The organism is Paucibacter sp. TC2R-5, assembly GCF_025717605.1.
Lineage (GTDB): Bacteria > Pseudomonadota > Gammaproteobacteria > Burkholderiales > Burkholderiaceae_C > Paucibacter_A > Paucibacter_A albus.
Window position 1 is genome coordinate 1 of record NZ_JAJIRQ010000005.1, and the last position, 57,671, is coordinate 57,671.

A 57,671-nucleotide genomic window follows, 5' to 3' on the forward strand; every position below is an offset into this window, starting at 1 on the left:
TTGTACGGCATTCGAGCTAATCGAGGTGAGGACTTTTTCAAAAGAATAGCTGCGAAGCAGTATTTCAGTCAAGGGCAAGACCAGCGGTTTAGTTCACCCCAGCGGGCGCGGTGGTGAACACGTATCAGTGCCCTCACTCCAAACCAGTTCCAGATTGAATGCGACAAATATCCGAAAATGCCAAGTTAAATGAGACAGCAATTCAGGACTCATTGACATGGGCGCTTCCAACTGTCGGATTCACAATGTTTGCCGGTTCCACGTTCAGTGCGAACCGACACTAGCCGCCCTGCGCCTTCAGCAGTGCGATGCGTTCTTGATCGGCCTTGCGGTCGGCCGCCACCTTCAATGCCGCCGGGCGTTCGCCGACCAGCTTGGCATAGGGCTTCCAGTCGATGCCGCCAGCGGCCAAGAGGTCTTCGCCCAGGACGGCTTTGCTGGCCATGGCCACTAAGGGCAGGCTTACCCAGGCGGCGCAGTCGGCCATTCCGAACTGCGCGCCGCCAACATAGGGGCCAAAGCGGGCCAGGCGCTTGAAGCCGGCAATATGCTGGATCAGCAATTTGTGCACCCGGGCCTTGGTCCCCTCGCTGACCGTGCCGCCGAAGAAGGCCTGGCCGTAAAGCTCGCGGGCGACCAGCTCCAGGTGCAGCTCGATGAAGGTGATCAGCTCGCGCTGCTTGGCCGCCTCGAAGGGGTCGGCCGGCAACAAGGCCGGGCTGGGGTAAGCGGCTTCCAGGTAATCCAGAATGACCTGACTCTCGCACAGCGAACCTTGCGGCGTGCGGATGAAGGGCACCTTGCCGAGCGGGCTGCAGTTCAAGACCGCCTCCTCATGCGAGTGCGTCATTACCAATTCTTCTTCGAAGGGGATGCCCTTCTCCAGCAGGACGAACTTGACCTTGTTGTAGTAATTGGAGAGTGAAAAACCGCAGAGCTGAATCATGGATCGGCCTCCTGTGCAGGGATTGAAAAGAGGCCCGAGTCTACGGTGAGGGCGGCGGCGTATTTGTCGCCATGGCGCCAAGTTCGGCAGGCTCTTAGAGCCTGAGCCAATCGCTGACGCGCGGGTTGAAGAAGCCCGATTGCATATAGGCCTTGCGGATCACACCTTGCTGGCGCAACTGCTGCAGGCCTGTGTTGAGCGCTGCCTGCAGGTTCGCGCCATCCGGATGTATCTTGGAGATCAGGTAGTGGCGCGTGCCCTGCATACCGAGTTTGAGCCCGGGTATGGGCTGCAGGCGCACGGTGCCGACTTGCAAGCTCAGGTCGGGCGTGGCTTGGAATGGTGCCAACAAGAAGTCGGCTCGCCCGGCCGCGACCATTTTTGGCATCAATTCCCAGTTGGTGACATGTTGGGCGCGGATGCCAAGCCGTTTCAAATTGCGCCAGTCCACCAACCAGCTCTGATTGGACAAGGCGCTCAAGCCCTGCAGATCCTTCAGGCTCTTGGCACTCATGGCGCGGCTATTGCTTTCCACCGTGTAAAAGCCGGCCTCAAACTCGCCATCCCCAATCACCGCCTGACTGAGTTGCACGGAAGCCTCCGCGCCGCTGATGTCTTCGCTCCAATAGCTGGTGCTGCTGGAAACGACCTTGCCGCTGCCCAGTTCGCGCAACAGGCGCTCGACCGATGGCATGTCTTGAAACTTCAGGGGCGCGCGCCAGCCGCCGCGGTGCAGGGCCTGGAAAAAGAGCGCGACTTCCACCACATCGCGACGCGAGTAAGGGCCGCTGAAATCGCTCAGCTGCAATACATCGCGCTGATTCAAAAAGCGTTGGTAGTCCGCCATCACATCGGCCGGCCCGGCCGCCAGCACCGCTCCCGGTTCGGCTTGAGCGTCCGAGGCCGCCAGACCGCTCATCAGCCCAGCCGGCAGGGCCGCAGCGGCCAAGCCAAGCCGCAGGCAATCGCGGCGTTTCAGTTCAGCAGTGGATGAAATCAAGGTAGACGAATACACCCGACTATTTTGCCTGCCGCTGCGGCCCTTGATTGACCAGAACAACCCCTATTGCCAGGGCTAGCAGCGCCAAAATCAGGCGTAGCGTGATTTGTTCCTGCAGGAGCAGGGCGCCCGCGAGCAGGCCGAACAGTGGCGTGGCCAAGGTAAAGGTGGCCAGCCGGGTGGCCGGGTAATGCCGCACCATCCAAAACCAAAGCAGATAACTGGCGAAGCTGACGACGACGGTCTGAAACAGCAGCAAGCCGCTCAGGCGCAGCGACCAAGCCGCAGGCCAGGCCTCGCCGCTCAGGGCCGCCGCCACGCACAGGCCCAGGCCCGAGACGGCCAGCTGATACAGCAGTGTCTTCTCGGCGCTGACCCGACTGAGTCTGCTGGCGCGAATCGTCAGCGTAGTGCCGCCCCAGAACAGTGCCGCCAACACGCCCAAGGCGTCACCCAGCCATTGCTGCGGATTGGCGGCGGCTTGGCCGAAGCCCTCCGAAAAGGCCCAGGCGACCGCAGCAAAGGCCAGCACCAGGCCACTGATCTGGCGCAGATTGAGGCGCTCGGACGCAGCAATAAACGGCATGCCCAGCGCCACCACAAAGGGGCTGAGATAGATGAATACCACCATGCGCGAGGCGCTGGTGTACTGCAGGCCGACAAAGACGCAGGCGAACTCCAGGCCGAACAGCAGGCCCGCGATCAAGCCGCCGCGCAGACTGCCGTCGCGCTCGAACAGCTTGATGCCGCGCGCCACAGCCCAAGCCCAGACCAAGAGCGCCGCGCCACTGGAGCGCAAGCCAGCCTGCCAGAGTGGGCCAATCTCGCTCAAGCCGGCCTTGGCAGCGACCTGGTTCAGGCCCCATAAGGCGCAGCACAGCAAGAGGCTGCAAATGGCGACGCGGTCGAGATGAGTCTTGCGTAGTTCGGTCATGGCGGCATGATGCCCGCACTATTTAAGGCGGCGGGCCAGCCCCAGCAAGGCCAGGGCGCTCAGCGTACCGGCCAGCGCACCGGTCAGATGCGAAAAAGGCACGACGGCGATATCCCATTCGGCCAAGTGACGCATTGGCTCGCCCAAGGGCTGCTCTTGCCAGAGCTTGATGAGAAGTCCCAGGCTGACGCCAACACCTATCAGGCGCTCGCGGCCCCGGCGGCTCAGCAGCTCCACCAGCACTACCGCCACGCCCGCATGCAGCACGCCCGAAAGGCCGCCGAAATGCAGCAAGCTCGGCTGCTGCAGCAATGCCATTTGCGTCAGCGGCCAGGCAATGAACCAAGCCAGGGCGCAGCGGCTGGGCACGCGCGCGCCCCAGCCAAACAGCGTGACCACGGCGCAGGCGAGCAAATTGGCCCAAAGATGCTGCTGGCTCCAATGCACGAAGGCGCTGCTCCAGGCGCGCCAGGGCTGGCTGGCGGCGAGCTGAGGTTGCCAGTCCAGCGCCGCACTCGGGGCCAGCCATGCCAGTAGCGCGGCCAGGCCCAAGAAGACGCCAAAGCCGCTCCAGGCGTGACGCGCCACTTTCAGGCGAACACCGCCTGCCACAGCGCCAGCATGGCATCGCGGTGCAGGTCCAGACCGAGGGCGGCCAGATCCGCCGCTTCGACTGCCGTGGGCTGCTCATCCAGCCTGGCCTTGTGCTGGGCGCGGCGCAGCTCGCGGTAGGCATTGGCGGCCTTGCTACCGACACCGGCAGGCAACAAGCCCGCTGCTTCAGCCCGCTGCAGCAGCGCGATGGCGCCCGCATTGGCGATCAAGGCCGGATGCTCGGCTGCATGGGCCAGCACCAGATATTGCAGGGCAAACTCGGCGTCCATCATGCCGCCGGGGCTGTGCTTGACGTCGAACTTGCCGGCCCTGATGGGGTGGGCGGCGCGCACCTTGTCGCGCATGGCCTGAATCTCCTGGCGCAGCGCCGCATGGTCGCGCGGAGCGGTCAAGACATGGCGGCGCACCGCCTCGAAGCGCTCGGCCAGGGCGGGGTCGCCGGCGCAAAAGCGCGCCCGCGTGATGGCCTGATGCTCCCAGGTCCAGGCGGTATTGCTGCCGCGCCCGGTTTGGTACTTTTCGAAGGAAGCGAGCGAGGTCACCAACATGCCGGAGTTGCCATTCGGGCGCAGCGCGGTGTCGATGTCGAACAGCTCGCCGGCCGAGGTGCGCACGGTCAGCCAGGTGATCAGCTTGCGCACGAAGGCACCGTAGATTTCGGGCACCAGGTCTTTGTCCGCCTCGTCGCTGTCGTCGAACAAAAACACCACGTCGAGGTCGCCGCCATAGCCCAGCTCTTTGCCGCCGAGCTTGCCGTAGGCAATCACGGCAAAGCGCGGTGCAGGGCGATGCGCTTGCTTGAGCCGGGCCCAGGTCCAGTCAATCGTGCATTGCAAAATCGCGTCGGCCAGCGCCGACAACTCATCGCCCGCCTCCTCGACGGTGATCTGTCCCTCGATATCACGCACCAGGGTGCGGAACACTTCCGCCTGATGGGCGCGCCTGAGGGTGTCGAGCAAGGCTTCTTCATGCGCCTCGCCGCCGCGCTCCCAGGCCGCGTGTCGCTCTTGCAGGTCTTGCAGGAACACGGCACCGTCAAAGCGGTCATGCTGCAGGCGGCTGTCGGCCAACTCGTCGATGACGCCGGGGTGCAGCATCAAATAGCGCATCGGCCAGCGCGCCAAACCGAGCAAGCGCAGCAAGCGGCTTTGCACGGCCGGGCGCTCGACCAAAAGTGCCAGATAGCTCTCGCGCCGCAGCAAGGGCTCGATCCAATCGACAAAGCGCAGCGCCGCCGCCATGCTGCAGGCTTCGTCCCTTACCGCGACGGCAGCGCGGCCAACCAGCTTGGCCAGGCGCAGGCGTGATTCTTCGCGCAGGCTTTGCACGCGAGGCTGATCGGCCCAGCGCCGCACGGCGACGGCCAACTCGGTCGGCAGTTTGGCCAGAAACTCTTCCGAATCGACCGGCAATGCCGGCCCATTGCAACTGCGGCAGCCATTGCCGCCGGCCTTGGGCGCTTGGCCGTCGTGCAAGAGCGAGTCGAACTCGTTGGCGACGATCTCGCGCACCTCGCCGAGGCGGTCAAGCAGCTCGCAGGAAATCCTTGTCCCTGCATCTTGGGTCTGGCCTGCTGCGCCATGCTTGCAAGCCAGGCCCATGCTGCGCGCGATCCACTTCAAGTCTTCATCATTGCTCGGCAGGCAGTGGGTTTGCTGATCGTCGAGGAACTGGATGCGGTGTTCGACCTGGCGCAAAAAGACATAGGCGGCGCTCAGCTTTTCGGCCGCCTCGGCCGTCATCAGGCCGCGCTCGGCCAACCTGGCCAGCGCCTTGACGGTCGAGCGGGTACGGATCTCCGGGAATTGGCCGCCGCGTACGACTTGCAGCAGTTGCACGGTGAACTCGATCTCGCGAATGCCGCCGCGCGAGAGCTTGACGTCATTGGCGCGCTCGGGTCGGCCGACGGCGCGCGAGCGCGCCTCGTCGCGGATCTTGCGGTGCAATTGCCGTAGGCCTTCGAACACACCGTAGTCCAGATAGCGGCGGTAAACAAAAGGCGTCACGAGCGAGCGCAGGCCCAGGGCACGGCCCAGTTGCACGCTCTCCAGCGGCGCCACCACGCGGCTCTTCAGCCAGGCAAAACGTTCCCACTCGCGGCCCTGGACGAGGAAATATTCCTCCAGCATCGCCATGCTGACGGCGGCCGGGCCCGAGTTGCCGTTCGGCCGCAGCGCCAGATCGACCCGGAAGACCTGGCCGTCATCGGTGACCTCGCCGATCAGCGCATAGAGCTTCTTGGCGACCAGGGCGAAGTACTCATGCGCCGAAATCGAGCCTTTGCCGCTCGAGTTTCCATCCGTGTGGCCGTCATCGTCATAGACGTAAATCAGGTCGATGTCGGAGGAGACATTGAGCTCGCGCGCGCCCAGCTTGCCCATGCCCAGCACCCAGAATTCGATCACCTCGCCGGCCTCGTTACGGGCCGCGCCGCTGAGCGCATCTTGCTCGGCGCGGGCACTTTTGAGCGCCAGGCACAGCGTCACCTCGGCCAAGCTGGTCATCACCTCGGTGATCTCATGCATGGCCGCACCGGCTTCAATATCCAGCACCGCCAGACGCTCCAGCACCAGGTGGCGGGCCACACGCAGCGCCGGGCCTAGCGCGCGGCCGGCGGCCTGCAAGTCATGGATCAAGCGCTCGATCGCGGCCCGGTCCGGCCGGCCGGCCGGCAGCAAAGGCAGCTCGGCGGCGTAGCGGCGCCGAATTCTTTGCACAAATCGACTGTGTTCGGCCAATGCTGCAGGTGCAGTCTCGGGGACAATGAAAGAATCAATGGCTGTCATGGCTCGCTATGCTTGGTGTCTGCCCGGGGCCTTAGCGGCCAGCTTCCCACTACTCGAACTCTGTCTCACGGCTTGCTCCCCTTTTAATGTCAGTAAAGCCTTCTTCACTGCCCACGCGCCTGTTTTGGCTCAGACGACCCGGCCGTTGGCTGCGCAGCTTGATCAGCTGGGCCTTGGCCTTGCTTTTGCTGGCATGGGGCTTGGTGGTGGTGGCGTGGGGCGGCTTGCACTGGGTGATTCTGCCGCACATCGATGAGTGGCGTCCGGCAATGGAGCGCCATGCCTCACAGGCTTTGGGGGCAAGGGTGCGCATCGGCAGCATCATGGTCACCTCGGGGGGCTGGATGCCGGCGATCGAGATGCGCGAGGTGCGCCTGCTCGACCCCAGCGGCCGCGAGGCGCTGCGCTTGCCCAAGGTGGCGGCGGCGCTGTCGGCGCGCTCGTTGCTGAGTCTGAATCTGCGCTTCGAGCAACTGTTGATCGACGCGCCGCAAGTCGAGGTGCGCCGCGACGCCAAGGGTCGCTTCTTTGTGGCGGGTTTGAGTGTTGAAGAGGCGGTGCAGGCCGAGTCCACCGGTCTGGCCGAGGAATGGGCGGACTGGCTGCTGTCGCAACATGAATTTGTGATCCTGAATGGCCGCGTGCGCTGGATAGACGAGCGCCGCGCCACGCAGGCGTTAGAGTTGTCGGACCTCAATCTGGTCTTGCGCAGCGGCGTGCGCCGTCACGAGCTGCGTCTGGACGCGACGCCGCCGCCGGAATGGGGGCAGCGTTTTGGCCTGCGCGGGCGCTTCACGCAAGCGCTGCTGGGCCGGCCGAGTGATTTTCAGGGCTGGAGCGGCCAGCTCTATGCCGATTTGCCACGCGCCGATTTGCGCGAGCTGCGTCGCCATATAGACCTGCCCTTCGAGCTGAGCGAGGGTGACGGCGCCTTGCGGGCCTGGATAGACTTCAAGCAGGGCCAGCCGCAAGGCGTGACGAGCGATCTGGCCTTGCGTGCGGTCAAGCTGCGCCTGACACCGAAGGCCGATCAGCTCGATCTGGAACAAATTGAAGGTCGCCTGCAGTTTATGCACGCCGCGCAGTCACTCAGCCTGCAGGCTAGCCAGCTCGGCTTTGTCAGCGGCGACGGCGTGATTTGGCCGCGTACGGATTGGAAGTTGGCCTTGCGCCTGCCCAAACCGGGCGCGGGCAATGCGGCGCAGGGCTTGCCTTTGGGCGGCGAGCTGTCGGCCGAGCGGCTTGACCTGGCCTTGATGAGCCAGTTGGCACAGCGCCTGCCTTTTGACGAGCAAACCCATGCCTGGTTGGCCGAGATGGCGCCGCAAGGGGTCTTGAGCCGGCTCAGCGCGAGTTGGGATGGTCCCTTGATGGATCCGCGCCGCTACCAAATCAAGGGCCGTCTTGAGGGCTTGCGCTTGGGTGGGCGCCGCCAGGGCTTGGAGCACATGGGGCTGAGTGGCCTGACCCTGCAGCTCGATGCCGGTGAAAAAGGCGGTCAGGCGCAGCTGAGCATGGCCGATGGCTCGCTTGAGCTTCCGGGCTTGTTCCGCCAAGACCTGCCGCCCATTCAGCGCCTGAGCGCTAAACTGGACTGGCGGATTGAAGCCGCACCCAAGCAGCCGCCGCACTATGAGCTTCGAGTCAGCCGGCTGGAGCTGCTCAATCAAGATCTGCGCGGCGAGTTCGATGCGGTCTGGCGTAGCGGCAAGGCGGCCGGCCAAGGCCGCTTGCCGGGTTGGCTGGAGCTGAGCGGGCAGATCGAAAGAATCGATGCGGTCAAGATCCATCGCTATTTGCCGCTGGCCATCGGGGACCATGCGCTGGACTATGTGCGCGACGCTATTCGCGCCGGCGAGGCGCGAGCGATCCATGTCCGTTTGCGCGGCGAGTTGGCCAAGTTTCCTTTCGACGGCGAGCGTGAGCGCGACGGCCAGTTCCGCATCACGACCCAGGCACGTGACATCGATTTGCTTTATGTGCCCGGCGTCGAGGGGCGGCCTTCCAATTGGCCGGCGCTGGAGCATGTCAATGCCGACCTGATATTCGAGCGCGGCGGCATGCAGATCAAGGGCGGCCGCGCCAAGGTGTTTGCCTATGAGCTCAGCGGCATTAAGGGCGGCATCAAGGACTTGCTGGTCAAGCACCGGTTGGAGATCGAGGGTCAGGGCAATGGGCCGGGCGCCGAGTTGCTGAAGTTTGTGCGCCAGTCCCCGGTCAACGAGGCCAGCGGTGGTTTGCTGGCGGCTGCCACGGCCGGCGGCGCGGCCAACCTGAAGCTGAGTTTGAATCTGCCCCTGCAAGACATGGACAAGTCGGTCGTCAAGGGCGCCGTGCAACTGCTGGGCGGGGAGCTGCGGCTGCGGCCCGATCTGCCCTTGTTGACCAACACCCGCGGCAGCGTGGAGTTTGATCGTCAGGGCGTCAAACTGCAGGCGGTGCAGGCGCGTGCTTTTGGCGGAGAGCTGAGCGTCGAGGGCGGCAACCAGGCGGACGGTAGCTTGCGGTTCACGGCGACTGGCCTGGCAACCGCCGAAGCCTTGCAGCGTTCGCCCGAGCTGGGCGGCGTCGCCAAATTGGCGCAGGCAGCCAGCGGCCAGGCCAGCTACCGGCTGCAAGTCGGGCTGAACCAGGGGCAGGCGGATTTTTCCCTGACCAGCAATCTGCTCGGACTGGGCCTGGATCTTCCGGCGCCGCTGCGCAAGGAGGCCGCTAGCGCGCTGCCGCTGCGCCTGCTGCTCAAGCCCGACATCAATCGCGACAGCAATCGGGATGAGCTGAGGCTTGAGTTGGGCAATCTCTTGCAAGCTCATTACCAGCGCGACCTGTCGGTCGAGCCGGCGCGGGTGCTGCGCGGCGCGCTGAGCGTGCAGGACAGCTTGCCCGGCCTGCCCAGCAGCGGCGTGCAGCTGCAGGCCAATCTGGACAAGGTTAATCTGGATGCCTGGAACAAGACCGTGCAGCGGCTGTGGGGGGCACCTGCAGCTTCAAACAGTGAGAACGGCTCGGGTGTTGTCGCAGCGCCAAGCTTGGGCGGCGCCTATATGCCTAGCCAAATTGTCTTGCGCGCCAATGAGTTGCATTTTTCAGGCCGCTCACTGACCAAGGTTGTGGCCGGCCTGACGCAGGCGCCAGCACCGGCCACAAACACCTGGCGCTGCACCATCGATGCCGTTCAAATGGCGGGCTATGTCGAGCTGCGCGGCGCCCAGACCGGGCAGGCTGGGCGGGTGTTCGCAAGGCTGAGTCGTTTGTCTCTGCCGCATCAGGAGGCCGATGGCGTGGCGGAGGTGCTGGACAAGCAGCCAGGCAGCGTGCCCGATCTGGACATTGTCATCGAGGACTTTGAGCTGCGCGGCAAGCGTATGGGCCGGCTGGAGGTGGAGGCTCAGGCCAGCGGCCCGGCGCATGACTGGCGCTTGAGCAAGCTGCAGCTGAAGGCGCCGGATGCGATCCTCAATGCCACCGGCCAATGGCTCAAGGAACCCGGTCGGGCACAGCGCCGCACCCAGCTGGATTGGAAGTTAGAGCTGCTCGATGCCGGCGACATGCTGGAGCGCATGGGGCAGGGTCGGGTCTTGCGTGGCGGCAAGGGCCAGTTGACGGGGCAGCTGGGCTGGGCGGGCGAGCCACTGGCGCCTGATTTCGCCAGCATGAACGGGCAACTCCATGTGCAGCTGGAGTCGGGGCAATTCCTCAATGTCGAGCCCGGCGTGGGGCGCTTGATGGGGGTGCTGAGCCTGCAATCGCTGCCGCGGCGGTTTTTGTTTGACTTTCGCGACGTGTTCTCCGAAGGCTTTACCTTTGACGGCGTGAGCGGCGACGTCAAGATCACGCGCGGCGTGGCCAGCAGCAGCAATCTGCGCACGCGCGGCGTGCAGGCCACCGTCTTGGTGGATGGGCAAGCCGACCTGGCGGCCGAAACACAAAACCTGCGCGTGCTGGTGGTGCCCGAGTTCAACACCGGTGGCGCTTCGCTGGCCTATATAGCGATCAATCCGGCGATAGGATTGGGGACATTCTTGGCGCAGCTGGTCTTGAGCAAGCCCATCGCCGCCGCCAATACGCGTGAATTCCGCATTACCGGCAGCTGGGTGGACCCCAAGGTCGAGCGGGTCGAGCACCACAGCAATCTGTTTGAAACCGCGCCGGCGGGCGATGGCGCATCAGCGGCCAATGCCGCATCAGCTGCATCAGCTGCAACATCCGCCAGTGCCCCTTGAGGAGAGTGATCGATGAAAGTTGCCGCCGTTCAAATGGTCTCCGGCCCCGATCTGGCCGTCAATCTGGCGCGGGCGCGTCATTGGCTGGAGCAGGCTGCAGCCCAGGGCGCCGAGTTGGTGGCGCTGCCCGAGTATTTTTGTTTGATGGGCCTTGCCGACAGCGACAAGCTGGCGGTGGCCGAGCAGGGCGGCGACACCCACGCGCCCATCCAGCACATGTTGAGCCAGGCTGCCGCTGAGCTGGGGCTGTGGCTGATTGGTGGCACGATTCCGCTGCACACGGTGCAGGCCGGGCGGGTCCGCAATGCCTGTTGCGTCTACGCGCCCGATGGCGCTGAAGCCGCGCGTTACGACAAGATGCATCTGTTCCGCTTTGACAATGGCAGCGAGAGCTATGACGAAGGCCGCGTGCTGGAGGCCGGTGACGCGCCGGTCGCGCTGCAGGCGGGGCCGCTGCGGGTGGCTTTGAGCGTTTGCTATGACCTGCGCTTCCCCGAGCTGTACCGCAGCCTGGGGCCTGTAGACCTGATCAGCGTGCCGGCTGCCTTCACCTATGTGACCGGTCAGGCCCACTGGGAATTGCTGTTGCGCGCACGAGCGGTCGAAAATCAGGCCTATGTCATCGCACCGGCGCAAGGCGGCCTGCATCAAAATGGCCGCAGGACCTGGGGCCATACGATGATCATCGATCCCTGGGGCGAGGTGCTGGCCTGTCTGCCCGAGGGCGAAGGTGTGGTGCTGGCCGAGCTGGATATGGCGCGTTTGGCTGCGGTGCGGCGCCAGTTGCCGGCGCTGCAGCATCGGCGGCTGTAGATCTCGGGCCGCAATTCTGGAAGGCTGATGCAATGACGAGGCGATTTCTATTCGGTTTAGGTTTGCTGATTGCCTTGGCCGGCTGCGGCACGGCCACCGATCCGCCCAGCATGGCGCTGAGCTCGCAAGACAGCTTGCAGATGCGCGGCTGGGTGCCCGATCGCTTGCGGGGCCAGATCCTGCTTTCACCGGTCACCGGCGGCCAGCCGACCGGCAGCATGTGGGGCAGCAAGATCAGCAATCGTGCGCTGCAAGAGTCAATCGAGGAATCGCTGCGCGCCACCGGCATGCTGGCGCTGCGCCCTGGCACGGGCAGCTATCAAATGGAAGTGCAATTGATCGAGTTGGAGCAGCCCATCGTCGGGCTGAACACCCGGGTGGCCGTGACCTTGGCCTATACGGTGGTTGAAAAACGCAGCGGAGCTGTGGTCTATCAGCGCCACTTGCGCAGCGCCTATGTGGCGGAATTCACCGCCGCCATGGTGGACCCGAACGAGCGCCTGCGTCTGGCCACCGAGGGCGCGGTGCGCAGCAATGTCAATTTGATGCTGCGTGACTTGATCGCCTTGGCGCTCAACTGACGAGTTAGCGGCGCCCGAACATCATCTGCCGCGCCAGCGCCTTTTTCAGCGGCGAGGCCGCCTGCAAGGCCGCCAAGGCCAAGCCTCGCGCAATCGGTAGCCCAGGCCAGCGCCAAGCAAAGCTGCGGGCCAGAAAATCGGTGGTGGAGATCATGCTCCAGCGGTCCGGCGCGCGCTGCCATTCGACCCGGCGCAAAGCCGCCTCGATATTGCCCCCGGCGCGCAAGGCGTCCACCAGCGCATAGCCATCGCGTAAGCCCAGATTGAGCCCCTGGCCGGCAACCGGGTGCAGGGTCTGCGCGGCATTGCCGATGCGCACGATGCGGCCGTTGACCAAGCTGCGCTCGGCGTTCAACCCCAAGGCAAAGCATTTCAAGGGGCTGATCGCCTGCAAGGTGCCAACGCTGTCGGGCAACAAACTCTGCAGCACGGCCAGGCGCTGGCTGTCGCTCAGTTCGGCGATCTCGTCTTCGGCCTGCGGCATGCACCAGACTAGGGCCGCACGGCGCTCGCCTCCTTTGGGTGGCAGCGGCAACAGTGCCAGCGGGCCATTGCGCGTGAAGCGCTCATAGGCTGCGCCGGCTGGGCTGTCGGCCGCCAAGGTGAGCGTGCCGACCCAGGCGTTTTGCTGGTAATCATGCGAGATGGCTTTGCGCGCCTGCTCGGCAAACACGCCGCCCTCGGCCACCACGGCCAGATCAAATTGCTCGGCGATCTCGGCATCGATTTCCACCCCATCCGCCAAGGGCTTGAGCCCCCGAACGGGTGTGCCGAAGCGGCTGCTCAAGCGGGTCGGCTCTAGCGCGGCGCGGGCCAGCCAGCGTGCTTGCAAGGGCGCGACCAACTGGCCGTAGCTGATCACCGCACCGAGCTCGCTAACGCCTTGCTCCGCCGCACTCAAGGCCACGGCCGGCGCTGCGGACGGGCCGAACAGCGGGTGCGTCAAGGTCGGCGGCGCTTGGCTGACCTCGACGGTCAAAATCGCCTGCGCCTGGCTCGCGTCCCAGGCCTGCAAACGCTGCAAGAGCTGCACGCTGCCCAGCGCCAAGGCCAGGGTGCGCGGGTCAGCGGACACATCGCGGTCCAGCGGCCTGGCGTCAAACAAGGTGATCTGTGCCTGCGGCAACAACTGCGCGGCCAGCAAGGCCAAGGTCAAACCGGCCGGTCCGGCGCCGACCACGGCCAAGCGCAGCTGATTGGCGGTGGCGGCCGAGGCGGCGTCGGGTGGAGGGATTGTGCGCATAGCGTGTTGATCTCGTGGGGGCTGCTGCGGGCATTTGGCCCGCCACGAACTATAGCGGCCGGCCTGCTGTACGCTACGGCGATCAGCTTTGTCCACATCCGAAAGTACCCCATGCAATACCGTCGTTTGGGCCGCAGCGGCCTGCAAGTCTCCGAACTCTCTTTGGGCTCCTGGGTCACCTATCACAAGCAAGTCGACACCAAGGCGGCTGCCGAGATGTTGGCCGCCGCCTTTGACGCTGGCGTCAACTTCTTCGACAACGCCGAGGTCTATGCCCTGGGTCAGAGCGAAATTGTCATGGGCGAGGCTTTCAAGGCGCTGAAATGGCCGCGCCTGAATTACATCGTCTCGACCAAGTTTTACTGGGGTTTGGGTGGCGAGGGCAATCCCGTCAACCGCAAGGACACGCTGAACCGCAAATACCTGATGCAGGCGATTGACGGGTCCTTGAAGCGCCTGCAGCTCGATTTCATCGACCTGGTCTATTGCCACCGCCCCGACCCGCACACGCCGATCGAAGAAACCGTGCGCGCGATGAGCGACATGATCACGCAAGGCAAGGCGCTTTATTGGGGCACTAGCGAATGGTCGGCCAGCGATATCCGTGCCGCCTGGGAGATTGCCGAGCGCCACCACCTGCACAAGCCGGTGATGGAACAGCCGCAGTACAACCTCTTCCACCGCAGCAAGGTCGAGCAGGAATATGCCCGGCTGTATGAGGACCTTGGCCTGGGCCTGACCACCTGGAGCCCATTGGCCTCGGGGCTGTTGACCGGCAAGTACAAGGACGGTGTGCCGGCCGGCAGCCGCGGCGCGCTCGACAATATGAGTTGGATGGTCGAAGGCCTGACCGACAAGGCCAAGAATGCCGCAGTGACGCAGCTGGCCGCCGTGGCCGCCGATTTGGGTGGCAATGTCGCGCAGCTTGCGATCGCCTGGGCCAATCACAATCCGCGCGTCTCGACCGTTATTCTGGGCGCCAGCAAATTTGCGCAGCTGCAAGACAATCTCGGCGCACTGGCCTTGACGCCGAAGCTGACGCCCGAGGTGCTGGCACGCATCGACGCGATCACCTTGCCTTTGGCCAAATAATCTATTGACCCAAGTCAAGCGGCGGGTTTCTTGGGGGCGAAGCCGTCACCCACTCATGTCATAGTGAGAAATGATTTGGCTTCGTCGATTTAGTACCTTACTTCTGCTGACAATTGCGGCGCTGCCTTCCTTCGCGTTGATCGAGCCCTTGGCCGAGCCGCGCTTTGAGTCGGTGGGGGTCGACGCCATCCCGCGCGGCGTGGTGGCGTCGCTGGCACAAGACCGGGCGGGCTTTATCTGGGTCGGCACCGGCGACGGCTTGGTGCGTTATGACGGCTATCGCTTTCGTCCTCAGGAGCGCGCCAGCAAGATCGCCACAGTTCGCAATCTGGGTTGGCTGCGCGCACTGCTGCCGGCCCGGGACGGGCGCTTGTGGATAGGCACCGAGACCGATGGTTTGGCGGTTTATGACCCCTTGACCGAGCAGGTCAGCAGCTTTCGCTTTGAGCATGAAGTGCATGAGGCGAGCGCGAACTCGGTGGAAAAGTTGGCGCCCTTGCCGACCATCCGGGCCTTGGCCGAGGATGTTGATGGCTCGATCTGGCTTGGCACGCTCGGCGGCGGCCTGTATCGCTTTGACCCCCGCACGCAAACTTTCAGCCACTTCCGGCACAGCGCCGCTGCCGGCAGCTTGGACGATGCACGGGTGCAATCGCTGCTGGTCGACGGGCAAGGCACGCTGTGGGTCGGGACTTGGTCGGGGTTGAGCCGTTTTGACAGGGCGAGCCAGCGCTTTGAGCCAGTGCTGCGAGGCTTGGTCGGGCAACGCGTGCAAGCGCTGCTGCAAGCGTCCAATGGGCAAATCTGGGCCGGTACACAGCGTGGCAGCTTGGCTGTGATGGACCCGCAAACCGGTCAGGGCAAGCTGCTTGACAATGATGAGCAAAGTGCGGGCGGGTCGACAGCCGGGCGTGGAGAAATCAATAGCTTGATCGAAGCGACGAGCGGCCAGATCTGGGTTGGCCATGCGGGTGGCATTGATGTGCACGACCTGCGCTCGCAGCGCTTGCAGCAAACCTTGCGGCATGACCCGCGCAAGCCGGCCGGTTTAGCCGGCGACGAAGTGGTGAATTTGCTGGTCGACCGCGCCGGCTGGGTGTGGGCGGGAGGCTTTGGCATGGGCTTGCAGCGCCACAACCCAAACAATCACAGCATTTGGGTGCGCGGCGCCGGCACTGCTGTCGGCCTCGTGGGCGGGCCTGCAGCAGATCTTAAGAAAGCCGATGTGCGCAGCCTCTTGCCATTGAAGGATGGCGAATTTCTGGCCGCCGGCCATGATGGGCAAGTGGCGCGGTTTGACACTGGGCTGCGTGTGATTGGCGGGCTGCGGCCACAGCTGATGGCGTGCTCGAGCCAACTCAAAGAGTCCGCCGCACTCTCGCCCGCCGCGTTGCTGGAGGCTGCGCGCATCACCGCGATGGCCCAGATGCCCGATGGAAAAACATGGTTGGGTGCGGAAGGCTTGCTTTATCAATTTGATGCGCAATATCGGCAGCTGCTCTGCTTGCATCTGGATGCCGGCAAGACTCGGCGATTGATGGCCGGCAGCGACGGCGCCTTATGGATCGGGGCAGACGATGGCCTGCATGTCTTGCGGCCTGGGGCCGCCAAAGTGCAGCGTTTGGCGCGGCCTGGCGGCCAAGCCCTAACGGGTGAAATACATGTGATGACCGAGGCGCCGGATCAGGCCATTTGGGTCGGCAGCATGCGTGGCTTGTTCCGGCTGGCGGCGGGCAGCGTGGAGTTGCAGCGAGTCACTTCGCCGGCCGGCGCTGAGTTGGCCAACCCGGTCGTACTCGGCCTTTTGTTCGACAGCAAGCAGACCTTGTGGGTGGACACCGCCGTGGCCGGCCTGCACCGTATGAAGGCCTGGGACGGCAAACAAGCCAGCTTTGAGCGCATCAGCGAGCGCCATGGCATTGTCAATCGGCCCTTCGGCGCGAACTTGCTGGAAGACGGGCGTGGTCGCATCTGGACCCAGATGAATGTCTATGACCCGGCCACCGATAGCTTGGACGAGCTGACTCCTACCGATGGTCTCGACATCGGCACCCCCTGGTTCTACTCTTATGCCAAGGCCTTGGACGGGCGCTTCCTGTTCGGCGGTAGCAAAGGCATCGCGGTGGTTTCGCCGGATCAATTTGATCGCTCGAACCATGCTCCGCCGCTCGTGGTCTCTGAGCTGCGCATCAATGGCGAGCGCCAGCAAGCGGGGCAGTTGCAGGACGGTTTGCGCCTGAGCCCGCAGCAACGCAGCTTCAGTCTGGAGTTTGCGGCGCTGGACTACAGCAACCCGGGCCGCAGCCGCTATGCCTATAAGTTAGAGGGCTTTGATCCGGACTGGATAGAGACCGGCGCCGACCTGCGCGTGGCCAGTTACAGCAATCTGAGTCCCGGCGACTATGTCTTGCGGGTGCGTGCGCACAACCGCAGCGGCGTCGCCAGCGAGCAGGAATTGGCTATTCCAGTGACGGTCTTGCCCACCTGGTGGCAGCAATGGTGGTTTCGCGTCGCGCTGCTGGCGCTGTTGGCCGCTGCGATTGGGGCCTTGGTGCGTTCGCGCACGCGACTCTTGCGCCGGCGTCAAGTCTGGTTGGAAAACAAGGTGCGCGAGCGCACGGCAGAGCTGGAGGCATCCAGCCTGACCGACCCCTTGACGGGTCTGCGCAATCGGCGTTTTCTGGCGCAGCAGATCGAATCCGATGTCGCCTTGACTTTGCGCCGCCATGAAACGCCCAGGCAGGGCGCAGCCTTGGAGGATGGCGACCTGATCTTCTTCCTGGTCGACATTGACCATTTCAAGCAAATCAACGATGAGCTTGGCCATGCCGCCGGCGACGCAGTCTTGCGGCAAATTCGCGGTCGCCTGCAGCAAGTGTTCCGTGACAGCGACTACCTGGTGCGTTGGGGCGGCGAAGAGTTTTTGATCGTTGCGCGCGAGACTTCGCGCCTGCATGCCGCTGAACTGGCCGAGCGAGCCTGCCGGGCAATCGCCGATCAGCCCTTCAAGTTGGATGACGGCAGCTATTTGAGCAAGACCTGCTCGCTCGGTTTTGCCTGTTTCCCTCTGGCGCCTCGGGCGGCGCGGGCGTTGGACTGGAACACCACCGTCAATCTTGCCGATGCGGCGCTGTTGGCCGTCAAGCGCGCCGGCCGCAAGGGCTGGTGCGGCGTGCTCAGCGCCCCCGGCGCCTCGGAGCAGTGCTTGACCGAGAGGTCACGCCAGCCCATGGCCGACTGGCTGGCCAGTGGCGAGTTGGAACTGGTCGGCTCAGCTTTGCAAGTTGTTCAAGCGCTCGACGGTACCCACATCGACCCAGCGGCCGCTCAGTAACTCGGCCCCCAGCTTGTGGTGCCGAATCGCATCCTCTAGATACGGGCGCAAGGCTGCCTTGGCTCCGGGCTGAATGGTCTTAAACATGCGGCTGCGGAACAGTCCGACGCTGGCCCAGGTGTAGCGCTGTGAGGCAGTGTCGCTCAAGCCCAGGCCCTCGGCGCTGATGCCGAAGTCACCGTTGGGGTGGTGAGGGCTGTTGTGCGTCAGCCAGAGCAGTGCATCCAGATCGCGTTGCAAGAATTGCTCGGCGGCTTTGGGAGGGAAATGAAAGTCCGGCAAGAACACATCACCGGCGACAACCCAGAAGGCCTCATCGCCCTCGGCACATAACAGCGGCAACGCCCGGGCAATGCCGCCGGCCGTCTCCAGCGCGCCGACCGGCTCGGCTGATTCGTCGCTGAAATGCAGACGAACGCCAAAGCGTGTGCCGTCACCCAAGGTGGCCGGAAACTGCTCGCTCAGCCAGGCGGTGTTGACGATGATGTCTTGCACGCCGGCGGCGGCCAGCGCCTCGATGTGGAATTCGATCAAGGGTTTACCGCCGCGCACGCACAGCAGCGGCTTGGGGGTGATGTCGGTGAGCGGCCGCATGCGCTCACCGCGCCCGGCCGCGAGGATGATGGCTCGCATGGGGCGCGAGTCTAGAGCATCCACTGCGCGGCCCGACATATGCGGGGCCGCGCATATTGCTCGGCCTTAGCGCTTGGTCACCACCTTGACCGTGGCATTGGCCTTGCCGGCATCGACATAGCCGATCGCACCCGGCGTGCTGGCGACGAACTTGATGACCTCTTCGTCGCTGGCCAGTTCACGCGGTGGTTTGGCGCCACCGGTGAAGATCTGCCTTGCCCACAGCGCCTTCAGCTGCGAGGGGTTCTTCTTCAAAACCTTGTTGCCGAACTCTTCGCGCACCGGGCTGTCCTTGATGTCCACCGGCGTGGCTTCGGCACCACCGGAGAAGGTCTTGGTTTGGCCGAGGAAAATCTTGGTGATTTGCTCTTCGTCGATGGTGGCGGCATTGCTGGGGTGGACGATCACGGCCACATCGGCCGCCGCGAGCGGCGCCGCGCCGGCCAACAAGACCAGGCTGAATACTTGATGTTTGAATAACATGATCTTTGCTCCAGCTTCAGAAGATCATGTCGTAGGAGACGGTCACCAACTTGCGGTAGCTGTCGGTGCCGTCCAAAAAGTCCCAGCGGCTGCGGTCGACTTGAAGCTTTAGGCTGCTGCTGTCGTTCAATTGATAGCGCAGCGTGACGCCGATATTGCTGTCGGTCTCGACATGTTTAGACGCATCACCTGAGCTGAAGGCCTTCAATTGACTGATGGTGAGCATGGGCAAGAAATTGCCGATGCGGTAGCCGCCACCGATCATGTAGCCGCGGTAGCTGCCGCGCGCTGGGGTGCGGGTGACGCGCGAAAACTCGCTGCGGCCGACCCAGTTGTCGAGGTCAATATTGAAGGCCGCCGAGCTAAAGGTCTGCGGCGAAGACTCACCGTAAACAGCCGGGTCCGGCGAGGTCTGTACCTTGCCTTCGGGCAGCCAGGCGACCGAGCGCTGTTTGGACTTGTTGTAGGAGAAGCGCGCGGTGAACCAGTCGCGATTGAGCTCCAAGTCAATGCCCATCATATTGTCCCAGCTGATGTCTTGGCGCTCGGGGCGCTCCAGCTTGCCGATCGGGTTGTCTTTGGAGTGTTCCTGGCCCGCGTAGGCATTGGACTTGACCGCCCAGCCGGCAATGTCATCGCGGTAGGTGATGTTGGCGCCGTTGTAGTTGACGACCGCCCAGCCGTACACATCGGGCGGTACACGCACCCAGTTGTAGGCAAAGCTGACGTCCTGGAAGTCCGAGTAATAGAACAGCGGCAAGCGCTTGCGACCGGCCTGCAGCGTGAATTTAGGGCTCAGGTTGTAGCTCAGAAAAGCCCATTCAATATCCAGCTTGGCCTTCTCGGCGGCGTGGCGCGCCATCAACTGGCCGGTGAAGGAGAAGTCGGAAGTGAAGTTCACCGTGCCTTGCAGGCCGGCTCGCGACTCTGGTTTCAAGGTCCAGCTGGTTTCATAGACCGAGCCATGCGAGAAGTCGGCCACATAGCAGGACGGGCATTTGGACCAGGTGTCTGGGTTGGGGTAGCCGATGTTCAGTCCGCCGCCGCTGAAGACGCGTCCGGCGGTCACATTGGCGAAGCCGGAATAGCTGTAGTCAATCGCTGACGCCGAGCCGGCCGCGAACAGCAGGGCAATGGCGGAACCGATTTTTGGCAGTTTGACAGCGTGAAGTTTTCTCATCTTCCGTCCTTTCGTGGTGGGCAGGCGCCATCCCAACAATGGCGCTCGTAGGACGGTATCGGCCCGGAGCGTGATTTCTTGAACGGTTTGTCTGGCCGTTTTTGCCTCAAGCATTCGGCCCGCGCACCGGCAGCCAGACCTTGAAGCAGCTGCCCGCGCCGGGGCTGGAAATCAGCTCGATGCGGCCACCATGCTTTTTGACGATGGAAAAGCTCAAGGACAGGCCCAGGCCCGTGCCTTGGCCGACCGGCTTGGTGGTGAAGAAGGGGTCGAAGATACGCCGCTGGACCTCGGCGCTCATGCCGCAGCCATTGTCTTGCACGCTGACGCAGACGTGATCATCGACCTGTTCGGTGCTGAGCTTGATCTCGCCGCGCTGTGCGATCGCGTGCGCCGCGTTGATGATCAGGTTCATGAAGACTTGGTTGAGCTGGCCGGCCAGGCAGCGCACCAAGGGCAGGCGGCCGAAGTTGCATGTGACCTCGGCCTGGTATTTGATTTCGTGGCGCACGACATTGAGCGTGGAGGCCAGGCCTTGGTTCAGGTCGGCCTCTTGCCAGTCGGCCTGGTCGACGCGCGAGAAGTCCTTCAAGTCCTGCACGATCTTCTTGACCCGGCTCAGGCCTTCGTCGCTTTCCTTGAGCAACTGCGGCAAGTCCTCGTGGATGAACTCCAGATCTGCCTGCTCGGCCAGGGCCTTGATTTGGGCCAGCCGCGCGGCCGGCTGCGCAGAAAAGTCCATGCCGCTGTAGAGCGTCACCAACTGCAGCAAGGGTTCGACATAGCGGCGCAGCGTGCCGAGATTGGAGCTGACGAAACCCACGGGGTTGTTGATCTCATGCGCGACACCGGCGGCCAACTGCCCGATCGAGGCCATCTTCTCGGACTGCAGCAACTGGTTCTGCGCTTCTTCCAGCCGGGCATGGGCTTGCTTGATGTCGCGGTAGTTGTTGACCAACTCGCGTTGCGCGCGCGTCACCTCGCTGCGGTCCTGCAGCAGCCACCAGACGCCCGAATGCAGATCGGCCGGGTTGGCCGGATAGGCAATCAGCTGCACCCAGATGCGGTTGCCGCTGGCGGTCAGCATTTCCATCTCATGGATCAGCGACTGCCCCTTGCTCAACACCGGCGCGGCAATCGTCAGCAGCTCCTGGTAGGCCTGCGGGCTGCTGAAGAATTGCGTGGCCAGCAACTCGGCGGGGTCACTGGCGTCGAGCTCGAAAATCTCGGCGAACTTTTTGTTGCTGCGGATGATTTTGTGGCGGCTGCTGTAGAGGATGCCGACGGAGGCGTTCTCCATGAAAGCGGCCAGTTCGCGGTGGCTGCGTGAGAGCTCGGCTGTACGCTCCACCACCGTGCGCTCCAACTCGGCCTGATGCTGGCGCAATTGTTCTTCGGCCAGATGGCGCTCGGTCACGTCGAGCAGCGTGGCAATCGCGCCGACCACCTTGCCCTGCATATCGTAGAGCGGCGCTGCGGTACAGAAGATCCAGCGCCCGGCCTCGCCGAATTGGGGGAAGAAGTCCTCGGTTTCATAGGCGCGCAGCACCAGGCTGGAGGCGCGCAAATTATCGCCGTAGAGGCGTTCGCGGGCTTCGGCCACCGAACCTTCAACGATCAGGTCCACCAAGAGCGGGCGCGCTTCAGCGTAGAAGGGCTTCCAGGCTTCGGTGCTGCCCACCACGTCGGAGGCCGCCACGCCGGTCAACTGGGCGCATGCCCCATTCCAATGCGTGATGCGGTGGTTTTTGTCGATCACAAAGGTCGGCACCGGGTTGTTTTCCAGGATCTGATGCATCACCTGCCCGACCTCCAGCAAGCTCATCTGCACATGGCGCATATCGCTCAAATCCTGGCAGCTCAGCAGCACCAGCTTGCCCTGCGCCGTGACCAGGCCGCGCGCGGTGATTTCCAAAAAACGCACCGCGCCGGTGGCGGTCATGGCCTCGCATTCCAGCGTCGGCAAGGCATCTTCTTGCTGCAAGCAGCGCTCACCATAAGCCTTCAGGTTTTCGACGTCCGCGTCATTGGCCCAGGCGTAATGCGGCAGGCTTTGCAGCTGCTCTAGGTCATAACCCAAGAGGCGCAACATGGCCGGGTTGGCGTAGATGATCAGGCCGCCGCCATGCACCAGCAAAGGCGCGCTGACCGCATCCAGCGCCTGTCGCTGAAGGTCATCGAGCTCTCTGGTCCGTGGCGCGCCAAACGCGGCAAGCTTGGATGTGGCGCTGCTGACGTCTGGCGTGTGATGCGCTTGCATGCTGTGTCCCTGGCGATATGTGCTTAGGCTGCTGCGCTAGCGACCGGGGCGGTTTGAGCAGGCTTTTTGCTCGCGCTGGCCGACTTCGCGTCCTGCGGCTTCTTGACGAAGAAGCTGAAGGGCTGCCCCAGCCGCTGCTCAAAATCCAGCACCTGTTTGATCACCGGTGGCGTGAAGCGGAAGGCTGCGGGCAGCAAGACATTGCCATGCGGGCTCAGCACAGGCCGGCTCAGCACCATGCCCGCTTTCAGCTGATCGGACGGCACTTCCATGTCCGCGCCGGCCTCGGCCGCCATTTCTTGCAAGACGGTGTCGAAGGCTTCTTGCACCGCCGCCTCTTGGCGGGTACCCAGGCCTTCGCGAATGGCTGTGGCTGCATCCTCGGTCGAGTAGACCTTCTCCGCCAAGCGCCCGCTGATCAGCGACTCAAAAGTGGCCGCCACCTGGATGATTTGGGCGCCCAGCGGCAGCTCCAGGCCTTGCAGCCCGTCGGGGAAGCCCTTGCCGTCGACCCGTTCATGCTGGGCACGGATGATCACGGCCGTCTGGCGCAGCCGGCCCAGAGGCATCAGTGCTGCTTGTGCATGTTGCGGGTGCAGCTTGTATTGCTCGAACTCGTCGCCTGTCATCAGCGACACGGTCTTTTGCAAAAGATGGTCGGGCAGGCCGATCTTGCCGACCTCATGCAGCAGACCGGCGTTGTAGATGTCGGTCACTTCGACGGCGCTCAGATCCATTTGCTCGGCCATGCGCCGGGCCAGCGTGGCCACCCGGTGGCCATGGCCGGCGACGCTGCCATCGCGCAGCTCCAGCAGGCCGGCAAACACGCTGATCGAGAGCGCGAAGTTTTCTTCCAATTGCAGATTGGCCGCGTTCAGCTGCTGGTTGGCTTTTTCCATCTGCGCATTGGCGGCGCCGAGCTGCACATTGGCGTCGGCCAGTTGGCCGTTGGATGCTTCGAGCTCCTGCGTGCGTGCCTTGACGCGCAGCTCCAACTCTTCATTGACGCCGTGCAGCTGTTGATTGGCGGTTTGCAACTGGCCATTGACCTCTTGCAGCTGGGTATTGGCCTCGTTCAGCTGGCCGTTGACCGATTGCAGCTGCAGGTTTTGTTCCTGGGTCAGCTGGACCAATTGGCGGTTTTCACGCTCCAGCCGGCTGCGGGTCAGGCCGTCGCTGACCGACAGCAAGATGTCCTGATCGTCCCAGGGCTTGGCGATATAGCGGTGGATCTCTCCGCGGTTGATGGCACCTATGGTGGAGCTGATGTCGGCATAGCCGGTCAGCATCACCCGCACGACTGCCGGCCAGCGTTGGCGCACCTGTTCCAGAAACTGCACGCCGTCCATCTCGGGCATGCGCATATCCGACACGACCAGATCGACCGACTCCAGCTCCAGCAGCGCCAAGCCGGCCGCCCCGCCTTCGGCCATCAAGACCTTGTAGCCTTGCGGGCGAAACAGGCGCCGCAAGGCGCTCAGGATGGAGGGTTCATCGTCGACGAACAAGATCGTGGCAATGGCGGCAGCTGGCGCAACTGCTGCTGTGGCGTCTGCTGCGGGCTCCGAGACGGTGGCAAGTTCTTCGCTCATGGCCTGTGGCTCCTTGACCGGCAGCGGCGTCAACGAACGCCGCCGGGCCGACCGCAATGCTGGACTCTAGCTTGATCGCATTTGCTTGCAAGTGCGCAAGTGCAGCACATGGGCTGCGTGAGCAAACGCACGACATCGGCAAGAAAAACATCGCGCCAACCGTCGCCAACCCTCGCAAAGCGGCCTTGCCTGCGAATCAGGGGCGGCTAGCTTGCTTGAGAGCCGGTCGCTGCGCCACCTCACCGTTTGCGCCCATGCCCAGCAAAAGCTCGCCCGCTTCCTGGCGCGCCGGTTGCACGCGCTGCAGCTTCCTCAAGAGCTGCTGCGCCTTGACAGGGTCGCTGCCGGCCATTGCCTGGGCCATGCGCAACAGCGGGTCATAGGCTGGGCGGAAGTCCGGGCTGAGCTGCAAGACTTTGAACAAGGGCTGCTCAACCTGAGCCAGCATCGCGCGCAGATCGCTGCTGGGCTGAATATGGCGCCCGGCCTCGATGAACTGACGGCGCGCCTGCCAATAGGCGCTCAGGCGGGCGGTGCTGTCGCTGTCGGTGTCGGTGTCGGAGCCCTTGTGGGCGCTCAGCAAGTCTGCGGGTTCAATGCTCAGAGCCGACAGCAGGTCCAGCAGCCGCTCCCGCGGCGCCGAGTCGGGCGCGTAGGTGATGCGCGGCGCCAAGTGCGCGACGACCGGATGGTCGTCGGTATTGGCCGCCACATCGCCCGCAAAGGCTTTCAGGGCCGCCGGCCCGGCGACAAAGCTGCCCAAGAGTGCAAATTCGTCCTCGATGCCGAATTGCGCCGGTGGCCGCTTGAAGGCGGCCGCGTCCAGCCGCGCACGCGCCGCCGCCAGGCTGGTGAAGCCGCCGGTGCCATCAGTTTGGCGGCCAATCAAGCCGAGCACCGGTGTCTCCAGGCTGTTGTTGGCCAGGATGGCGCTCGCTGCGGGGTTGGCGATCAAAAAGGCCTGCACGATGCTGCGCAGGCTCGCCAGGTCCAGCTGATGCAGCGGCAGCCATTGGCAGAACAGGCCGCCAGGGGCCAGCCTTGCACGCACCGCCTGAAAATGCTCGACCGTGTAGAGCGAGCCCGAGCCGCTGCGCGCCGGGTGGAAGTTGTCCGAGATGATGACGTCATAGTGCGTCGCTGCGGCTCTGACATAACGCCGTGCATCGGCGGCAATGAGTTGCAGATTGGCCTGTGGCTGGCCCTCGTTGAGGGTTTGGGTGAAATGTCCCGATGCGCTGATCACCTCGGGCAGCAGTTCCACCGCATCGACACGCAGCGTCGGGTCTTGCGCGGCCGATGCGGCCGTCATGCCTGTCCCTAAGCCCAGGAACAAGGACTGCTTGGGGGCAGGGTGCAGCAAGAGTGGCAGCAAGGCTTGGCGGGCATCGAACCAGAGGCTGGAGCTGCTGCCTTCTTGCTGGCGGTTGTTGATGCGCAGGCGTGATACGCCCTGCGCGTCTTCGACCACGCTGACGGCGGCCATCGCGCCCTCTTGGTAGCTGACGATGCGCCCGCCTTCGGGCACCTCGATAAAGGCCAGCGGCGGCGTCAGCAGCGCCAGCGCCAAGCAGGCGGCTGCGGGCATCAGCGTGATCGGGCGCAGCCAAGCCTTGCTTTGAATCAGCGCCAGATAGCCCAGCGGAATCAATAGCAAGGCCCACTTGATGCCCAGCAGCGGCGTCAGCAGCACGCCGAACAAGAGCGGAGCAAGCGCGGCGCCCAAGGTGTTGAAACCAATCGCGCGGCCGAAGCTCAAGCCCGCCTGGGCGGCTTGCGCGCAGAGTTGGCTGAACAGCGCACCCATCACCAGCGTCGGCAAGGCAAACGCGGCCACGGCCAAGGCGGCTTCGACGGCCATCGCCGCCGCCATGCCGGGCCCAAAGGCGCTCAGCAGCATGGCGCGCAGCCCTTCGGCCGCCCACAGGCTGGCGGCGCCCAAGAGGCAGGCCAGCGCCAGGGCCGCGAGCAAGCGATCGGTGAGCCCTGCGCCGCTTCCTTCGGGGCGCAGTCGGCGCTGCCACATCTGCCAGAGCACTGCCCCTGCTGCGGTGCCGATCAGGTAAACCGCCAGCAGCATGGCAAAGGTATAGACCGTGTCCTCGGTAACCTGGCTGAGCAAGCGCACCACCATCACTTCATAGCCTATGCCCAGCAGGCCGGTCAGGGCTAGGCGCATCAGCAGGGAGCCTTGACCGGCCGGTGAGTCGTTTGATGCAAGGTCGGCGCGGGCCAATGCGGGGCCGCGCAGCAGCAGCATGGCGCCGGCCGCGCACAGCAGATTGAGCAAGACGCACAAAACGGCCGTGCTGCTTAAGCCCAGCGTGGGAATGAGCCAGAAGGCGCTGGCCAGCACGCCCAAGACAGCGCCGGCCGTGTTGCTGGCATAGAGCGTGGCGATCGACCTGCCGGCGCTGCGCCACTGCGCCATCACGCGCTCCAGCGCCGGCAAGGTGGCCCCCATGGCGACGGTGGCCGGCAGCAGCAAGATGAAGCTGCCAGCGAAGGCGATCGTCCATTGCCAGGCCGGGCTGGGCCGCGCGCCGGTCAGCGTCAGCAGCGCGGCGCTGGCCGGCGCCATCAGTAGGATCAGCGCGACGCCCCAAGCGGCGATGATCAGCTCCATCGCCGCATACCAGCGCAGTGGATGGAGCGAGCGTTCGATGCGGGCACCCAGCCCTAAGGCGCCCAGCGATAAGCCCCCAAAAAACGCCGCGATCACCGCCAGCACGGCAGCCGATTCATGGCCCAGCCAGAGCCCGGCCTGCTGCGTCCAGACGATTTGGTAGCCCAGGCCCGCAAAGCCCGAGGCCAGCATCAGGGCCAGGGCGGCGCCTTCACCTCGTTTGATCGCCCTCATTTCAGCCGCTGAAGCTGACTTGATAGCCCCAGGAATCGAGCCTGGCGGGAATCGCATTGAAGGCCAGAGTGATGCGTCGCTCGCCTTCGTTAGGCGGCACCGCATGCATCAGATAGCTGGGGAACAGCACCAGATCACCGGCCGCCGGATTGGGGCTGATCCACTTCTCGGCATTGAAAGGCCCGGTGGTGACGCCGGCATGGTCGTTCTTGAAGGAAAAATCGGTGCCGCCCGGCGACTTCATGAAGACGGTGCGTGAGGACTCGTGCGTCGGCGTCAGATAGACCACGCCGGAGATAAAGCTGTTGGCATGGTTGTGCATGGCCTGGCGACCGCCCTGGTCCAGCACATTGACCCACATTTCCTTCAGCGACCAGCCCATTTGCTCGCCGAACATCAGTGCGCCGAATTCGCTCAATTTGGGCGTTATCAAGGCAGCCGCGTCGACCAGCAAGGGGCTTTCGCTGGGCTTGAGCATGCGGGTGTGGGAGAGATTCGTGGAGGCATTGTTTTCTTGCTGCGCTTGCTGGCTGAAATGCTGGACCAAGGCGTTCACCAAGGCGGGCGGCAAGGCGCCCGGCGCGCGCAAAAAAGGCGTGGGGAAAAGGGGGATGATTTCGGAGCTGGACATGGTCGGAGGTCAAAGGGATCAGGCAGCAAGGGTCAGACGGCAAAGGATCATGCAAAGATCGTGGTGATGCGCAGCAAAGACCAATAAGCAGCCATGGCGCCTATCATGTACAGCAGCACGGTTCGCGCTTTGGCGGCCCAAGCCCAGCGAGCCGTCAGGCGCCACAAAACATAGGCCGCAGCGACCGTCATCAACTGCCCGATCTCAACGCCGAGATTGAACGTTAGCAGCGCGATGAGCAAATGCTGGTCGGGCAGGCCGATTTCTTTCAGTGCGCCGGCAAAACCCAGGCCGTGCACCAGGCCGAACAAAAAGGCCACCAGCGCCGGCCAGCGCCGCGCAATCGTCTGGCGCGAGTGCAAGGCCTCGGCCGCGACCAGCACGATGGACAGCGCAATCGCCGCTTCCACCGGCGGCGGGCGCAATACCAGCCAACCTACGGCGCTGCTGGCCAAGGTCAGGCTGTGGGCGAGCGTGAAGGCGCTGATGGTCCAGATCAGGCGGCGATTGAAGCCCACCAACATCAGCATGGCGATCACGAACAGCAGGTGATCGATGCCGGCCAGGATGTGTTCAACACCCAGCAAGGTGTAGGCACGGGCGATCTCGCCCATGCCGCGTTGGTCATCGGCCGAGCCGAAGAGCTGCACGCTGGGTTGGCCGGCGGTCAGGGTGTAGACGCGGGTCTGGCCATCGAGCCAGAAGACCTTGACCATTACCGCCGAATAGGCCTGACCCACACCGTCCATCGCCATGCGCCCGCTCAAGCCGGCGGCGCCGCAGTGCAGCACATTGCTCTCGACCTGGCAGGCCTCGGGCCAGACCGGCTGCAAGACATCGGCCGGGGCGCGCTTCTCGCTGGCCGTCCATTGCCAGAAGAACTCGCCGCGCGCCATCTCGCGCAGCTGCATCTCGGCCATGCTCATTTCATGCGCTTGAGCCGCGCCCGGCAACAAGGCCAGAAGTGCCGAGAGGGCCAAAAGTGCTGGGAGCGCCAGGCCGCCCAGCAGCAGCTTGCACAGGCGCTGCATCATGGCTTGCTGGCCTCGAATTTGACTTTGTACTTCTGCGTCAGCGCGCGCACCGCAGCGCTGCGCTGTTCGGACAGGGTGGCGTCGGTCCAGTCTTGCTGTATGACCGTGCGCAGCGCCTCGAATGCGGCGGGCTGGGGCTTGCTGAGCGCGTCGAGTCGCATCGCGCGCCAGCCATCGCGGGTTTGCAGCGCATGCCATTCACCCGGCGCGATGGCCGCAAAGGTCTTGGCGAAGTCCGCGCCGTAGCTCTGCTCCAGATTGCTTTGTGGCCGGCCTTTGAAGACGCGCAGGCCGGCTTTTGCATCGCCCGCTGCGCCGGCATTCAATTCAGCGACGAAAGCCCGCACGGTGGCCTCTGAGTTGTCGCCCGCGAGCGCGGCTTCCTGGAAGTCAAAGCGGGCCGGCTCGTCGTATTTGACGCGGTTCTTTTCGAACCAGTCGCGCAAGACCTGCTCGGACACCGGTGGCAGCTTGGTGTTGGCGTCCACCACGCTGAGTGCTTTGAAGATCACCCGCTCGCGGATGGCCGTATCGCCGCGGTCGACCTGCAGCGCCAGGCCTTCACGGTAGAGCACTTCGTTGTCCAGCCAGACCTGGCGCAGCGCCTTGAGCTCCTCGGCATTGGGTTCGCGTCCGCGCGCTGCGCTGAAAATTTGTTTGGCCTCGGCATCGACCTCGGCTCCGACAACGATGTTGCGCGGGTCATCGGCGCGGCCGACCAAATAGTGGTCGGCTGCAAACAACAGGGCGCCCAACAGCAGGAAATGCAGCAGGGGCTCGCGCAGCCATGCCGAGCGAGCTTGGCCGGCTGAGCTGTTCGCAAGGCTGGCGAGCGATGGGGTGGTTTGTGATGTGGACATGGGGGTCAAAGTTTGGCTCAGCGTGCGGGAGGATGAGCCGTTTGGCAGCAAATCCAAAGATCTTATGACGTCAGCATGTCAGGATGAAGACGATGCCTTGTGGCTTCGCTGCGCCCTGAGCCAAGTAAAAAGGGCGCCATGCCTTGCCGCATGGCGCCCTTCAAGCGAGGCTTGTCAGTAATGGATTACTTGACGCCGGCCACCACGGTGGAGCCGTTCACTTGCACATAGATCGGGTTGCTGTAGAACCACAGATCGGACCAAGCGGCGACGTCATAGGACACGGCCTTCTGGCCGGCGATGGGCGAGGCGCCAGTGGCCGTGGCCAGGTGATCCGGGCAACCGTCGAACTGGTTGCCTGCGCTGTGCGCTGTCTTGCAAGCGATGGTCAGGCGGCTAGTGTCGCCGGCGTTGGTGTAAACGTCAGCCAGCGGGTTGCCATTGGCGTCGGTTTCAAAAGGCACGCCGGCCGGCAGATTGCTGCCGCGCAGACGCACATACTGGGATGCCGAGACTGCGGGGATGCGGTAAGTCATCTTCAGGAACTTGCTGTTGTCGACGCCCGAGGCGAAGGCCACCCAAGGCGTAGCGCCAGCGCCATTGAAGGTCTTGATCACTGCGGCGCTGGTGTTCTTGGCGGCAGCAGGCACCACGGACAGGTCGGCAGTCGTGCCGTCGGCCTTCAACCAATTGGTGTTGCGCGGCCATTCGCCAGCGTAATCGGCAGCACCAGGCGTCTTGTAGCCAGTCACCAGGCCACGTACTAGGTCGATGTGATCCAGCACCGGCTTGTTCAAGGGCTGGCTGACGCCGATCTGCGCCAATGAGGGGTTAGGGAAGCTGTAAGGCGAGTAGTTTTCGCCTTCTGGATCACGCACCACCACCGACACAATGATTTCGGCGCCAGGGCGAACCACCAGCTTTTCGCCCATGGTGGCGCAGCCGCTGGCATCAACGTCCTTGTTATTGGTTGCTGCGGCCACGGCCAGTGCTTCCACCGCTGCATTGCTGCGTGCGGCAGGGCCGGCGTAGGAGGCGCAGGCCACGAAGGCCAGGCGGTCGATCAGCTGGCCGCTGGATGCAAAGTTGTTGCCGCTGCGCAAGCCGTCAACAATCGTTTGTGGACGCAGCTTGTCGGCGCCGTTGCGCACCAGGGTGTAGTTGCGCTGATATTCGCCGGGGTAGAAGTCTTGCGTCGAGCGGCGGTCATCCGGGCCGAAGACGCCGCGGTTATGCCAGTCGGACGAAGCGAAGAACCAGAAGTTGCGGCCTTCGCCCAGCAAGGCGTCCCACACGCCGCCGACTTGAGCGCCGTAGACGCCGGTGCCGCCGTAGGTGGTACCGCCAACCGAGTCAACCAGCTGGCCGCCGAAGTTGTTGCGCTTGACTTGGTACTCACCGCGGTTGGACGAAGCGCCGTGGCCTGGCTGGGTCTCAAAGCCGAAGGCGATAGCCGGGCCGGCATTGTTGAAGTTGCGCAGATGCTCGACGTTGAAGCCTTGGTTGCCGTCGGCGTAGAAGGGGCCGGCGCGCTCCAAGTGGGCAGGTACATAGTAGCTGCCGTTGGCGTGGTTCTGGGCCATCCACTTGATGGCTTCCACGGTCTTCAGGTGACCCTTGGTGCCGTTGCCGGTGCCGCCGGCGGGCATCAGCTTTTGGGCTGTGGCGTTCCAGCTGAGGTCGCCGGAGCTGTTGCTGCCTCCAACCGAGCAATTCCAGTTGTTGCCGATGGCCGAGCTGGTCACATTGCCGCGGCTCTTGTCGGTGTCATTGCGGTCAAAGCAATACGACCATTGCGACAGCGCGTTGGCATTGCCCAAGGCGGTGTAGCCTGGTGTTGTTGGCATGGTGGCGCTATCCAGCGAGGCTGGCATCTGGCCGGTGATGATGCTCATCGAGGCGTGCTCATGGCCGGCCACAACCGACTCCATGCCGATGAACAAGGGCAGGCCTTTGGAAGTTGCCAGGTACTCGATCAGCGGGTACTGGAACTCCTGAATCGACTGCCAGCGCCACATATTGCCGTTGCCGGTTGGGCCGCCGTTATCGCCCTTAATCGCGGCCTTGCCGATGCTATTGGCCCAGGTCGTTGACGGACCCGTGTCGGCAACGTATGGGTAGGCCGGTGTGCTCAATGTTGCATCTTCGACCAATGTGCAGTTGCGGTTGCCGTTGCCGCCATGGCCGGCTTGCACAAACCAGTCCAGGCCCCAAGGCGTGTTGCCGCCATTGCCGGCTTTGTCGGTGACCTTCTTGACCAGCTTCTGCATCGAGATCGAGCCGTCCGAGCAGGTGGTGTGGTTGTGGAAGTCACCTGCGACATATTGACCGGCCGCTTTGCCGGCGGGGGCGGCAGTGACAGCGCTGGCAGTGCTAGGAACGATGGCGATGGCCGCGAGCGCCGCGAGGGCGAGCTGGCTCTTGCTGAAACCGAATTTCATGGATGCAACTCCTGATTGTTCTGAGGGAGGGGTGGAGGGAAGGGCGGGGTAAAAGCCTGTCAAGGATCTGCCGGTGTTTTTTGGCAGGGCGACAGCATGCGGCGCGATCGTAGGCAGCGCAGGTGACCTGGGCGTGACGGTTTGCCCGTGCCTGATGGCCTACGGTGAATGTTTAGCTTTCGTAGTCGACGCTGAGGTCGGCTTCGATGCGACCACCTTTTTCGAACACCAGGGTCAAGGGGTAGCTGCGTCCTAGCTCGAGCGGATGCTTCAGGCCGGTCAAGCGGATGAAGGTGCCGGTTTCGCTGAGCAGGGTTTCCTGGCCGGCCGGGATCAAGAAATTCAATTCCCGCTTGCTGGCACCGACACCGACACCGCCCAGCTCAGCCCCGGCCGCGACCGGCGTTTCGAGGTGGATCAGGCGATCGTCGTCGGTGACCTCATCGAACTTCATGCTGACGATAGCGGTCGTCGCGTTCGCGGCGGAGACGCGGGTCCAAGGGTGGGTGACGCGCAAGGTGGTGCAGAAAAACTCGCAGGCACGCGCCGATGGCAAGCAGGCGACGAGGCCGCTGACCATCAGGCCTCGCAACAAAAAGCGGCGATCAAAATGCTGAGTCATCGGGGGAGGCCTGTGGGTATGGGACGAGAAGCGCAGAGCGTAAGGTTGTCATATGAAGCGGCGATGACAGTGTTGCTCTGGGCCTTGCTAGCCGCACGCATTGCCTGATCCGAATGGCGGCCGCAAGAGGGGCGGCGTGGTCACACTGTTGTCGTGTTGCGTGCATAGACTGGCGGCGCAATGTGGCTATGTTGGCCACTCACTGTCTGTCTCTCCCTCCCTTCCTCCCCAACTTGGATCATCCCCATGAAGCTTTCTCGCCTGGCCGTTCTGGCCCTGTTTGCAGCCGCCCCAGCCTTCGCAGGCGCCACGAGCTTCGTGGTCGACTTTGAAAAGAGCTGGGACTACGGTGTCTCTGTCGATGGTTTCTACAGCGGTGGCAAGGCCTCCGATGCCACCACCGGCGACAATTTGGGTGTCGAGTTTTTCGGCATGATGGGCTTGTCCAATGACGGCAACTTCACTTACTACAGTGGTGCACCGTCGTCCGATGGTATCGCCCAGGCCATCGACACTGATGCCAACGGTGCCCACACCAACTCCTATATGAACGTCGCCGCCGGCGTTCAGAACGGTCTGTCTTTGTTCTACGCCAGCTATGTTGACGTGAGCGGCGCCGTCAAGGCCTATTCCGGCTTGAATGGCACCGGCGACTTGCTCGGTACCTTCAAGTTGGACAAGACGGCAAACGCCGGCTTCGACAGCTGGAAGCAAGTGACCTTGAAGTTCAGCGGCACCGCCAAGTCTTTCGATCTGACCGGCAGCGCCGGCCAGGGCATCGGCTTTGACAATTTCGCCAGCGTCTCGGCCGTGCCAGAAGCCAGCACCTCGCTGATGATGTTGGCCGGCGGCTTCGCGCTGTTGGGCCTGACACGCCGCCGCCGCGGCTGATCAATACAGCGGCAGCCCATAGTGGCTGTCAGATGGCAAGGCGGTCGCCCGGTTCCTCGGTGCGGCCGCCTTTTTGCGTTGCTTGTACCGATTGCGGCAAGCTGAACTGGACCTTTTGAAACAAAGCCCGGTATTGCTCCTCGGGCTCGTGGCCGGTCAGCGGGTCGCGGTTGGCGGCAAAGGCTTCATCCAGGTCGGCCCAGTCCTCGGCACTCAGCATCTTGAGCGCCAGCGGCAGGATCTCGCGCTCTTCGATCTGCATATGGTTCAAATAGGCGCGGATATAGCGCTCGGTCATTTGCTCGAAGGGCGCCCGGCGCGGCTCCCCCATCATTTCGAAGGCGAGCAGCGCATGTTCCAAATCACGAATCGCGCGTTCGCCGCGCAAATGCTCCTCGTCCAACCTGTCCAGTACCCCGCGAATCTCCGGCGCGCGGGCGCGCAGTTTGGGGAACAAGAGCTCGGTCTCTTTCGGGTGATGCAGCTTCGCCGGGAATTCGTCGATGTAAAAAAGCATCGCCCGCAGGGTCGCGAAGTCGCTGGCCGTGGGCAGGGTTTGCCGGTGGCGCCAGTCGGCCAGCAGCAGCGGTACCGAACGCAGCATCTCGCCCAAGGCCAGATGTTCATCCTGAATAACCTTGATCGTCAGCGGCTTCGTCGTCATGCTTGTCTCCAGCGCTATCCGCGCCATTTGGCGCTTTGTCTGCTGCGAATATTTCGCGGCAGCTTGTCACGAATTGCGCCTCCGGGCTTGCTCTGGATCAATGGTTTTAGACGGGCTGTGATTTAGTCTTGCGGCCTTCAAGCGAGCGGCGCGCGCCGGCCTAGTAAAATCCCGGGTTACCCCTCCTCGAAACTCCAGCTCCTCAAGCTCCTCAAGCCATGGCAACTACCGCTGCAAGCAACCCCACTTTGATGGCCAACGCCATTCGCGCACTGGCCATGGACGCCGTGCAGCAAGCCAATTCCGGCCACCCCGGCGCGCCCATGGGCATGGCCGATATCGCCGTCGCGCTGTGGAACCGCCATCTGCGCCACAACCCAACGAACCCTCAATGGGCCGACCGTGACCGCTTCGTGCTGTCCAACGGCCACGGCTCGATGCTGATCTATGCGCTGCTGCACTTGACCGGCTACGACCTGTCCATTGAAGAGCTGAAGAACTTCCGCCAGCTGCACAGCAAGACCCCCGGCCACCCCGAAGTCGGCATCACGCCCGGCGTCGAGACGACCACCGGCCCGCTGGGTCAGGGCATCACCAATGCGGTCGGCCTGGCGCTGGCCGAGAAGATGCTGGCCAAGGAATTCAACCGTGACAAGCATGCGGTGGTCGACCACCACACCTATGTTTTCATGGGCGACGGCTGCCTGATGGAAGGCATCAGCCACGAAGCTTGCTCGCTGGCCGGCGCCTGGAAGCTCAACAAGCTGATCGCCATCTATGACGACAACGGCATCTCGATCGACGGCCAGGTCGCACCCTGGTTTGCCGACAACACCGCCCAGCGTTTCGAGGCCTATGGCTGGAACGTGATCGGTCCGGTTGACGGCCATGACATCGACGCCGTCGACGCCGCGATTGCCCAGGCCAAGCTCAGCACCGACAAGCCGTCCCTGGTGATCGCCAAGACCCATATCGGCAAGGGCAGCCCTAACCGCGCCAACACGGCCAAGGCGCATGGCGAGCCGCTCGGTGGCGACGAGATCAAGCTGACCCGCGAGGCAATCGGCTGGGCGCATGCGCCTTTCGTGATCCCCAAGGAGGTCTACAGCGGCTGGGACGCCAAGGCCCAAGGCGCCAAGCTGCAAGCCGGCTGGGACAAGCGCTTTGCCGCTTACGCCAAGGCGCACCCTGCGCTGGCGGCCGAGTTCAAGCGTCGCATGGCCGGCGACTTGCCTGCCAACTTCGCGCAGACCGCCGTTGACGCGGTGATCGCCGCTCACACGCAAGCCGAAACCGTCGCCAGCCGCAAGGCCAGCCAGATCGCGCTCGAAGCCTTTACTGCCGCCGTGCCCGAAATGCTCGGCGGCTCGGCCGACCTGACCGGCTCGAATCTGACCAATACCAAGGCCGCGACCGCCTTCCGCCTGGAAGGCGACGGCAGCAGCAATGGCGGCCGCCACATCAATTACGGCGTGCGCGAATTCGGTATGGCCGCGATCATGAACGGCATCGCCCTGCATGGTGGCTACATCCCTTATGGCGGCACCTTCCTGACCTTCAGCGACTACAGCCGCAACGCCATTCGCATGGCCGCGCTGATGAAGCTGCGCGTTATTCACGTGTTCACGCATGACTCGATCGGCCTGGGCGAAGACGGCCCGACGCATCAGTCGATCGAACATGTGGCCAGCTTGCGATTGATCCCCGGTCTGGACGTCTGGCGCCCGGCCGACACGGCCGAAACAGCGGTCGCCTGGACCATGGCGCTGGGCAACGCCAGCCGCCCAAGCGTGCTGGCGCTGAGCCGCCAGAACCTGCCTTATGCGCCTAAGAAGGCGCTGGACGAAATCAGCAAGGGCGCTTATGTCTTGGCCGAGCCTGCTTCGGTCGGCATCAAGAGCAAAGCTCAAGCGGTGATCATCGCGACCGGCTCGGAAGTGCAGTTGGCCATGCGTGCGCAAGAGTTGTTGGCGCTGGACGGCATTGGCGTGCGCGTCGTGTCCATGCCTTCGACCAGCGTGTTCGACCGCCAAGACGTCAAGTACAAGAAGTCTGTGCTGCCCGAAGGTCTGCCGCGCGTGGCGGTGGAGATGGGCGTTAGCGATGGTTGGTGGAAATACGGCTGCGCGGCCGTCATCGGTATCGACACCTACGGCGAATCGGCCCCGGCACCGGTGCTGTTCAAGCATTTCGGCTTCACGCCGGAGAATGTCGCCGCCACCGTCAAGGTTGCGCTGGGCAAGAAGAAGTAATTGGGTGAATGACGAAGGGGTGCCCTCAGCACCCCTTTTTTCTGCGGTTTTGCAATTGTTTTTTTGGAGACTCTCAAATGACGATCAAGATTGGTATCAACGGCTTCGGCCGCATCGGCCGTATGGTGTTCCGCGCGGCCATCGCGAACTTCAAGGAAATTGAAGTTGTCGGCATCAACGACCTGCTGGAGCCCGACTATCTGGCTTACATGCTGAAGTACGACAGCGTGCACGGCAAGTTCGACGGCGAAGTCTCGGTCGACGGCCAGAACCTGATCGTCAACGGCAAGACCATCCGCCTGACGCAAGAGCGTGACCCGTCCGCGCTGAAGTGGAACGAAGTCGGCGCCGACATCGTGATCGAGGCGACCGGCCTCTTCCTCGACAAGGCTTCGGGCGAAAAGCATCTGGCAGCGGGCGCCAAGAAGGTGGTGTTCTCGGCACCGTCGAAAGACGACACGCCGATGTTCGTGTTCGGCGTCAATCACCAGACCTATGCCGGCCAAGCCATCATCTCCAACGCTTCGTGCACGACCAACTGCCTGGCACCTTTGGCCAAGGTCTTGAACGACAAATGGGGCATCAAGCGCGGCCTGATGACGACCGTGCACGCGGCCACCGCGACGCAAAAGACCGTCGACGGCCCGAGCAATAAAGACTGGCGCGGCGGCCGCGGCATTCTGGAAAACATCATTCCTTCGAGCACTGGCGCCGCCAAGGCCGTCGGCGTGGTGATCCCTGAGCTGAACAAGAAGTTGACCGGCATGAGCTTCCGCGTGCCAACCTCCGACGTGTCGGTGGTGGACTTGACGGTTGAGCTCAATAGCGAAGCCAGCTACAAGGAAATCTGCGCCGAGTTCAAGGCGCAATCTGAAGGCGCTCTGAAGGGCGTGCTGGGCTACACCGAAGAAAAAGTCGTGGCGACCGACTTCCGCGGCGACGCCCGCACCTCGATCTTCGACGCCGATGCCGGCATCGCGCTGGACAGCACCTTTGTCAAGCTGGTGGCCTGGTATGACAACGAGTGGGGCTACTCGAACAAGGTGCTCGAGATGGTGCGTGTGATCGCGAAGTAAAGCTAAAGCGTCGAGTCAATCTCGCGTCTTTCTTGTAAAGCCTTGCTTGGTCAACAAGCAAGGCTTTTTTATGTCCGGTTTGACACAAACTGAGGGGCGGCAATTGCCCTTCTTTACGCATGGGCCGCCAAGCCACCGTCTAAACTGCTTGGTCTTGCGCCGCGCGGACGGCGCCTCTCGTTTGGAGTTGTCCGGTCATGAAGTCCCCCATTCTTGCTCTTGCCATCTTGTCGTCGCTGCTGGTGGGTGGAGCGCAAAGCCTGCCCTCCGCGCTCGCGGCGAGCAGCGAGGCTGCGCCGGTCAAACTGGACAATGCCCGTGTCATCGTGCGCTTCAAGGCCGCTGCGCCCAGCGTGCGCGCCAAGATCATGTCGGCCAAGGAAGGCCGAATTTCGGCCCAAGACATTGCGCAAACCCGCGCCACCGCTTTAGGCATGCGCACCGGCGTCAACAAGGGCGTGGTGCGCCTGGGAGCCCATCGCAGCCTGGATGAGCGCACCCATGTGTTCACGGCCAAGGGCATAGACTCGGCCACCTTGGCCAAGCGCTTGGCGCAAGACAGCGAGGTCGAGATGGTGGTCGTTGATCAGCGCCGGCGGCACAGCGCGGTGGCGCCCAATGATCCGCTCTACGCCGGCTTTGGCGGCGTCGCGCCGACGGCAGGCAATGGCTCGGCCAATGGTCAGTGGTACTTGAAGGCGCCCAGCAGCGTGCCCGGTGAGGCGGTCTCCAGCATCAACGCTCCGGCCGCCTGGAACATCACGACCGGCAACAACTCCGTCGTGGTGGCTGTCCTGGATACCGGCGTGCGCAAGGATCACCCCGACTTGGCCGGCCAGTTCGTGGGCGGCTACGACATGATCAACAACGCGGCGACCGCAGGCGACGGCGACGCGGTGCGCGACAGCGACGCCTCCGACCCCGGCGACTATGTGACCCAGGCCGACATCAACAGCGGTGCGCTCGGTGCGGGCTGTGATGCCACCGACATCGGTAACAGCAGCTGGCATGGCACAAGAGTGGCCGGCTTGATCGCAGCGACCAGCAATAACGGCCTGGGCATCGCCGGCGTGGCCTGGGGTGTCAAGCTCTTGCCCGTGCGCGTGCTGGGTAAATGCGGCGGCTATGACTCCGACATCATGGCCGGGATGAAATGGGCGGCCGGCATCGCGGTGTCAGGCTTGCCGACCAATCCGAACCCGGCCAAGGTCTTGAACCTGAGTCTGGGTGGCACGGGCAGCTGTGACACGAGCGGCACCGGAGGTCTGTACCGCGACACCATCAACCAAGTCATCGCCGCCGGCGCCACCATCGTCGTAGCGGCCGGCAACAGCGCGGGCTTGGCGGTTGGCTTGCCCGGCAATTGCCCGGGCGTGATTGCCGTCACCGGCCTGCGCCATGTCGGCAGCAAGGTCGGTTTTTCCAGCCTTGGGCCCGAGGTGTCCATTGCTGCGCCGGGCGGCAACTGCGTCAACCTGACCGGTGCTTGCTTGTTCCCCATGCTCAGCACCACCAATAGCGGCGCTACGAGCCCCGTTGCGGCCGACGCGGCCTATACGAACAACTCGGCCTCGGTAGGCACCAGTTTCTCGGCGCCGATTGTGTCCGGCACGGTGGCTTTGATGCTGTCGGCCAAGCCCGCGTTGAAGGCAAACGAGGTTCTGTCGATTTTGCAAAAGACAGCCCGCCCCTTTGTCGCCACCGGCGCCACGGCAGGAACCGCGCAATGTGCCGCGCCGACCTCATCCGAGCAGTTAGAGTGTTACTGCACCACCAGCACCTGTGGCGCCGGCATGCTGGATGCAGCGTCCGCGCTGGCCGCAGCTTCGGCCTTCAAGTCGGCCCAAACCATCAGCTTCAGCGCGCCGGCCGACCAGGTGCTGGGCGGTGGCGCTGTTGCCTTGGTGGGCAGTGCCAGCTCGGGCCTGGCGCTGGCCTTCGCCTCGGGCACGCCGGCGACCTGCACGGTCAGCGGCAGCACGGTGAGCTTGGTGGCGGTAGGCACCTGCACGGTGACGGCCACTCAGGCGGGTGACAGCAGTTATGAAGCGGCTGCACCGGTCTCACGCAGCTTTGCGATCGCGGCGGCCCCGGTGCCGGTGGCCGAAAGTGGTGGCGGCGGCGGTGGCGGGGCTTTCAGCGGCCTGTGGGTCGCGCTGCTGGGCTTCTCGACCTGGCTTTTGCGCCGTCCGAGCGCTGCGAATTCAAGGCGAACTGGCGGCGCCTGAGGCGGGCGCCGAAGCCGCAGCCGCAGCTGATGCAGCGCTTGCCGCGGTAGGCGCCGAACAAGCCCTGAAGCCCCCATGCAAGGCGGGCTCCTTAGCCAGGCCCAGCAGCTTGGCGGCCTGGCTGCTGTCAGCCTTGGGGACGATCAGCTTGTGGCGCTGCTGCGGTGCTTGCAGCTGCATCACCCGCAGGCCCTTCAACTGCCGCTGCGTCAAAGCATCGAGCGCGGCAAGAGCTGCCTTGTCGCTGGCGTGGCGGCTCAGCACCATGGTGGGCAGCTCTTCGGGCGGGCCACTCAGGTATTCAAAGCCGATTTTCATCTTCTTATAGGTTTCTTCCTTGCGAGCCTGGAAGTCCTTGGAGGGCAGGCGAATCGTCGCCAGCGCCCACACACCAGGCAGCTCGCTGGTCTGCGCCTGCCAGTCGCTGGCCGTCAAGCCGGCGCGCTGCAACACGGCCTGCGCCTCGGCCAGCGCGGCGTCGCCATTCAAGGGCCCTAACTCCAGGCAGCTGCGGGTCTGTAGCGCGGCTGCGGCCTGCGGGCTGAGCAGCGTGATGAGCTCGGGGTGCACCTGGGCGGAGATACGCTGAGGCTCACGGTCGCCGCTTGCCTTGATGCCTGTTGCGCCGTCCAGCCAGCCCCGGGTCCAGGCGAAAAACAGTCCGTTCAACACGATCAAGAGCAGGACCAGGGCGCGCAGCATCAGGGTCAGCCTTGTTGCTGCGGCGTTGCACAGTCGTGCGTGCCTGCGCTCAGGCGCACGCTGACTTCGCCGCCATTGATCGCTACGACGCCTTGGTGGGTCTGCAGCAGCAATTCGCCCTGCGCGCCGACGCCACGTGAGATGCCCTCGACCGCGCCTGCTGTCACGCATTGGCCCAGGGTCAGGTCGCGCTTGGCATAGCGCTCGGCCCAGCCCGCAAAGCCGTTTTGCTCAAAATCTTGCAGGCATTGCACCAGCGCCGGGGCGATCAAGGCCAGTGCAGCGGGGGCGGTGCAGCCCGGCTGCAGCTCATCCAACGCGGCAAAACCGGTGTTGAACTGCAGGCTGGGGGAGTCCTCGCTGTCCTTACCGGCGTTCAATTCCTTGATATTCAATCCCACGCCTATCACCGCCATGCGGCCTTCGCCGGCCGTCACGGTCTCGATCAAGATGCCGCCGAGCTTGCGGCCGTCGAGCCAGATATCGTTGGGCCATTTCAGGGTCAGGCGCGGGGCTGTGCTGCTGGCTTGGCTGGGCTCCAGCGCCTCGGCAATCGCGCAGCCCACGGCCAGCGACAAGCCCGACCAATCGGCGGGTGCGAGGTTCAAGGCCAGTGAAAACGTCAGCGAGCTGCCCGGCGCCGATAGCCAAGCCCGGCCCAAGCGCCCACGGCCATGGGTCTGATGCTCGGCCACCAGCAAGCAGGGCTGCATATCGTGGGCCCGCCGGCCATAGGGCTGGGGCTCGCCGCTGCGGGCTTCGCTCTTGATGCGGTCCAGCAGCGCGCTATTGGTTGATTCGGCACGCGCCAGCACCTCAATGCTGATGCCGGGCAATAGCGGCAGCAGGGCCTCGTAAAGACTCTCTGCATTCCAGTTTTGATAAGCGGGTGTCACGGCGGCATAACTCAACGTTTCGGCGCCAGCATGGTGCCACGGCATTCGGGGCTGCCACAGTAGCAGGCGAATTCTTTTTTCAGCTTGGCCGTGTAGCGCTCGTCAATCGTCAGGCCGTAGTCATAGAACAATTCTTCGCCGGGGCAGATGTCGCGCAGCGCCGTGATGAACACCCGGCCGTCTTCCTCATCGGCTTCGCAGTTAGGGTCGCAGGCGTGGTTGATCCAGCGCGAGCTGTTGCCGCCATGCAGCGCGTCGATGACGCGGCCGTCTTCGATGTGGAAGTAAAAAGTATGGTTGGGCTGGGCCGGGTCATGGGGGTGGCGGTCCATCGCTTCGTCCCAAGAAATACGCTCGCCGGTGTATTCAATCAGCCGCTCGCCGGCATTGAGGTGAACGAGCGCATAGACTCCGCGCCCATGGACGCCGGAATTTCGTACCTGAATGCGTCGGCCTGCTGGTTTGGCCGCTTTGTCGGTTTTGGCCGCTGGCGCCGGCTTGACAGTTTTTTTCGCTGTTGACGAGCTCATCGGCTTTTTAGGTACATTGAATTCATGGGTGTGCGCGCGTGTGGGTGCGTGCGTGCGTGTGTATGTGCGCGAGGCCGGATTGTAGGCAGGGTCTAGCTTGGTTTGCTGTGACCCCGATCATTGACGAAAAGAAAACATCATCATCATGAGCAAGACCCTGATCATTGCCGAGAAGCCCTCCGTGGCTCAAGACATCGTCCGCGCGCTGACTCCCAGCGCCGGCAAGTTCGAAAAGTTTGATGAATATTTCGAGAGTGACCAATATGTGGTCAGCTCCGCCGTCGGCCATTTGGTCGAAATCAAGGCGCCGGAGGAATTCGACGTTAAGCGCGGCAAATGGAGTTTTGCCAATCTGCCGGTGATACCGCCGCACTTCGATCTGAACCCGATCGACAAGGTCAAGGGCCGCCTGAACGCCCTGGTCAAGCTGATCCGCCGCAAGGACGTCACGCACTTGATCAACGCCTGTGACGCGGGCCGCGAGGGCGAGCTGATCTTCCGTCTGATCGTTCAATATGCCGGCACCGCCAAGGCGGCCATTGCCAAGCCGATCGAACGCCTGTGGTTGCAATCGATGACGCCGCAAGCGATTCGCGATGGTTTTGAGAAGCTCAAGAGTGACGCGCAGATGCTGCCGCTGGCCGACGCTGCGCGTTGCCGCTCCGAGGCCGACTGGCTGGTCGGCATCAACGGCACGCGGGCGATGACGGCCTTCAACTCGCGTGACGGCGGCTTTTTCCTGACCACCGTGGGCCGGGTGCAGACGCCGACCCTGTCCATCGTGGTCGAGCGCGAAGAAAAAATCCGCAAGCATGTCTCGCGCGACTATTGGGAAGTGCGCGCCAATTTCGACGCCGTTGCCGGTCAGTACGAGGGCAAGTGGTTTGACCCGGCCTGGAAGAAGGACGAGGACCTTGAGCGCCGCGCTGACCGCGTCTGGAACCGCGCCGACGCCGACGCCATCGCGATGGCGGCACTCGGCCAGCCGGCCAGCGTACGCGAGGAAAGCAAGCCCACGACCAGCAGTTGCGGCGGCCTCTATGACTTGACGACCTTGCAGCGCGAGGCCAATTCGCGCTTTGGCTTCTCGGCCAAGACAACGTTGAGCCTGGCCCAGGCCTTGTACGAAAAGCACAAGGTCCTGACCTACCCACGGACCGATTCGCGCTATCTGCCCGAGGACTATTTGGCCGTGGCCAAGCAGACCGCCGAGATGATCGCCAACGAGGACATGCCCGGCCCGCTGCGCGAGTTGTCTGTGCATGCCCGCAAGGCGCTCAAAGAAGGCTATATCAAGCCGACCAAGAAGGTCTTCGACAACGCCAAGGTCTCGGATCACTTCGCCATCATCCCGACGCTGCAAGCGCCCAAGAGTCTCAGCGATATCGAGGCCAAGCTTTACGACATGGTGGTCAAGCGCTTCTTGGGCGTGTTTTTCCCGTCGGCCGAATTCCTGGTCACGACGCGGATTTCTACCGTCAAGGCAGCGGGTAAGGAGCTGAACTTCCAGACCAATGGCAAGGTGCTGGTCAAGCCGGGCTGGCTGGCTGTCTACGGCAAAGAGGTGCAAGAGGACGACGCCAACTTGGTCGCGGTGGCGCCCGGCGAAGTGGTGCGCACCGAGTCCGTCGATGTGAAGAGTTTGCAGACCAAACCGCCGGCCCGCTACACGGAAGCGACGCTGTTGTCGGCGATGGAAGGCGCGGGCAAGCTGATCGACGACGAGGAGCTGCGCGCCGCGATGACCGAGAAGGGCCTGGGCACGCCAGCCACTCGCGCGGCGACTATCGAAGGCTTGATCATGGAGAAGTACATGCTGCGCGATGGCCGCGAGCTGGTGCCCACCGCCAAGTCCTTCCAGCTGATGACCTTGCTGCGCGGCCTTGATGTGCAAGAGTTGACCAAGCCCGAGCTGACCGGCAACTGGGAATTCCAGCTGGCCGAGATGGAAAAAGGCCGCTTGAACCGCGACACCTTCATGGCCGAGATCGCCGCGATGACCGAGCGCGTGGTGCAAAAAGCCAAGGAATATGACCGCGACACCATCCCGGGTGATTACGCGACCTTGAAGGCACCCTGCCCGAAGTGTGGCGGCGTCGTCAAGGAGAACTATCGTCGCTACACCTGCATCGGTGCGGAAGGCGCTGCCGAAGGCTGCGGCTTCTCGATCGGCAAGATTCCGGGTGGCCGCAGCTTCGAGTTACATGAGGTCGAGAAGTTCTTGACTGATAAGAAGATCGGCCCGCTGGAGGGCTTCCGATCCAAGGCCGGTTGGCCTTTCACCGCCGAGCTGGCGCTGGTCTATGACGACGAGATCCACAACTGGAAGCTCGAATTCGACTTCGGCGAAGACGCCAAGAAGGCCGAGGGCGACGGCGAGCCGGTTGACTTCAGCGCGCAGACTTCGCTGGGCGCCTGCCCCAAGTGCCAGGGCCATGTCTTCGAGCATGGGTCCAACTATGTCTGCGAGCACGCGGTCGGTGCGGCGGTGACCTGCGACTTCAAGAGCGGCAAGATCATCTTGCAGCAGCCGATTGAGGTGGCGCAGATGCAAAAGCTCTTGAGTGAGGGCAAGACCGCTTTGCTGGAGAACTTTGTCTCCAACAAGACGCGGCGCAAGTTCAAGGCCTTCCTGGCCTATGACAAAAAGGAAGGCAAGGTGATGTTCGAGTTTGAGCCGCGTGCGCTCAAGCCTGGCGCCAAGCCCTCGGCCAAACCTGCCGCCAAGACCGCCGCGCCAGCCAAGACGGTGGCCGCCAAGAAGGTTGCGGCCAAGAAGGCGCCGGCAAAGAAGGCCGCCGCGAAGAAAGTCGCCGTCAAGAAAGCTGCTTAGATAGATAGGCAGGCCGACAGACAAGCTGAACGCTGAGGAGCTGGAGCATGGGACGTAGCCCGGTAAGCATTGGAATTCAGACCCGCTTGATTGCCGGCATCGGCCTGGTGGCGAGCATTCTGGTGCTGGCGCTGGGTTGGTACTGGACGGTGGCCGAAGAGCGTGAGTTGTCGCTGGCGCTGATGCAGCGCGAGCAGCGTATGGCCGATCTGGTGGCGCGCAGTTTTGCCGCGCCGATCTGGAATCTGGACGGCACTGCGATCGAGAACCTGCTCGATGCGGTGATGGCCGACCCGGAGGTGCATGCGGTCGAGATGATCAGTTTGGGCGTCAACGCCGCGCCGCTGCGGCGCGAACGCAATCGGCCGGCCGTGCTGCCGCTGCGCCGCGAGTTTCCGGTGATGTATCAAAGCAGCCCGCATGCCGAGCCCACGCTGGTGGCCCAGGCGGTGCTGATCTCCACGAGTGAGCTGGTGCAGGCCCAGGTCATGCATACGCGGCGTTTTGTCGCCGGGCTGCTCGCTGCAACCCTGGCAGCGGTGATTGCGACCAGCTATTTGCTGATCAATCGCCTGGTGACGCGCCCGGTCAAGCGCCTAGGCGCGATGGCGCAGCGGGTGGCGGCGGGCGAGTTGGGGGCCAGCACCGAGGTTGAACACAGCGACGAGATCGGCGTGCTGACCCAGCAGTTCAACTCGATGAGCGAGCGCCTGCTGAGTTCATCGGTGGGCTTGCGCCAAAGCGAGGAGCGCTACCGCAGCCTGTTCGAGAACGCCACGGAGGGTATTTTTCAGGCCGACTCGAAAGGTCGTTTGCTGAGCCTGAACCGGGCGCTGGCCAAGATGCTGGGCTATGCCTCGCCACAAGATGCGCTCAAGTCGGGCCGCCGCCTGCGTGCCTTGGTGCAGGTGGAGGCCCTGGAGTACAAGCGCATTGCCCGAGCGCTGACCCGTTACCGCTTGCTTCAGCAGGTGCCCTTGTTGATCGCCAACCGTGAAGGCATGCAGCTCTGGGTTGAGCTCAGCGCGCATGTGGTGGCCTCGGCCGACGGCAGCGGCACCCGCATCGAGGGCATGGTCAGCGACATCAGTCAGCGCCGCCTGGCCGAGCAAGAGCTGACCCATCACCGTGACCATCTGGAAGAGCTGGTGACCGAGCGCACGCTTGAGCTGAGCCAGGCCAAGCATCGCGCCGAGGCCGCCAGCCAGGCCAAGAGCCGCTTTTTGGCCACCATGAGCCATGAGTTCCGCACGCCCTTGAACGCGATCCTGGGCTTTACCCAATTGCTGCAGATGGACGACAGCCTGAGCGCTGCGCAGCAGAGCAAGATCGCACAGGTGCGCGAGTCGGGCGAGCATTTGCTCAATCTGATCACGGACGTGCTCGACACGGCCAGCATCGAAGCCGGCAAGGTGCGGCTGCAGCCCAGCTCGGTTGACCTGCGCGCGCTCTTGGACATGGTGTGTGACAACGTGCGCCTGCGCATCGAGCAAAAGCATCTGCTGTTCAATATCGACCTGGGCCTGCAACTGCCCTCCAGAGTGATGGTGGACGGCCAGCGCCTGCGCCAGGTCTTGCTGAATCTGCTCTCGAATGCTCTGAAGTTCACCGACTCCGGCTCGGTCGGCCTCAGCGTGCGCCTGCTCAGCCTGCAAGAGGGTGTGGCGCGCTTGAACTTCGAGGTCCGCGATACCGGCATCGGCATTGCTGAGCATCAGCTCGGGCGCTTGTTCCAGCCTTTCGAGCAGGTGGTGGACGACGCACGCTGCCTGGGCGGCACCGGGCTGGGCCTGTCGATCAGCCAGCAGCTGATGCGCGAGATGGGCAGCGAAATCCATGTGCACAGCGAGTTTGGCGCGGGCAGCCGCTTTTCTTTCGAGCTCAGCCTGCACACGGTCTCGTGAATGAGTGACGAGCGCGCTCAGGCATGAGCAGCCTGGTGTTCTACAAGCTGCTGGCGATCTTTATCGCGGTGGCGATTGGCTGGTTTGTCGGCCGTATGCGCTGGCTGGGCGGCCCCACCGGCAGCGGCGCCGAGGCAAGCGACCCGGCCCGCGTGCTGTCCAATGTGGCCTTCTACATTTTTGTGCCAGCGCTGCTGTTTCGTACCACTGCGCGGCTCGATCTGGCGAGCCTGCCTTGGCTGACGCTGGCGGCTTTCTTCATGCCGGTCCTGCTGCTTTTGCTCTTGGTCTACGGCCTGCAGCGTTGGCGATCCAAGCTGAATGAGGCGCCTGCCAGCCCCAGCGTGCAGGCCATCACCGTGACCTTCGGCAACACCTTGCAAATCGGCGTGCCGCTGGCTGCCGGCATCTTCGGCGAGGCCGGCTTGGCGATTCACATCACCGTGATCAGCATGCATGCGTTGACGCTGCTGACCGTGTTGACGCTGTTGGTCGAGCTGGACCTGGCGCGTGCCCGACCCGAAAAGGGCGGCCTGGCCGGCACGCTGGCGCTGACGGTGCGTAATACCGTGATTCACCCGGTAGTGCTGCCGGTGTTGGCAGGTCTGGCCCTGAATGCAAGCGGCATTGCCTTGCCGGCCGTGCTGGATGAGGTCTTGCAGATGTTGGGCACGGCGGTGGTGCCGCTGTGCTTGACGCTGATCGGCATGTCGCTGGCCTATTACGGCTGGCCCAAGGCCTGGCGCGGCGTGCTGGGCCTGGCGGCGCTGAAGCTGCTGCTCTTGCCGGCCTTGGTCTTGCTGGTGGCGCATTGGGGCTTTGGTTTGAGCGGCATCCCCTTGTCGGTGATCGTGATGGCGGCGGCGCTGCCGACCGGCTCCAATGCGCTGATCTTCGCCCAGCGCTACCGCTGCCAGGAGGGCGAAACGACGGCGGCCATCGTCGCCTCGACGCTGCTCTTCGTCCTGACGGCGCCACTGTGGCTGGCGGTTTTGAGCGCCATCTGATCAAGCCCGAGTAGGAGGCAGGATGAGTCCCTCGTGCACGGCTATATGGGCCAGAGCGGCTTCAAAGCTGGCGCGCGCCTCGGCGGCCACGCAGCGCAAATAACGGTGTAGTTGTGCGTCGGCCGGGCTGCGGTCCTCGCACTCGGCGCTGTAGGCCTCAAAGTGAGTGAGTTGCAGCAGCAACTCGGCCACATGGCGTGGGCATTCGCAGGCGACGGTGGAGGACAGGCTGGCGAAATCGTTCAGCGCCGCATCATCCCAGCGCCGCGCCGGTATCTGGCTGCCGGCCTCTGGCAGCGGCTCGCGCGTTCCGTCGGGGCCAGCAGCTGCAAGGCCGCTCAAGCTGCCCGTCATGACATTCATTACGCCGCCCAGCCATTGCCCCAGCGTGCTGTCATTTTGCGGCTCGCGCAGCAGCGCCTTGCCGGCCCCGGCCAAGCCTTCGCAGTGGCTCTCGCTGGCAAAACGGTAGAGCAGCGCCATGGGCAAGCTCGCCAAGCTCGGCGCCGCCGCTTGCAGCTCGCTGGGCCAAGTCTCATGCAGCCTAGCCTGCTGCAGCAGCAAGAGATCTACCGGCTGGCCCGCCAAGGCGGCCTGTGCCTGCGCGGCGTCTTCAAACGGACCCAGCCATTGCACCGGCCGGCCCAGGCCGCGCAGCAAGGCGGGGGACTGCAGGCGGGCGGCCAGCGCCTTGCCGATGACTGCGACCCGCAAGCTGGGCCGCTTTGCTGCTGATGCGCGGCCATCAAGCCTAGCGCGAGCCGGCTGCTTGTCGGCCAGGGCGCCGGCATGCGTGGCGGCGACGTCTTGCAGCTGCTGCTGACTCAGCGCCGCCAAGCTGCCGATGGCGTGACCCAGATCGCTCAAGCGCTTCAACAAAGACAGGTGTTGGACATCGGCGGCCGTGTACAGGCGCTGCCCGCTGGCACTCAGCTCCACCTGCGTGAGTCGGTAGCGACGCTCCCACACCCGCAGCGTAGCCACTGGCATGCGCAGCATGCGGGCGACCGCGCCGCTGCGATACCTGACCGCTGCCTCCGGTGACTTGCTTGGCTTCATGCCCGCATTGTGCGTGAAGAGTGTTTGACGCCAATTAGCGGAGGTGATTAGTCGGGATTGAAAGATTTGACGATAGTTTGACTCGAAAGAGCCTATCCTGCGAAGCAGAGGCAAGGGTCCTCTGAATCACCCTCATTAGCCATCGCAAGGAGTAACCCCATGACTCAATTGATCCAACGCCGTGTTTTTCTGATGACCGTCGCCGCCTCCACCGCGGCCCTCGGCACCAGCGCCGCTTTCGCGCAGGCGATGGTGGACGAAAAAGACGCCCAAGCCGCAGCGCTGGGCTATGTGGCCGATGCCAAGCGCGTCGACGCGAAGAAGTTCCCCAAGTTCGCCGCAGGGCAAAACTGTGCGAGCTGCGCCTTGTATCAAGGCAAGGCCGGTGACAAGGCCGGTGGCTGCCCGCTGTTTGCAGGCAAGCAAGTGGCCGCAGCCGGTTGGTGCAGCGCCTGGGCCAAGAAGGCCTGATCAGCGCCGCGACGCTAGCGCCCTTGTTGCCGTGAACGCTGACTCTCAATCGTTTCGTGGCAACAAGGCGGCGCTGCCGTCCAAGCCCTGCCTGGGCTGCGCGCGCCCCATGACTTGGCGCAAGTGTTGGGCCAAGAACTGGGCCGAGGTCAAGTATTGCTCCGACGCCTGCCGCCGGGGCAAGGTTCCAAAGGGCAAGCAGGGCAGCAAGGCCCTGCATGGCTGAGCTGCGCACGCTGGTGCTGGTCCTGGGTGACCAGTTGGACCTGGACGCCGCCGCCTTCGACGGCTTCGATGCCGCGCAAGACGCGGTTTGGATGGCCGAGGTTGCGGACGAGTCCACGCACATCGCATCCGGCAAGCCGCGCATCACGATGTTTCTGGCAGCGATGCGGCATTGCGCCCTCGCCCTGCAAGAGCAGGGTCGCCCGCTGCATTACATGCGCTTGGAGGATCCCGGCAACGCCGGTAGTTTGGCCGCGCAACTGTTGGCCGATGTGGCCCGCCTGAAACCCAGCCGCTTGCTGATGACGGCGCCCGGAGATTGGCGCGTGCTGCAAGCGCTCAAGGCCGCCGCTCAAAGCTGCGGCTTGGCGCTGGAGATCCGCGAAGACCGGCATTTTTTCAGCAGCGTGCGCGAGTTTGCCGAGCATGCGCGCGGGCGCAAATCGCTGCGTATGGAGTTCTTCTACCGCGAGCAGCGCAAAAAGCACCAGATCCTGATGGACCCGGCGCAGGCCGGCTCGCCGCTGGGTGGGCAATGGAATTTTGACGCCGAGAACCGCGCCGCCTTCGGCGCCGAGGGGCCGGGGCTGTTGCCGACACGCAGCCGCTTCGAGCCCGATGAGATAACGCGTGAAGTGATCGCGCTGGTGGAGCGCCGCTTTGCCCATCACCCGGGCAGCTTGGCGAGTTTTGCCTGGCCGCTGACGCGTGCGCACGCGCTGCAAGCCTTGCAGGCCTTCATCAGCGAGCGCCTGCCGCTGTTTGGTCGCTATCAGGACGCGATCTGGCCCGGCGACCCCTGGCTGTATCACGCACACCTGTCGGCCGCGCTCAACCTCAAGCTCTTGAATCCACGCGAGGTGGCGGCGGCGGCGGTCGCCGCTTACGAGGCCGGTCAGGCGCCCTTGGCGAGTGTGGAGGGCTTTGTGCGGCAGATTTTGGGCTGGCGCGAATATGTGCGCGGCGTTTACTGGACGCAGATGCCGGGCTATCTGGAGCTCAATGCGTTGGGGGCCGAGCAAGAACTGCCGGCCTGGTACTGGACTGGCGCCACCGACATGGCTTGCTTGCGCGACGCCATCACGCAGACCTTGACGCAGGGCTATGCCAACCATATCCAGCGGCTGATGGTGACCGGCGGCTATGCGCTGATGCTGGGCGTCAGGCCGCAGGCCGTCCACGCTTGGTATTTGGCCATGTACGTGGATGCGGTGGAATGGGTGGAGTTGCCCAACACCCTGGGCATGAGCCAGTATGCCGACGGCGGTTTGATGGGCAGCAAGCCCTATATCGCCACCGGCAAATACATAGACCGCATGAGCCCGCATTGCAAAGGCTGTCGCTACGACCCGGCCCAGCGCACCGGCGACAAGGCATGCCCTTACACCACGCTTTACTGGGATTTTTTGATGCACCACGAGACGGCCATGGCCAATAACCCGCGCATGGCGCTGCAGGTCAAGAACCTCGCGCGCCTGAGCGCCGAAGAGCGTGCAACTGTACAAGCCCGGGCCGACGCGATTCGGCGCGGCGAAGTTGGAGCGCTCCCCAATGCCTTGGATTGAAGCCGACCTGGTGCTCGCTGGCGAGGTGTCAGCATGGTGAATCCAGTAACCACGAGCCCCACTGATAGGCCACTGACCGTGCTCTATGACGGCGCTTGCCCGCTGTGTCGACGCGAGATTGGGGTCTATCAGGGCTTACAAGCGAGTGAGCCTGTTTGCTTTGCCGATGTCAGCGATGCGGCCGCCATATTGCCGCCTGGCAGCACGCGTGAGCAACTGATGGCGCGCTTTCATGTGCAGGCCGCCGATGGCCGCTTGCTCAGCGGCGCGCAGGCGTTTCTGGCCTTGTGGGCCACGCTGCCGGGCTGGCGCTGGCTGGCCAAGCTGGGTCAGGTGCCAGGTCTTGCCTGGGTGATGGAGCGGGCGTATCGTGGTTTCCTGTATCTGCGACCGGCTCTGCAGCGGGTCGCCAGACGTTTTGACGCCGCCTCAGCAAGGGCAAACTTCAAGGAGGATTGAGCCATGAACGAAGACCCTCGCTGCTGCGGCAGTGGCACTTGCATCATCGATCCGGCGGGCCGCTGCTGGTGCGGCCAGCAATGGGATGGGCAGAAAATGAGCGCTGTGCCGGCCGTTCAGCCAGACCGGGCCGAGCCCATGGCGCTAGCCTCAGCTAAGGAACAAGCCCCATGAACTGGCTGAACAAGCTCCCCGGCTTCCAGCGCAGCCCGCCCGGCCTTGAATGGACGCTCTGGCAACACTTGCCCCGCATTCTCTGGGTCGGCACCGTGATCCCGGGTCTGCTGGCGCTGGCCTGCTGGTGGGCGGTGCCCGATCAGCTGACATCGGCCGCAGACCGCGATTTGTTGCTGACCAGCTACCGGTTGATGGGTTTGGTGATGCTGCACTGGACGCTGGTGCTGACGGTCGGCATCGGCTGCGTGCTGGTGATGGTGATGAAGGGCCCGGCCTATGTGGCCGACGCCTACCCGCCGCCGGAGCGCGAGGGCATCGACGACGAGCCGGGACGCGAGGCTTAGGGGCCTCCCAGCAGCTCACGCTCGCTATCGTCCTTCAGCCCCACGCCGCTCAAGCCCCGCCGCAAGGCTTCGCGCAGCAACCAGGCCAGACGCTGAGCCGCCAACTCGGGCACCAAGCCGGCCGGCCGGATATTGCTGACACAGTTGCGTTCAGCGTCACTGCGCCCGAGGGCCGGGCCAAAGGTCAGATAGGCGCCCAGGCTGTCGGGTGAGCTCAGACCAGGCCGCTCGCCCAGCAGTACCAACACCGCCCGGGCGCCCAAGACAGCGCCGATTTCATCACCCAAGGCCACGCGCGCCTGCGTGGCGATGAGCAGCGGGCCTATCCGCATTTGGCCGCCGAGCGCCTGTTTGAGTGGGCTCAACAGCCGCAGCGCATGCGTTTGGGTGGCGACGGCCGACAAACCGTCGCCCAGCACAATGACGAGATCGAGTGGCGCAGGCGCAGGCGCGGGCTCAAGCGGCAGCGAGCGCAGGCGCTCCAGGCTGGCCTCGTCAAGCCGGCGCCCCAGGTCGGGCCGGCGCAGGTAGATGTCGCGCCCCGCGGCCCGGCTTTGCACGCTCAGCCAGGCCCAGCCGGCGCCGCTCAAATCCGCGCCCAGCGCGGCCACATTCAGCGGCGTCAAGACGGCGTCGCGCGCCTGCGCATGGGCGGCGTTGAAGTCCAGCAGCTCGCGCGTCGGCAGGCTGGTGCCGGCACGGCCTATGCCGATACGGGCCGGGGTGTGGCGGCGCAGCGGCTCCCACGGGTCTTGTTGGACTTCGGTGCTCATCACAGGCCGCTAATTTTTGCAGTTAGCGCATCGGCCAAGAGCGGCTGCCCACCGGCCGGCAGCAAGGCGCCGCTGGCATCGGTGATGCCCATGCGCTGCAGCCAGGCCTCGAACTCGGGTGCGCGCTTGAGCCCCAATAGCTTGCGCACAAACAAGGCGTCATGGAAGGAGGTGCTTTGGTAGTTCAGCATCACGTCGTCGGCGCCCGGCACGCCCATCATGAAGGTCAAGCCCGCGCTGGCCAAGAGCACCAGCAGATTGTCCATATCGTCCTGATCGGCCTCGGCATGGTTGGTGTAGCAGATGTCGCAGCCCATGGGCAGGCCCAGCAGCTTGCCGCAGAAATGATCTTCCAGGCCGGCACGGATGATCTGCTTGCCGTCGAACAAATACTCCGGCCCTATGAAGCCGACCACGCTATTGACCAAGAGTGGTTGATAGCGCCGCGCGACGGCGTAGGCCCGCGCTTCAAGTGTTTGCTGGTCAACGCCGTGATGCGCGTTGGCCGACAGCGCGCTGCCTTGGCCGGTCTCGAAATACATCACGTTTTCATGGCCGCGCCGTAGCGACAGCGCCGCCGCATGGGCCTCGTCCAGCAGCGCCAGGTCGATGCCGAAGCTGCGATTCGCCGCCTCACTGCCGGCGATGGACTGGAACACCAGATCGACCGGCGCGCCTTGCTCAATCGCTTGCAAGGTGTTGCTCACATGCGTAAGCACGCAGCTTTGTGTGGGAATCTGGTGGCGCTGAATCAGCTCATCCAGCAGCTGCAAAAGGCGTGTTGTGGCCGCCACGCTGTCGCCCGCCGGGTTGATGCCGATGACGGCGTCGCCGGCGCCGTACATCAGACCATCCAGCATGCTGGCGACGATGCCGGCCGGGCTGTCGGTCGGGTGATTCGGTTGCAGGCGCACGGCCAAGTGGCCCGGCAGGCCCAAGGTCGAGCGAAAGCGGGTCAGCAGGCGGCAGCGGCTGGCCACCAGAATCAGGTCCTGGTTGCGCATCAGCTTGGCTGTAGCAGCGACCATCTCGGGCGTCAGGCCCGGCGCCAAGGCGCTCAGCGCGGCCGGCGTGGCCGCATCCGACAACAGCCAGTCGCGCAAAGCCCCCACGCTGAGATGTGCGACCGGCGCAAACGCGTCCGCGTCATGGCTGTCAATGATCAGGCGGCTGATTTGATCCGTCTCGTAAGGGATCACCAGCTGATGCAAGAACAGGCGCAGCGGCACTTCGGCCAGCGCTCGGCAAGCGGCCACGCGCTCTTGCGCACTCGCTGCCGCCAAGCCGGCCAGGCTGTCGCCCGAGCGGGCCGGCGAGGCCTTGGCCATCAGCTCGCGCAGATCGGCGAAGCCGTAGCTGAGCGCGCCGACCGTGGCTTGGAAACCCATCGCCTTGCTTTGATTTACCAGCCGCCGATATTCGGCATCGAGATCCAGGGCTCGGCCGCAGCCAGCGCCGGGCCGTCTTGCAGCAGCTCGACCGAGATCAGGTCGGGCGAGCGCACAAAAGCCATACGGCCGTCACGCGGCGGGCGCACGACGACGACGCCATGGTCGAGCAGGCGCTGGCAGGCGGCATAGATGTCGGGCACGGCAAAGGCCAGATGGCCGAAATTGCGCCCGCCTGTGTAGGCCTCGCTCTTGCCGTCGGCATCCGGCCAGTTATAGGTCAGCTCGACTTGCGGCTGGTATTTGCCGGCTTCATCACCGGGTGCCGCCAGATAGACCAAGGTGAAGCGGCCGGCCTCGTATTCGCTGCGGCGTACCTCGACCATGCCGAGCGCGTCGCGGTAGAACTTCATCGAGGCGTCGAGATCGGTCACACGGACCATGGTGTGTAGATATTTCATGGGGGGGTGATTTGCTGATAGTGGGAATTGAGCCGAATGTAGCGTTTTCTTTTGTCCTTTCAGTGGCGGGCTCTTTTTCATGCATGCCCAGCCGCAGCCCCGAGGCCGTGTAAATCCGCAGCGGCCTTGAGCCTTTGAAGAGGCCGCAAACAGCCCGGCTTTTCCTGCGAAAGAGCAGGTCTTTGCTGCGCGAGCATGTAATGCTGGCTAAAACTCTTTGGAGGCGGCCGAAGCAGGGTGCGCAGCCTCTAAACTAGTTGCCGCTGAGAAGCAGATTTTTGACAAGGTGCAAGCTTGACGATGCAATCCCCAGGACGCGGTGAATCACAAGCGCTGCCAGCGCAAGCAGGCACCGGGAGGGTGGCGGCGGGCAATGGCGTGGGGTGGGTCAAGCCGGGCTTGATTGCGCTCATCTTGTCGCTCGGCTTCGGTCTCTCCTATTGGTTGGCTGCATCCCAGCAAGCCCAGGCAGAGCGAGGCGCCGAGGCGCGATTTGAGCGCCTGTCAGAGCGTATCCAGCAAGAGGTCGAGCGTCGCTTGCGCCAGCCGCTCTATGGTCTGAAGGGCGCCCGGGGTGTTTTTGCGGCCAGCGACAGAGTTGAGCGCACTGAATTCAGGGCCTATGTCGAGTCGCGCCAAATGGCGACCGAGTTTCCCGGCGTGCGCGGTTTCGGCTTTATTGAACGGGTCATGCGCCCGCAACTCGATCAATTCGTGGCGGCGGCTCGGCGCGATGGCGCGCCCGACTTTGCGGTGCACAGCAATGGCCAAGAGGCCGATCTTTTTGTCATCAAATACATCGAGCCGCTTGCTCAAAATCGCCAAGCGCAGGGTTTTGATATCGGCCAGGAGGCTACTCGGCGCGAAGCCGCTGAGCGGGCCTTGCGCAGCGGAGCCGACACCTTGAGCGGGAAAATCTCGCTGGTGCAAGATGCCAAAAGCCGGCCGGGATTTCTGCTACTGGTGCCGATTTACGAACGCGGCAGCAATCCGCAAACAGTGGAGGAGCGCGAACGCGACTTGCTGGGCTTTGTCTACGCACCCATCGTCGCTGCGGAATTGTTTGCGAGTGTGACCGAGGTGGCCGACCACCTGCTTGACTTTGAATTGCTGGACAGCCCGCCCGACGAATCGCCCACGCTGGCCTTTCAGTCCAGCGGCGCTCAGTCGCCCTCGGACCTGAGCCGCCGATTCCAAGCGACACGGGTGCTGAGCTTTGCCGGGCGCAGCTTGACGATTGCTACGGGCAGCAATGCCGAGTTTGACCGCACGGCGGGCGCAAGTTCGGCTGCCTGGCTTGGCGCCACAGGTGCCGCCCTGAGCTTGGCTTTGGCCTTTGCGGCCTGGTTGCTGATTTCCGGGCGTGAGCGGGCCGAAGCCAAGGCCCTGGCCATGACCGCCGATCTTGAACGCTTGGCCCGCGTGGCGCGGGGCACCAGCAATGTGGTGATTGCCAGCGACGTGCAGGGTTGCATCACTTGGGTGAATGAAGGTTTCGCCCGTATCAGCGGCTACACCGAGGCGCAGGCCCTGGGGCGAAGGCCGGCCGAGCTGCTGGCCAGCGGGGAGCGGGATTCGCTCAGCCCGGCCGATCTGGCCGCCATGGCGATGAACCGCACGGGCCGCCGCAGCGAGTTCCAGCGCCGCCGCCCCGACGGTGAGCTGTACTGGGTCGAGGCCGATGTGCAGCCGGTGTTTGATGCCCAAGGTCAGCATTCCGGCTTTATCGAAATCAGCCTCGACATCACCGAGCGCAAGCGCAACCAGCAGGTGCTGGCCCTGGCCCTGGCCGAGAACAAGGCCTTGCTGGAGACCATTCACCAGCATGCGATCGTGTCGGTCACCGATGTGAGCGGCGTCATCATCGATGCCAATGCGGCCTTCAGCCGCATCAGCGGCTATTCGCGCGAAGAGCTTTTGGGCAGCCCGCACAGCATCGTCAATTCCGGCCAGCATGAGCCCGAGTTCTGGGATGCGCTGTGGTTCAGGATTTCATCCGGCCAGTCCTGGCACGGCGAGATTTGCAACCGCGCCAAAGATGGGCGCTTGTACTGGGTCGATAGCATCATTGCGCCCATGTTGGATGCCGAGGGCAAGGTTCAAAAATACTTCTCCATCCGCACCGACATCACCGCCGCCAAGCAGGCGACTCAGGCGCTGGCCGAGCAGCAAGAGAGCCTCAACCGCATCATCGAAGGCACCAACGCCGGCACCTGGGACTGGAACATCGTCACCGGCGAGCTGCGCCTCAACGAGCGCTGGGCCGAGATGCTGGGTTATGTCTTGGCCGACTTGGCGCCCATCAATGTCGATACCTGGGTGGACCATTGCCACCCCGACGACATGCCCAAGGCGCGCAATTTGTTGATGCGGCACTTCTTTGGCGAGACCAGTTTTTATGACTGCGAATTGCGCATGCGCCACCGCGACGGCCATTGGGTCTGGGTGCTGGCGCATGGCAAGCTGTACGCCCGCACGCCCGAGGGGCAGCCGCTCTGGATTGCCGGCACGCATATGGACATCAGTGCGGCCAAGGTGGCGGCCGACTTGCTGCAGCACAAGCAGTTGGTGCTAGACCGTGCCGAGCGCCTGGCCGGCCTCGGCGCTTGGGAGCTTGACCTCACGACCCAGGCGCTGAGTTGGTCCACACAGACCTACTGCTTGCATGACCTGGACCCCCACACGCACCAGGAGCCGATCACACAAGAGCATGCGCTGTCCTACTTCCCGGCGGCGGATCGCGCCCTCTTGCAAGAGGCGATGCGGCGCGCCGTCGAGGCCAGCGAGTCATGGGACTTGAATCTGCGCCTGCAAACAGCGCTGGGGCGCTTTTTATCGGTGCGCTCGGTCGGCGAGGCGGTGTTTGATGACGGCGGCGCGGTGCGCCTGGTCGGCACCTACCAAGACGTGACGCAGCAGCGCCAGCTGGAAGCCGAAACCAAGCGCAGCCATGCGGTGCTGCGCAGCGTGCTCGATAACCTTCCTTGCGCCTTGAGTGTGTTCGATGCCGACTTGAATATGCTCGCCCACAACCAGCAGTTTGTTGAGATGCTGGACTTCCCGGCCGCCTTGTTCTCCGGCCCCACGACCTCGTTCGAGAGCATCATCCGCTACAACGCCGAGCGCGGCGAATATGGCCGTGGCCTGGATGTCGAGTCCACCGTTTTGCAGATCATCGAGCGCGCCCGACACCCTAGCGTGCATCAGTTCGAGCGTCAGCGCCCCAATGGCATCACGCTGGAAGTGCGCGGCGCCCCGATGCCTGACGGCGGTTTCGTAACGACTTATTTCGACGTCAGTGACCGCAAGCGCATGGAGGATGCGCAGCGCCGCAGCAATGAGCTGCTCAGTATCGTGCTGGAGAGCCTGCCTTGCGGGCTGACCATGATCGATGCCGAGTTGAATCTGGCGATCTATAACCACCGTTATGCCGACCTGTACGGTCTCGAAGAAGACTTTTTGAAGGCCGCGCCGCTGACCGTGGAGCGGATAGCTCGTCTGATGTCCGAGCGGGGTGAGTATGGGCCCATCAGCACTGAGGCAGCAATCGAGCAGGCGAATGGACGAGCGATGGCTGCGATGGCGGCACCACATCAATGGGCA

44 protein-coding genes (1 of these 44 running past the window's edge) are annotated in these 57,671 nt (G+C 63.8%); 19 read left to right on the forward strand and 25 right to left on the reverse strand.

Features of this window, described 5'->3' with window-relative positions; translation table 11 throughout:
• Positions 1-280 precede the first annotated feature (280 nt).
• From LNV08_RS12755 to glnE, 5 genes are all read right to left on the reverse strand, one after another.
• Positions 281-946 carry a glutathione S-transferase gene (locus LNV08_RS12755; protein ID WP_263534093.1) on the reverse strand — a complete coding sequence of 222 codons (666 nt, stop codon included), beginning with the start codon at positions 944-946 and terminating at the stop codon, positions 281-283.
• Between the two features lie 94 nt (positions 947-1,040).
• Positions 1,041-1,946 carry a transporter substrate-binding domain-containing protein gene (locus tag LNV08_RS12760; RefSeq protein WP_263534094.1) on the reverse strand — a complete coding sequence of 302 codons (906 nt, stop codon included), beginning with the start codon at positions 1,944-1,946 and terminating at the stop codon, positions 1,041-1,043.
• A gap of 19 nt (positions 1,947-1,965) precedes the next feature.
• Positions 1,966-2,880: a DMT family transporter gene (locus LNV08_RS12765; protein ID WP_263534095.1), complete on the reverse strand. Its 915-nt coding sequence runs from the start codon at positions 2,878-2,880 to the stop codon at positions 1,966-1,968.
• Between the two features lie 18 nt (positions 2,881-2,898).
• Positions 2,899-3,468: a rhombosortase gene (gene rrtA, locus LNV08_RS12770; RefSeq protein WP_263534096.1), complete on the reverse strand. Its 570-nt coding sequence runs from the start codon at positions 3,466-3,468 to the stop codon at positions 2,899-2,901.
• 2 nt (positions 3,469-3,470) lie between these two features.
• Positions 3,471-6,281 (reverse strand): bifunctional [glutamate--ammonia ligase]-adenylyl-L-tyrosine phosphorylase/[glutamate--ammonia-ligase] adenylyltransferase, encoded by a 2,811-nt coding sequence (gene glnE, locus LNV08_RS12775; RefSeq protein ID WP_263534097.1) that lies wholly within the window; start codon positions 6,279-6,281, stop codon positions 3,471-3,473.
• Between the two features lie 86 nt (positions 6,282-6,367).
• On the opposite strand from glnE, the gene LNV08_RS12780 reads away from it, so the two are divergent.
• Genes LNV08_RS12780 through LNV08_RS12790 form a run of 3 tightly spaced genes read left to right on the forward strand, consistent with a single transcriptional unit; the run spans position 6,368 to position 11,898 of the window.
• Positions 6,368-10,504, forward strand: a complete 4,137-nt coding sequence (locus tag LNV08_RS12780; protein WP_263534098.1) for a YhdP family protein — start codon at positions 6,368-6,370, stop codon at positions 10,502-10,504.
• 12 nt (positions 10,505-10,516) lie between these two features.
• On the forward strand, positions 10,517-11,317 hold the full coding sequence (locus LNV08_RS12785; RefSeq protein WP_263534099.1) for a carbon-nitrogen hydrolase family protein: 801 nt from the start codon (positions 10,517-10,519) through the stop codon (positions 11,315-11,317).
• A gap of 32 nt (positions 11,318-11,349) precedes the next feature.
• On the forward strand, positions 11,350-11,898 hold the full coding sequence (locus LNV08_RS12790) for a hypothetical protein (protein ID WP_263534100.1): 549 nt from the start codon (positions 11,350-11,352) through the stop codon (positions 11,896-11,898).
• 4 nt (positions 11,899-11,902) lie between these two features.
• Here LNV08_RS12790 and LNV08_RS12795 read toward each other — a convergent pair whose 3' ends face one another.
• Positions 11,903-13,141, reverse strand: coding sequence for an FAD-dependent monooxygenase (locus tag LNV08_RS12795; RefSeq protein ID WP_263534101.1), 1,239 nt, complete (start codon positions 13,139-13,141; stop codon positions 11,903-11,905).
• Positions 13,142-13,252: 111 nt separating this feature from the next.
• Between LNV08_RS12795 and LNV08_RS12800 the strand changes: the two genes are divergently transcribed.
• Together LNV08_RS12800 and LNV08_RS12805 are read left to right on the forward strand one after the other, a co-directional pair.
• Positions 13,253-14,233 (forward strand): potassium channel beta subunit family protein, encoded by a 981-nt coding sequence (locus tag LNV08_RS12800; RefSeq protein WP_263534102.1) that lies wholly within the window; start codon positions 13,253-13,255, stop codon positions 14,231-14,233.
• A gap of 136 nt (positions 14,234-14,369) precedes the next feature.
• The gene (locus tag LNV08_RS12805; RefSeq protein ID WP_263534103.1) at positions 14,370-17,567 is read left to right on the forward strand and encodes a diguanylate cyclase domain-containing protein; all 3,198 of its coding nucleotides are present in this window, start codon (positions 14,370-14,372) and stop codon (positions 17,565-17,567) included.
• On the opposite strand, the gene murU is transcribed toward LNV08_RS12805, so the two are convergent.
• The 11 genes from murU to LNV08_RS12860 form a co-directional block, all read right to left on the reverse strand.
• Entirely contained in the window at positions 17,505-18,200 is a 696-nt protein-coding gene (gene murU / locus LNV08_RS12810; protein WP_263534104.1) for an N-acetylmuramate alpha-1-phosphate uridylyltransferase MurU, read from the reverse strand. The genes LNV08_RS12805 and murU overlap by 63 nt on opposite strands.
• Positions 18,201-18,266: 66 nt before the next feature.
• A complete protein-coding gene (locus LNV08_RS12815; protein WP_263534105.1) occupies positions 18,267-18,683 on the reverse strand; it encodes a hypothetical protein in 417 nt (138 codons plus the stop codon).
• Between the two features lie 16 nt (positions 18,684-18,699).
• Positions 18,700-19,863, reverse strand: coding sequence for a porin (locus LNV08_RS12820; protein WP_263534106.1), 1,164 nt, complete (start codon positions 19,861-19,863; stop codon positions 18,700-18,702).
• A gap of 106 nt (positions 19,864-19,969) precedes the next feature.
• Positions 19,970-22,123 carry an ATP-binding protein gene (locus tag LNV08_RS12825; RefSeq protein ID WP_263534107.1) on the reverse strand — a complete coding sequence of 718 codons (2,154 nt, stop codon included), beginning with the start codon at positions 22,121-22,123 and terminating at the stop codon, positions 19,970-19,972.
• A 23-nt stretch (positions 22,124-22,146) separates the two neighbouring features.
• Positions 22,147-23,715, reverse strand: coding sequence for an HD domain-containing phosphohydrolase (locus LNV08_RS12830; RefSeq protein ID WP_263534108.1), 1,569 nt, complete (start codon positions 23,713-23,715; stop codon positions 22,147-22,149).
• Between the two features lie 196 nt (positions 23,716-23,911).
• Positions 23,912-26,575 (reverse strand): MnmC family methyltransferase, encoded by a 2,664-nt coding sequence (locus LNV08_RS12835; RefSeq protein WP_263534109.1) that lies wholly within the window; start codon positions 26,573-26,575, stop codon positions 23,912-23,914.
• Between the two features lies 1 nt (position 26,576).
• Positions 26,577-27,206, reverse strand: coding sequence for a 2OG-Fe(II) oxygenase family protein (locus LNV08_RS12840; protein ID WP_263534110.1), 630 nt, complete (start codon positions 27,204-27,206; stop codon positions 26,577-26,579).
• Positions 27,207-27,253: 47 nt separating this feature from the next.
• Positions 27,254-28,240: a HupE/UreJ family protein gene (locus LNV08_RS12845; RefSeq protein ID WP_263534111.1), complete on the reverse strand. Its 987-nt coding sequence runs from the start codon at positions 28,238-28,240 to the stop codon at positions 27,254-27,256.
• Positions 28,237-29,100: a peptidylprolyl isomerase gene (locus LNV08_RS12850; RefSeq protein WP_263534112.1), complete on the reverse strand. Its 864-nt coding sequence runs from the start codon at positions 29,098-29,100 to the stop codon at positions 28,237-28,239. The genes LNV08_RS12845 and LNV08_RS12850 overlap by 4 nt, the downstream gene beginning before the upstream one ends.
• Positions 29,101-29,285: 185 nt before the next feature.
• Positions 29,286-31,541: a hypothetical protein gene (locus LNV08_RS12855; protein ID WP_263534113.1), complete on the reverse strand. Its 2,256-nt coding sequence runs from the start codon at positions 31,539-31,541 to the stop codon at positions 29,286-29,288.
• A 172-nt stretch (positions 31,542-31,713) separates the two neighbouring features.
• Entirely contained in the window at positions 31,714-32,163 is a 450-nt protein-coding gene (locus tag LNV08_RS12860; RefSeq protein WP_263534114.1) for a copper chaperone PCu(A)C, read from the reverse strand.
• 246 nt (positions 32,164-32,409) lie between these two features.
• Here LNV08_RS12860 and LNV08_RS12865 point away from each other — a divergent pair, with 246 nt between their 5' ends.
• The gene (locus tag LNV08_RS12865; protein WP_263534115.1) at positions 32,410-33,054 is read left to right on the forward strand and encodes a PEP-CTERM sorting domain-containing protein; all 645 of its coding nucleotides are present in this window, start codon (positions 32,410-32,412) and stop codon (positions 33,052-33,054) included.
• A 28-nt stretch (positions 33,055-33,082) separates the two neighbouring features.
• Here LNV08_RS12865 and LNV08_RS12870 read toward each other — a convergent pair whose 3' ends face one another.
• Entirely contained in the window at positions 33,083-33,718 is a 636-nt protein-coding gene (locus tag LNV08_RS12870) for a hemerythrin domain-containing protein (protein WP_263534116.1), read from the reverse strand.
• A gap of 218 nt (positions 33,719-33,936) precedes the next feature.
• Between LNV08_RS12870 and tkt the strand changes: the two genes are divergently transcribed.
• From tkt to LNV08_RS12885, 3 genes are all read left to right on the forward strand, one after another.
• Positions 33,937-35,970: a transketolase gene (tkt, locus tag LNV08_RS12875; protein WP_263534117.1), complete on the forward strand. Its 2,034-nt coding sequence runs from the start codon at positions 33,937-33,939 to the stop codon at positions 35,968-35,970.
• A gap of 77 nt (positions 35,971-36,047) precedes the next feature.
• On the forward strand, positions 36,048-37,046 hold the full coding sequence (gene gap, locus LNV08_RS12880; RefSeq protein WP_263534118.1) for a type I glyceraldehyde-3-phosphate dehydrogenase: 999 nt from the start codon (positions 36,048-36,050) through the stop codon (positions 37,044-37,046).
• A gap of 197 nt (positions 37,047-37,243) precedes the next feature.
• A complete protein-coding gene (locus LNV08_RS12885; RefSeq protein ID WP_263534119.1) occupies positions 37,244-39,274 on the forward strand; it encodes a S8 family peptidase in 2,031 nt (676 codons plus the stop codon).
• On the opposite strand, the gene LNV08_RS12890 is transcribed toward LNV08_RS12885, so the two are convergent.
• Genes LNV08_RS12890 through LNV08_RS12900 form a run of 3 tightly spaced genes read right to left on the reverse strand, consistent with a single transcriptional unit; the run spans position 39,251 to position 41,402 of the window.
• Complete coding sequence (locus LNV08_RS12890; protein WP_263534120.1) at positions 39,251-39,976, reverse strand: hypothetical protein; 726 nt, start codon at positions 39,974-39,976, stop codon at positions 39,251-39,253. The two genes, LNV08_RS12885 and LNV08_RS12890, sit on opposite strands and share 24 nt — an antisense overlap.
• 5 nt (positions 39,977-39,981) lie before the next feature.
• On the reverse strand, positions 39,982-40,917 hold the full coding sequence (locus LNV08_RS12895; protein ID WP_263534121.1) for a biotin--[acetyl-CoA-carboxylase] ligase: 936 nt from the start codon (positions 40,915-40,917) through the stop codon (positions 39,982-39,984).
• Complete coding sequence (locus tag LNV08_RS12900) at positions 40,884-41,402, reverse strand: SET domain-containing protein (protein ID WP_263534122.1); 519 nt, start codon at positions 41,400-41,402, stop codon at positions 40,884-40,886. The genes LNV08_RS12895 and LNV08_RS12900 overlap by 34 nt, the downstream gene beginning before the upstream one ends.
• Positions 41,403-41,547: 145 nt before the next feature.
• Between LNV08_RS12900 and LNV08_RS12905 the strand changes: the two genes are divergently transcribed.
• The 3 genes from LNV08_RS12905 to LNV08_RS12915 are packed head-to-tail and all read left to right on the forward strand — an operon-like array spanning position 41,548 to position 47,146.
• Positions 41,548-44,235, forward strand: a complete 2,688-nt coding sequence (locus LNV08_RS12905) for a DNA topoisomerase III (RefSeq protein ID WP_263534123.1) — start codon at positions 41,548-41,550, stop codon at positions 44,233-44,235.
• 47 nt (positions 44,236-44,282) lie between these two features.
• Complete coding sequence (locus LNV08_RS12910) at positions 44,283-46,139, forward strand: ATP-binding protein (protein ID WP_263534124.1); 1,857 nt, start codon at positions 44,283-44,285, stop codon at positions 46,137-46,139.
• A gap of 23 nt (positions 46,140-46,162) precedes the next feature.
• Positions 46,163-47,146, forward strand: a complete 984-nt coding sequence (locus LNV08_RS12915; protein ID WP_263534125.1) for an AEC family transporter — start codon at positions 46,163-46,165, stop codon at positions 47,144-47,146.
• Here LNV08_RS12915 and LNV08_RS12920 read toward each other — a convergent pair whose 3' ends face one another.
• The gene (locus tag LNV08_RS12920; protein ID WP_263534126.1) at positions 47,147-48,205 is read right to left on the reverse strand and encodes a MerR family transcriptional regulator; all 1,059 of its coding nucleotides are present in this window, start codon (positions 48,203-48,205) and stop codon (positions 47,147-47,149) included.
• A 192-nt stretch (positions 48,206-48,397) separates the two neighbouring features.
• Here LNV08_RS12920 and LNV08_RS12925 point away from each other — a divergent pair, with 192 nt between their 5' ends.
• Genes LNV08_RS12925 through LNV08_RS12950 form a run of 6 tightly spaced genes read left to right on the forward strand, consistent with a single transcriptional unit; the run spans position 48,398 to position 51,446 of the window.
• Complete coding sequence (locus LNV08_RS12925) at positions 48,398-48,676, forward strand: high-potential iron-sulfur protein (RefSeq protein WP_263534464.1); 279 nt, start codon at positions 48,398-48,400, stop codon at positions 48,674-48,676.
• Between the two features lie 31 nt (positions 48,677-48,707).
• The gene (locus LNV08_RS12930) at positions 48,708-48,902 is read left to right on the forward strand and encodes a DUF2256 domain-containing protein (protein ID WP_263534127.1); all 195 of its coding nucleotides are present in this window, start codon (positions 48,708-48,710) and stop codon (positions 48,900-48,902) included.
• Complete coding sequence (locus tag LNV08_RS12935; RefSeq protein WP_263534128.1) at positions 48,895-50,466, forward strand: cryptochrome/photolyase family protein; 1,572 nt, start codon at positions 48,895-48,897, stop codon at positions 50,464-50,466. Before LNV08_RS12930 ends, LNV08_RS12935 begins: the two co-directional genes overlap by 8 nt.
• 33 nt (positions 50,467-50,499) lie before the next feature.
• Positions 50,500-50,925 carry a thiol-disulfide oxidoreductase DCC family protein gene (locus tag LNV08_RS12940; protein ID WP_263534129.1) on the forward strand — a complete coding sequence of 142 codons (426 nt, stop codon included), beginning with the start codon at positions 50,500-50,502 and terminating at the stop codon, positions 50,923-50,925.
• Between the two features lie 3 nt (positions 50,926-50,928).
• The gene (locus LNV08_RS12945) at positions 50,929-51,099 is read left to right on the forward strand and encodes a DUF1513 domain-containing protein (protein ID WP_263534130.1); all 171 of its coding nucleotides are present in this window, start codon (positions 50,929-50,931) and stop codon (positions 51,097-51,099) included.
• Positions 51,096-51,446 (forward strand): hypothetical protein, encoded by a 351-nt coding sequence (locus tag LNV08_RS12950; RefSeq protein WP_263534131.1) that lies wholly within the window; start codon positions 51,096-51,098, stop codon positions 51,444-51,446. The genes LNV08_RS12945 and LNV08_RS12950 overlap by 4 nt, the downstream gene beginning before the upstream one ends.
• Here the strand turns inward: LNV08_RS12950 and eutC are convergent.
• From eutC to LNV08_RS12965, 3 genes are read right to left on the reverse strand one after another with little or no spacing between them, the layout of a single operon-like run.
• Positions 51,443-52,219: an ethanolamine ammonia-lyase subunit EutC gene (eutC, locus tag LNV08_RS12955; RefSeq protein ID WP_263534132.1), complete on the reverse strand. Its 777-nt coding sequence runs from the start codon at positions 52,217-52,219 to the stop codon at positions 51,443-51,445. The two genes, LNV08_RS12950 and eutC, sit on opposite strands and share 4 nt — an antisense overlap.
• The gene (locus LNV08_RS12960; RefSeq protein WP_263534133.1) at positions 52,219-53,607 is read right to left on the reverse strand and encodes an ethanolamine ammonia-lyase subunit EutB; all 1,389 of its coding nucleotides are present in this window, start codon (positions 53,605-53,607) and stop codon (positions 52,219-52,221) included. The genes eutC and LNV08_RS12960 overlap by 1 nt, the downstream gene beginning before the upstream one ends.
• A 14-nt stretch (positions 53,608-53,621) precedes the next feature.
• Positions 53,622-54,068, reverse strand: coding sequence for a lactoylglutathione lyase (locus LNV08_RS12965; RefSeq protein ID WP_263534134.1), 447 nt, complete (start codon positions 54,066-54,068; stop codon positions 53,622-53,624).
• 300 nt (positions 54,069-54,368) lie between these two features.
• On the opposite strand from LNV08_RS12965, the gene LNV08_RS12970 reads away from it, so the two are divergent.
• Positions 54,369-57,671, forward strand: partial view of a PAS-domain containing protein gene (locus LNV08_RS12970; protein WP_263534135.1) — the 5' portion only. 2,760 nt of this gene lie beyond the right edge of the window; only the first 3,303 of its 6,063 coding nucleotides appear in the window; the start codon lies at positions 54,369-54,371; the stop codon falls past the right edge of the window.

Coding starts and splice junctions, on each gene's coding strand:
- LNV08_RS12785 (WP_263534099.1), top strand. CDS start 10,517: ATGAAAGTTGCCGCCGTTCAAATGGTCTCCGGCCCCGATCTGGCCGTC.
- LNV08_RS12780 (WP_263534098.1), top strand. CDS start 6,368: ATGTCAGTAAAGCCTTCTTCACTGCCCACGCGCCTGTTTTGGCTCAGA.
- LNV08_RS12825 (WP_263534107.1), bottom strand. CDS start 22,123: ATGCAAGCGCATCACACGCCAGACGTCAGCAGCGCCACATCCAAGCTT.
- LNV08_RS12965 (WP_263534134.1), bottom strand. CDS start 54,068: ATGAAATATCTACACACCATGGTCCGTGTGACCGATCTCGACGCCTCG.
- LNV08_RS12840 (WP_263534110.1), bottom strand. CDS start 27,206: ATGTCCAGCTCCGAAATCATCCCCCTTTTCCCCACGCCTTTTTTGCGC.
- LNV08_RS12925 (WP_263534464.1), top strand. CDS start 48,398: ATGACCGTCGCCGCCTCCACCGCGGCCCTCGGCACCAGCGCCGCTTTC.
- LNV08_RS12790 (WP_263534100.1), top strand. CDS start 11,350: ATGACGAGGCGATTTCTATTCGGTTTAGGTTTGCTGATTGCCTTGGCC.
- LNV08_RS12755 (WP_263534093.1), bottom strand. CDS start 946: ATGATTCAGCTCTGCGGTTTTTCACTCTCCAATTACTACAACAAGGTC.
- LNV08_RS12870 (WP_263534116.1), bottom strand. CDS start 33,718: ATGACGACGAAGCCGCTGACGATCAAGGTTATTCAGGATGAACATCTG.
- LNV08_RS12860 (WP_263534114.1), bottom strand. CDS start 32,163: ATGACTCAGCATTTTGATCGCCGCTTTTTGTTGCGAGGCCTGATGGTC.
- LNV08_RS12915 (WP_263534125.1), top strand. CDS start 46,163: ATGAGCAGCCTGGTGTTCTACAAGCTGCTGGCGATCTTTATCGCGGTG.
- LNV08_RS12920 (WP_263534126.1), bottom strand. CDS start 48,205: ATGAAGCCAAGCAAGTCACCGGAGGCAGCGGTCAGGTATCGCAGCGGC.
- LNV08_RS12900 (WP_263534122.1), bottom strand. CDS start 41,402: ATGAGCTCGTCAACAGCGAAAAAAACTGTCAAGCCGGCGCCAGCGGCC.
- LNV08_RS12835 (WP_263534109.1), bottom strand. CDS start 26,575: ATGAGGGCGATCAAACGAGGTGAAGGCGCCGCCCTGGCCCTGATGCTG.
- LNV08_RS12905 (WP_263534123.1), top strand. CDS start 41,548: ATGAGCAAGACCCTGATCATTGCCGAGAAGCCCTCCGTGGCTCAAGAC.
- tkt (WP_263534117.1), top strand. CDS start 33,937: ATGGCAACTACCGCTGCAAGCAACCCCACTTTGATGGCCAACGCCATT.
- LNV08_RS12940 (WP_263534129.1), top strand. CDS start 50,500: ATGGTGAATCCAGTAACCACGAGCCCCACTGATAGGCCACTGACCGTG.
- LNV08_RS12910 (WP_263534124.1), top strand. CDS start 44,283: ATGGGACGTAGCCCGGTAAGCATTGGAATTCAGACCCGCTTGATTGCC.
- LNV08_RS12855 (WP_263534113.1), bottom strand. CDS start 31,541: ATGAAATTCGGTTTCAGCAAGAGCCAGCTCGCCCTCGCGGCGCTCGCG.
- LNV08_RS12960 (WP_263534133.1), bottom strand. CDS start 53,607: ATGGGTTTCCAAGCCACGGTCGGCGCGCTCAGCTACGGCTTCGCCGAT.
- LNV08_RS12765 (WP_263534095.1), bottom strand. CDS start 2,880: ATGACCGAACTACGCAAGACTCATCTCGACCGCGTCGCCATTTGCAGC.
- LNV08_RS12895 (WP_263534121.1), bottom strand. CDS start 40,917: ATGCCGTGGCACCATGCTGGCGCCGAAACGTTGAGTTATGCCGCCGTG.
- LNV08_RS12950 (WP_263534131.1), top strand. CDS start 51,096: ATGAACTGGCTGAACAAGCTCCCCGGCTTCCAGCGCAGCCCGCCCGGC.
- glnE (WP_263534097.1), bottom strand. CDS start 6,281: ATGACAGCCATTGATTCTTTCATTGTCCCCGAGACTGCACCTGCAGCA.
- murU (WP_263534104.1), bottom strand. CDS start 18,200: ATGCGAGCCATCATCCTCGCGGCCGGGCGCGGTGAGCGCATGCGGCCG.
- LNV08_RS12820 (WP_263534106.1), bottom strand. CDS start 19,863: ATGAGAAAACTTCACGCTGTCAAACTGCCAAAAATCGGTTCCGCCATT.
- LNV08_RS12830 (WP_263534108.1), bottom strand. CDS start 23,715: ATGAGCGAAGAACTTGCCACCGTCTCGGAGCCCGCAGCAGACGCCACA.
- LNV08_RS12845 (WP_263534111.1), bottom strand. CDS start 28,240: ATGATGCAGCGCCTGTGCAAGCTGCTGCTGGGCGGCCTGGCGCTCCCA.
- LNV08_RS12935 (WP_263534128.1), top strand. CDS start 48,895: ATGGCTGAGCTGCGCACGCTGGTGCTGGTCCTGGGTGACCAGTTGGAC.
- LNV08_RS12795 (WP_263534101.1), bottom strand. CDS start 13,141: ATGCGCACAATCCCTCCACCCGACGCCGCCTCGGCCGCCACCGCCAAT.
- LNV08_RS12890 (WP_263534120.1), bottom strand. CDS start 39,976: ATGCTGCGCGCCCTGGTCCTGCTCTTGATCGTGTTGAACGGACTGTTT.
- LNV08_RS12815 (WP_263534105.1), bottom strand. CDS start 18,683: ATGTTATTCAAACATCAAGTATTCAGCCTGGTCTTGTTGGCCGGCGCG.
- gap (WP_263534118.1), top strand. CDS start 36,048: ATGACGATCAAGATTGGTATCAACGGCTTCGGCCGCATCGGCCGTATG.
- LNV08_RS12800 (WP_263534102.1), top strand. CDS start 13,253: ATGCAATACCGTCGTTTGGGCCGCAGCGGCCTGCAAGTCTCCGAACTC.
- LNV08_RS12945 (WP_263534130.1), top strand. CDS start 50,929: ATGAACGAAGACCCTCGCTGCTGCGGCAGTGGCACTTGCATCATCGAT.
- LNV08_RS12865 (WP_263534115.1), top strand. CDS start 32,410: ATGAAGCTTTCTCGCCTGGCCGTTCTGGCCCTGTTTGCAGCCGCCCCA.
- eutC (WP_263534132.1), bottom strand. CDS start 52,219: ATGAGCACCGAAGTCCAACAAGACCCGTGGGAGCCGCTGCGCCGCCAC.
- LNV08_RS12850 (WP_263534112.1), bottom strand. CDS start 29,100: ATGTCCACATCACAAACCACCCCATCGCTCGCCAGCCTTGCGAACAGC.
- LNV08_RS12885 (WP_263534119.1), top strand. CDS start 37,244: ATGAAGTCCCCCATTCTTGCTCTTGCCATCTTGTCGTCGCTGCTGGTG.